Origin of the sequence: Bradyrhizobium sp. OK095, from assembly GCF_900109945.1 — a bacterium.
Taxonomy (GTDB): domain Bacteria; phylum Pseudomonadota; class Alphaproteobacteria; order Rhizobiales; family Xanthobacteraceae; genus Bradyrhizobium.
Genome location: NZ_FOBX01000011.1, coordinates 57,672 through 115,342 on the forward strand (window position 1 = coordinate 57,672; position 57,671 = coordinate 115,342).

Below are 57,671 nucleotides of genomic sequence, written 5' to 3' on the forward strand. Positions count from 1 at the left end.
GTCCACCGGCGATCTCTCCGAGAAGAAAATCACCTTCTCCGAGATCGGTACCGATCTCTATGCCTTCACCGCCGAGGGCGATCCGAACACCGCGATCATCGTCGGCGACGACGGCTGTCTGGTGTTCGACGCGCAATCGACGCCGGCGATGGCCAACAAGGTGATCGAGCGCGTCAAAGCCGTCACCGACAAGCCGATCAAATATGTCGTGCTGTCGCATTATCACGCCGTGCGCGTGCTCGGTGCGTCGGCTTATAAGGCGCAGGGCATCGTCGCCTCGCAGGAGACCTATCGGCTGATCGAGGAGCGCGGCCAGCAGGATTGGGATTCCGAGTACGGCCGCTTTCCGCGCCTGTTCCAGGATGCGCAAAGCATTCCCGGGTTGACATGGCCGACGCTGACTTTTGAAGGCGAGATGTCGATCTATCTCGGCAAACGCGAAGTGCGGCTGATGCAGCTCGGCGCCGGCCACACCTCCGGCGACATCGTCGCCTGGGTGCCGGATGCCGAAGTCATGTTCTCCGGCGATCTCATCGAATATCACTCGGCCTGCTATTGCGGCGATGCGCATCTGCGGGAATGGCCGCTGACGCTGAACGAGATCCGCAACTTCAATCCCAAGGCGATTGCGCCGGGCCGCGGCGATGCGCTGAAGGGCACAGCCACCGTGCGCGAAGCCATCGCAATGACGCGCGACTTCGTGACCTCGCTCTATGGCGCGGCAGAGATCTCGGTCGCCAAGGGACGCACGCTGAGGGAATCGATGGCGGCAACGCGCGAAGTGATGGATCCGAAATTCCACAGCTTTGCGATCTACGAGCACTGCCTGCCGTTCAACGTGTCGCGCGCCTATGACGAGGCATCTGGGATCGACGATCCCGTGATCTGGACCGACAAGCGCGACCAGGAAATGTGGGCGAACTTGCAAGGAGGAGGAGTGTCATGAACATCAATACCTCGCCTGATCAGATCATCCGCAGTTCGGTGCAGGTGACGCCGGGCTACATGTCCGGCTTCGGCAACAGTTTTGAGACGGAGGCGCTGCCGGGCGCGCTGCCGATCGGGCGCAACTCGCCGCAACGCTGCGCCTACGGCCTCTATGCCGAGCAGCTCTCCGGCTCGCCGTTCACTGCACCGCGCGGCACCAACGAGCGCTCGTGGCTGTATCGCATCCGCCCGTCGGTGAAGCATTCCGGCCGCTTCGAGAAGGCCGATGGCGGCTTGTGGCGCTCGGCGCCCTGCCACGAATACGATCTCCCCATAGCGCAATTGCGCTGGGACCCGGCGCCGATCCCGAAGGAGGACACGACCTTCCTCCAGGGCGTGCAGACCATGACGACCGCCGGTGACGTCAACACGCAGGCCGGCATGGCTGCGCATGTCTACCTCATCACCAAATCGATGGTGGATCAGCATTTCTACAATGCCGACGGCGAGCTGATGTTCGTGCTTCAGCAGGGCGTCTTGCGCGTTGTCACCGAGTTCGGTCGCATCGACGCCGAGCCCGGCGAGATCGTGGTGATCCCGCGCGGCGTCAAATTCCGCGTCGAGATTCCGAATGGTCCCGCGCGCGGCTATCTCTGCGAGAATTACGGCGGTGCCTTCACGCTGCCGGAGCGCGGTCCGATTGGCGCGAACTGCCTTGCCAATGCGCGCGACTTTCTGACGCCGGTTGCGCATTACGAGGACAAGGACACGCCGACGGAGCTGTTCGTGAAATGGGGCGGTGCACTGTTCAAGACCACGCTGCCGCATTCGCCGATCGACGTCGTCGCCTGGCACGGCAATTACGCGCCCTACAAATACGATCTGCGGACGTTCTCGCCGGTCGGTGCGATTGGCTTCGACCATCCCGATCCCTCGATCTTCACCGTGCTGACCTCGCCGTCGGAGACCGCGGGCACGGCGAACATCGATTTCGTGATCTTCCCCGAGCGCTGGATGGTCGCCGACAACACCTTCCGTCCGCCCTGGTATCACATGAACATCATGAGCGAGTTCATGGGCCTGATCTACGGCGTCTACGACGCCAAGCCGCAGGGCTTCGTCCCGGGCGGCGTCTCGCTGCACAATTGCATGCTGCCGCACGGCCCCGACCGCGACGCCTTCGAGCACGCCAGCAACGGCGAATTGAAACCGGTGAAGTTGACCGGCACCATGGCCTTCATGTTCGAGACCCGCTACCCGCAGCGCGTGACAGCCCATGCCGCAAACGCCTCCACGCTGCAGGACGATTACGCGGATTGTTGGAAGGGACTGGAGAAGCGGTTCGATCCGAACCGGCCGTAAGGTTCTTTCCCCTCTCTCCTTGTGGGAGAGGGTGGCTCGCCGCGTAGCGGCGAGACGGGTGAGGGGTTTCTCTCCCCGCGTGAGCCTCTCGCAGCACGACTCGCAGATGCAACCCCTTGTCCGGCGCTTCGCGCCACCTTCTCCCACAAGGGGAGAAGGAAGAAAGGTCCGAGCTAAACGTGACAACCCATCCCAACGATCCCAGCCTCCGCTCCTTCATCGACATCGATCCCGCCTCCGACTTCCCGATTCAGAACCTGCCTTATGGGGTGTTCTCGACCGTGGCCAATCCGACGCCGCGGGTCGGCGTCGCGATCGGCGATTACGTGCTCGATCTCTGGGAGCTCGAGCAGGACTCCCGGCTCGACGTTGGCCCGCTCGGGGTATTCTCCGGCGCCTCGCTCAATCCCTTCATGGCGCTGGGACCAAAGATCTGGGCGAAGACGCGGGCGCGGATCAGCGAGCTGCTGCAGCATGATCATCCGGAGCTGCGCGACAACGAGGAGCTGCGCCAGCAGGCGCTGGTGCCGATGCGCGATGCAAAGCTGCATCTCCCCTTCGCGGTCTCCGGCTACACCGACTTTTATTCGTCGAAAGAGCACGCCACCAATGTCGGCGTGATGTTCCGCGGCAAGGACAATGCGCTGCAGCCGAACTGGCTGCATATGCCGATCGGCTATAACGGCCGCGCGTCAACTGTCGTCGTCAGCGGCACAAAAGTGAAGCGCCCGCGCGGGCAGTTGAAGCCGCCGAATGTCGAGGTGCCTAGTTTTGGGCCATGCAAGCGGCTCGATTTCGAGCTGGAGATGGGTGTCGTGGTCGGCCAACCCTCAGCCATGGGCGGCATGCTCACAGAGCAACAAGCCGAGGAGATGATCTTCGGCTTCGTGCTGCTCAACGACTGGAGCGCACGCGATATCCAGCAATGGGAATATGTGCCGCTCGGGCCGTTTCTTGCGAAAGCGTTCGCGACCTCGATCAGCCCGTGGGTGGTGGCGCGCGAGGCGCTGGAGCCGTTCCGCCTGAAGGGGCCGGAGCAGGAGCCCGTGCCGCTCGACTATCTTAGGCAGGCGAAGCCGCAGAACTACAATCTGGAGCTCGATGTCTCCTTGCGTGCCGCCGGCGCTAATGCGCCCGCCGGCATCAGCCGCACCAATTTCAAATACATGTACTGGTCCTCGGTGCAGCAGCTGATGCACCATGCCTCCAGCGGTTGCGCCATGAATGTCGGCGATCTCCTCGGCAGCGGCACCATCTCCGGCCCGGAGAAGAACCAGCGCGGCAGTCTCTTGGAGATCAGCTGGAACGGCACCGAGCCGGCCGAACTCCCCGGCGGCGTCAAGCGCTCGTTCCTGGATGACGGCGACAGCCTCGTCATGCGCGGCTGGTGCCAGGGCAACGGCTATCGCGTCGGGTTCGGCGAGGTCGAGGGGACGATTTTGGCGGCGGAGTAGGCGGCGTGTAGAGAGAGTCTACCGCTTCTCCGGCGCCACGTCCTTGATCCGCGCGCAATGCGCCGCGACATCCTCCACGCTGTACTTCAAATGCACCCGTTTGTCGGACGGCGCCTGCTTCGTCGTGCACACGCCCGGCCGCCATTCCTGCGTTGGCCTGATCGGGCGCGGGGCAAAACCGCCGCCGCAGTTTGGACAGACGTTGGAGAGCTTTGCCTCCACGCAGTCCGCACAGAACGTGCATTCGTACGAGCAGATCCGCGCATCTGCTGCGCTTGGCGGCAGGTCGCGGTCGCAATATTCGCAGTTCGGTCGAAGCTGGAGGGCCATGAGTGAATCTCCGCAGATTGACCTGATCATCGCAGATCGCGCGCGGGGCGCGAATGGCGTAGTTCCCTCGATTTCAGCCAGCCTTTAAATCCTTCAGCGGCAGCTTTGAGCTTTCCTTCAGCTTGTCGAGCACGATCGAGGAGCGCACATGCGCCACGCTCTGGTGCGGCATCAAGACGTCGTTGACGAGATTGGAGAGGCCCTTGAGATCGCGCAGCACGGCCTTCAGCACGTAGTCGGCATCGCCTGTCAGCGAATAAGCCTCCTGGATTTCGTCGATCCGGTTGACCAGCGTGCGGAAGCGTTTCGAATTGTCCGGCGAGTGGGTCGCAAGCCCGACCTGTATGAAGGCGATCACGCCGAAGCCGAGCGCCTCGCTGGAGAGATCGGCGTGATAGCCTGCAATCACCTTCTCCTCCTCCAGCCGCATCCGCCGGCGCGAGCATTGCGAGGCGGAAAGCCCCGCGAGATCGGCGAGCTCCTGGTTGGTGAGGCGGCCGTCCTCCTGGAGCGCGCCGAGGATCTTGAGGTCGAAGGCGTCTACCGGAATCATGCGTCTTTTGTCCAATTCATGCACGGATCGTGCATATGATAGCCAAAAGACGTCCCGTTTGCACGCTCCTTGCGCGTCCTATGAAGGATAGTTCGGCCCAGCAGCAATTTGGGAGAACAGCATGGGTCCGTTTCCGCACGATGCACCGCCGGCCACCATCAGCGCCGACAATCCGATGGGCACCGACGGGTTCGAGTTCGTCGAATATGCACACCCCAATCCGGAACAGCTGCATGCGCTGTTCAAGCTGATGGGCTATGCGCCCGTCGCGCGCCACAAGAGCAAGACAATCACGGTCTATCGCCAGGGCGACATCAACTATCTCGTCAACGAGGAGCCCGGCACCCACGGCTACGATTTCGTCGCCGCGCACGGCCCCTGCGCGCCTTCGATGGCTTTTCGCGTGGTCGATGCGAAGGCGGCCTATGACCGCGCGATTTCACTCGGTGCTGAGCCAGCGGAAGTGTCATCGGCGCAGAAGACCCTCGATGTCCCCGCCATCAAGGGCATCGGCGGCAGTTTGCTGTATTTCGTCGATCGCTATGGGGCCAAGGGCTCGGCCTATGATGCCGAGTATGAATGGCTTGGTGCGCGCGATCCGCGGCCCGCCGGAGCCGGCCTGTTCTATCTCGATCATCTCACCCACAACGTTCACCGCGGCCGCATGGATGTGTGGACCGGCTTCTATGAGAAGCTTTTCAATTTCCGCCAGATTCGCTTCTTCGACATCGAGGGCCGCGCCTCGGGCCTGTTCTCGCGTGCGCTGACGAGCCCGGACGGCAAAATCCGGATTCCGATCAACGAGGACGCCGGCGATTCCGGCCAGATCGAGGAATATCTAAAAATCTATCGCGGCGAGGGCATCCAGCACATCGCCTGCGGCTGTAGCGATATCTATCGCACCATCGAAGGCCTGCGCGAGGCCGGCCTGCCGTTCATGCCGGCGCCGCCCGAGACCTATTTCGAGCGAATCGACGCGCGCCTGCCGAAGCACGGCGAGGATCTCGCGCGGCTGCACAAGAACGGCATTTTGATCGACGGCGAAGGCGTGGTCGACGGTGGCCAGACCAAAGTGCTCTTGCAGATCTTTTCGGCCAACGCGATCGGCCCGATCTTCTTCGAATTCATCCAGCGCAAAGGCGATGACGGCTTTGGAGAGGGCAATTTCAAGGCATTGTTCGAATCGATCGAGGAAGATCAGATCCGGCGCGGGGTGCTGAAGGTGGATGACGCGGCGTAGAGCGCGGCAAAACCGGTGTCGTAGGGTGGGCAAAGCGTAAGCGTGTCCACCATTGCTATCGAGGTCGCGGAGAAATGGTGGGCACGGCGCTATGCGCCTTTGCCTACCCTACGGATTCGTGCGCGGGGTTACTTTGCCGCTTTCCACGCAGCCGTCACCGCCGCAATCTCCGCACCTTCCGGCTCGCGAACCGCCGACGGCGTCCGCGAGAAGCGCGGCGCCGGCGCCGGCTGCTTCACGCCGTGGCGCTCGATGAAGACCTCGCGGGCGACCATGTGCGGATGCTCGGTCGCTTCCGACATGGTCAGCACGGGCGCAAAGCAGATGTCGGTGCCTTCCATGATCTTGCACCAGTCCTCGCGCGTCTTGCTCTTGAACACCGCTTTCAGTTTCTCCTTCAGCGCCGGCCAGGCCTTGGGGTTCATCTGCGCGTCGAAATCGGCGTCAGTCAGGCCCGCGTGCTCGCGCAGCAGTGCGTAGAACTGCGGTTCGATCGAGCCGATCGAGACGAAGTGCCCGCAGGCGCACTCGTAGACGCCGTAGAAATGCGCGCCGCCATCGAGGAAGTTCTGGTTGCGACCTTCAGTCCAGCGGCCGAGCGTGGTCATGTCGAAGAAGAACGACATCAGCGATGCTGCGCCGTCGCACATCGCGGTGTCGACCACTTGGCCCTTGCCCGACTTCTGCACTTCCAGCAGTGCTGCGAGCACGCCGACGACCATATAGAGCGCGCCGCCACCGAAATCGCCAACGAGGTTGAGCGGCGGCACCGGCGCTTCCTTGGTGCCGATCGCGGCCAGCGCGCCGGTGATGGAGATGTAATTGATGTCGTGGCCGGCAGCGTTGGCGAGCGGGCCTTCCTGGCCCCAGCCGGTCATGCGGCCGTAAACGAGTTTTGGATTGCGCGCGAGCACGACGTCCGGGCCAAGCCCAAGCCGCTCCATCACGCCGGGGCGAAAGCCTTCGACCAGTGCGTCGGCATTCGCAAGCAAGTCGAGAACCTCCGCGATCGCCGCCTTGTCCTTGAGGTCGAGCTCGATCACCTTGCGGCCGCGTCCTGCCACCGACTTCATGCTTTTCTTGGCGCCGACGCGGTCGAGCGTGACGACATCGGCGCCCATGTCGGCCAGCATCATGCAGGCGAACGGGCCGGGTCCGATGCCCGCGAACTCGACGATGCGGAAGCCCGAGAGCGGGCCGGAGGCGCGGACGGAAGCGGAGGGGGCTGATTTATCGAGCACGTTGTTGTTTCCTCGGGTCGCGGGCGGATGCCGGTGGTCCGGCAATCACCCGGGACGTTCCTCTGTGGGGCGAGTTAATTGGCTGATTAACTTTTCCAGTCTTCACGCCAGCGAGGCAAGCGCTTTTCATGCATGGGGCATCAAAAAAGCGGCGCGCATTGCTGCGCGCCGCGGAAAATTTGTGTTGAGGCGCTAAAGCGCGATCGTCAGCCGGCCGCCGTCACCGCACGCTGAGCCATGACCTTGATCAGGTTGGCGCGGTACTCAGCGGTGCCGTGGATATCGGCCAGCAGATTGCTCGCCGAAATGTTCACGCTGTCGATCGCCGACGGCGACCAGTTTGCTTTCAGCGCGGCCTCGATCGCGCCAACGCGCATCACGCCGCTCTGCGAAGCGCCGGTCGCGGCCACGCGAACCTCGCCCGACTTCGTCTGCGCGACGAACACGCCGGTCAATGCGAAGCGAGAGGCCGGATGCCGCATTTTCTCGTAACCCGCCTTCGCCGGCACCGGGAACGACACGGCGGTGATGATCTCGCCGTCTTCAAGCGCCGTGGTGAACAGGCCCTTGAAGAAGTCGTCTGCCGAGATCGAGCGCTTGTTGGTTTTCACCGTCGCGCCAAGTGCCAGCAGCGCGGCAGGATAATCCGCGGCCGGATCGTTGTTGGCGATCGAGCCGCCGATCGTGCCGCGATAACGGACGGCGGGATCGCCGAGCACCGAGGTGAGATAGGCGATTGCGGGGATCGCCTTCTTCACATCGGCATTCTGCATGATGTCGAAATAGGTCGTGCCGGCCTTGATGGTCAGCACGTCGCCCGACAGCTCGACGCCCTGCAACTCCTTGATCTTGCCGAGGTCGATCACGTCGGAGGGGCTTGCAAGCCGCTGCTTCATCACCGGCAACAGCGTCTGGCCGCCGGCGAGGAACTTTGCTTCGCTGCCCTTGGCGAACAGGCTTACGGCTTCGTCGACCGAGGAAGCGCGATGATAAATGGTCTGGTACATCTTTCTGCTCCTCTCAAGCCGCGTGGATCGTGCGCCACACCCGGTCGGGGGTTGCGGGCATTTCCAGATTGTTCTTGCCGATCGCATCCGTGATCGCGTTGATCACGGCAGCAGAAGCGCCGATCGCGCCGGCCTCACCGCAACCCTTGATGCCGAGCGGATTGCCCGGGCACAGTGTCGTGGTGTGGGAGAGGTTGAACGAGGGCAGATCGTCGGCGCGCGGCATGGAGTAATCCATGAACGAGGCCGTAATCGGCTGTCCGTTGGAGTCGTAGATCGCGTGCTCGAGCAATGCTTGCCCGATGCCCTGGGCAAGTCCGCCATGGACCTGGCCCTCGACGATCATCGGATTGATCAGCCGGCCGAAATCGTCGGCTGCGACGAAGTTGACGAAGGAGGTCTTGCCAGTGCCGGGATCGACCTCGAGCTCGCAGATATAGGAGCCGGCCGGGAAGGTGAAGTTGGTGGGGTCGTAGAAGGCGCTTTCCTTCAGGCCCGGCTCCATCCCGTCAGGCAGATTGTGTGCGGTGTAGGCCGCGAGCGCGACCATCGGCAGCGCGATCGCCTTGTCGGTGCCGGCCACCTTGAACTCGCCGTTCTCGATGACGATGTCGCCTTCCGACGCTTCAAGTGCATGCGCGGCGATCTTCTTGGCCTTGGACTCCATCTTCTCCATGGCCTTGAGGATCGCGGTGAGACCGACGGCCGCCGAGCGCGAGCCGTACGTGCCCATGCCGAACTGCACCTTGTCGGTGTCGCCATGGACGATCGAGACCTGGCTGATGGGAATGCCTAGGCGCTCCGCGACGAGTTGGCAGAACGTGGTTTCGTGACCCTGGCCATGGCTGTGCGAGCCCGTCAGGACCTCGATGGTACCGACCGGGTTGACGCGCACCTCGGCGGATTCCCAGAGGCCGACGCCGGCGCCGAGACTACCGACCGCCTTTGACGGCGCGATGCCGCAGGCCTCGATATAGCAGGACAAGCCGATGCCGCGCAGCTTGCCTTCCGTCTTCGCCTTGGCCTTGCGGGCGGCGAAGCCGTCATAGTCGATCGCCTTCATCGCGGCATCGAGCGAGGCGTTAAAGTCGCCGGTGTCATAGGCCATGATGACGGGCGTCTGGTGCGGGAACTGGGTGATGAAGTTTTGCCGGCGCAGTGCGGCCGGATCGACCTTCAATTGCCGCGCCGCCGTCTCCATCAGACGTTCGATCAGGTAGCTCGCCTCCGGGCGACCCGCGCCGCGATAGGCATCCACCGGCGTGGTGTTGGTGTAGACCCCGATCACCTCGGCATGGATCGCCGGGATGTTGTACTGGCCCGACAGCAGCGTCGCGTAGAGATAGGTCGGCACTGATGAGGAGAACAGCGACATGTAGGCGCCGAAATTGGCGTAGGTCTTCACCTTCAGCCCGGTGATCTTGTTGTTGGCGTCGAATGCCAACTCGGCATGGGTGACGTGGTCGCGGCCATGCGCGTCGGTGAGGAAGGCTTCAGTGCGGTCGCCGGTCCATTTCACGGGACGGCCGACCTTCTTCGAGGCCCAGAGTGCCACCATCTCCTCGGGATAGATGAAGATTTTTGAGCCAAAACCGCCGCCGACGTCGGGGGCGATCACGCGCAGTTTGTGCTCGGGGGCGATGTTGTAGAACGCCGATAGCACGAGGCGGGCGACGTGCGGGTTCTGCGAGGTCGTATATAAAGTATAGTGCTCTTCCGCCGCGTCGTAGTCCGCGATCGCCGCGCGCGGCTCCATCGCGTTCGGCGCGAGGCGGTTGTTGGTGACGTCGAGCTTGACGACATTGGCGGCCTTGGCGAAGGCTGCGTCCGCAGCACCCTCGTCGCCGATCACCCAGTCATAGACCTGGTTGCCGGGGGCTTCGGGATGCAGCTGCGGCGCGCCGGCCTTGATCGCGGCATGGACGTCGGCGACCGCCGTCAGCTCTTCGTAGTTGACGACCACGGCCTCGGCCGCGTCGCGCGCCTGGTTCTTGGTTTCGGCGATCACGACCGCGACGGCCTGTCCGACGAAGCGCACCGTCTCCGGCGCCATTGCCGGCCATGCGCCCATCTTCATCGGGCTGCCGTCCTTGGAGGTGATGGCCCAGCCGCAGATGAGGTTGCCGACCTTGTCGTCGACGATCTCTTGTCCCGTGAGCACGGCGACCACGCCGGGCATGCTGAGCGCGGCGGAGGAGTCGATCCCCTTCACCTTGGCATGGGCGTGCGGGCTGCGGATGAAGTGGGCATGGGTCATGCCGAGCAATTTGATGTCGTCGACGTAGCGGCCCTTGCCGGTAATGAAACGCTTGTCTTCCTTGCGCACGACGCGCGCGCCAATGCCTTCAACACCCATTGTCTGGTCCTCCCGACCGGAAATTGTTTTGCCCGTGCTTTCCATCGAAAGCCGCAGGGGCGGTTCTTCTTTCGAGGCGAGCCGCTTTACTCGGCCGCCTGCGAGACCTTCATGCGGCCTGCCGCGTCCAGCACGGCTTTGACGATGTTGTGGTAGCCGGTGCAGCGGCAGATATTGCCTTCGAGCTCCTGGCGGACGGTGGGCTCGTCGAGCTGGCCGCCGTGACGATGCACGATGTCGATCGCCGACATGATCATGCCCGGGGTGCAATAGCCGCACTGCAGGCCGTGATTGTCGCGGAAGGCGGCCTGCATCGGGTGCAGCTCGTCACCCTTGGCGATGCCTTCGATGGTGGTGATGTTGGCGCCGTCGGCCTGGCCCGCCAGCATGGTGCAGGATTTTACGGCTTTGCCGTCCACGTGCACGACGCAGGCGCCGCACTGGCTGGTGTCGCAGCCGACATGGGTCCCGGTGAGGTTGAGGTTTTCGCGCAGCAGCTGGACCAGCAGCGTGCGGTCCTCGACGTCGACAGCAACGGCCTTGCCGTTCACTGTCAGTTTGACTGTAGACACGGTGAAGTCCTCCCGGGGATTGATTTTGATTGTTTCTAATTAGAGACCGCCGCCCCCGGACTTTGCAACTAGGATTTTGGTCGCTGCGGTCATGGAAAAGTCATCGATCCCGCCGGGGGTGCAATGACTTGGGAGCGCAATGACTTGGGAGGGCAATGATTTGGGCGGGCAAGGACTTGGGCGGGCAGGCCGGGGATTCGCCGGCCTGGCCGGCGGCCCGCGTGGGATGCCAGCCGTCACCCCCTCCGGTCGGCCTTTGGCCGATGACACCGGAGATTGCGGGGGCGCGCCGAATTTACCGCCCCTTATCCATTGTGCCCTAGTTTTGCGCATCCGGGTCTGGAGGCGGGGCGCCTCCGGAACACGGCCGAATAGAATAAATGGGGGTTGGGAATGTCCGGGCGTATCGCGTCGCCGTCTAAGCGCACAATATTTCCGACCCTCAGGTTCCGCGCCAAGATCATCCTGGGCTTCGCCGCCGTGCTGGTGATCTCCGCGGGCAGCATGGCCTTCTCCTATTTCGGCTTCGAGCGGGTCTCGTCCGGGGTCGGGTCCTACCGCGCCAGCGTGTCGGAGGCCGACCTTGCCCGCAACATCGACCGCGAGCTGCTTGCCTACCGCTCGGCCGTCAAATATTTCGTCGTCACCGGCAAGGAGGACGACGCCAAGGCGGCGCTGGATTCCGAAGCCAGCCTGAAGAGCGCGATCGACCAGGCCATCAAGGGCGCCAAGAAGCCGGCGCGGCAGGAGAGCCTCGACAAGCTCGCCAAGGAGTTCTCCAACTTCTCCGCGACCTTCGCAAAAGTCCTCCAGGCCAAGCGTGACAGCGCGCTGCTGGTGCAGAACCAGCTTACGCGCAACGCCAACCTGCTGAAGTACAAGCTCGACGACATCGGCAACAACGCATCCGATTCCGAGGCGCAGGCGATCGAGTTCGGCACCAAGCAGGTCAATGCCCAGTTCCAGACCGCAAGCTCGGCTGCGACCAATTTCGTGCTGACGTCGGATCAGGCGATTGCCACCAGCGCGCTGGCGCGGCTGAAATTCGTCGAGAACTCGCTCGGCGCCGTCTATTCCATGGACGACAAGATCGTCGCCGGCCTGAAGGACGCCAAGGGGCTGCTCACGGCCTATCGCGAATCGCTGGAGAAGCTGATCGCCAACGCCAAATTGGTCGATGACCTCGTGACCGAGATGAGCGGCTCGGCGAGGGCGATCCTCCAGGGCGCCACCGCCATGAAGGCGGACCTCGTCGCCGAACAGCAGCGGCTCGATTCGGAGTCGGAGGCGACCATCGGGAAGACCGAGCAACTGGTGCTGATGCTGGCCGTCGGCGGCACGCTGCTCGGTGCGATCCTCGCCTTTCTGCTCGGCACCGGCATCTCGCGGCCGATGATCGCGATGTGCAAGGCGATGCGCGAGCTCGCCTCGGGCAATTTCGACGTCGTGCTGCCGGGGCTCGGCCGCAAGGACGAGATCGGCGAGATGGCCGGCGCGGTCGAGGAATTCAAGGTTCAGGCCGTCACCAAGGCCGAGCGCGATGCCGCTGCCAGCGAAGCTCAGAACAAGGAGGCAAGCGCGGCCCGCCGCTCCGAGCTGATTCGTTTCGCCGATGATTTCGAAAGCGCCGTCGGCGCTATCGTGTCGAATGTCTCCGCTTCGGCCGTGCAGCTCGAATCGTCCGCGTCCACACTGACTCGTACCGCCGAGATCACGCAGACGCTGTCGAGCCAGGTCGCGGGCGTGTCCGAGCAGGCCTCCAGCAACATGCAGTCGGTCGCCACCGCAACCGAAGAGCTGTCGGCTTCGGTCGAGGAGATCGGCCGCCAGGTCCGCGATTCCAACCGCATTGCCGAAGCCGCCGTCGTGCAGGCCAAGGAGACCGACGGCCGTATCGGCAAGCTCTCGCACGCGGCCCAGCAGATCGGTGAAGTCGTCAAGCTGATCACGGCGATCGCCGAGCAGACCAATTTGCTGGCGCTGAACGCCACCATCGAGGCGGCGCGCGCCGGCGAGGCCGGCCGCGGCTTTGCGGTCGTGGCCAGTGAAGTGAAGTCGCTAGCGAGCCAGACCGCGAAGGCGACCGACGAGATTTCCTCGCACATTGCGGGCATGCAGGGCGCCACCGCCGAATCGGTCGCCGCGATCAAGGAGATTGGCGCGACCATCGGCCAGATCTCGTCGATCTCGACCTCCATTGCCAGCGCGGTGGAAGAGCAGGGTGCGGCGACGCAGGAAATTGCCCGCAGCGTCCAGACCGTCGCCCAGGGCACCCACACCGCCGCCACCGACATCGGCCAGGTCAACCGCGGCGCAGCCGAGACCGGCTCGGCGTCGGGGGAGGTGCTGAATTCGGCCAAGACACTCTCCAGCGAGAGCACCCGCCTCCGCGCCGAGCTCGACCGCTTCATGGCGAATATCCGGGCGGCCTAAGGCCTGGCTGCCTGAAGCGCTCGCCGTAGCGTCACACCCTCCTTCGTCCCGGATCGGCGTTTCGCTTGTCCGGGCGATGCGTTGAAATGATCTTCCCGCGTCACCTAACCGCAAGTTGCGACGCGATAAATTTACCGTGGCTTATCCTTTGCCCCTTACCGTGCTCTCGAGTCGGGAAGCGGGCTGCTTCCGGGCTGCGCCTGGTTTTCCGCGAATGGAATGGGGTGGGGAATGCCCGTCAAGTCGAAGCCGAACACATCGAAGCTGCTCACCTTGCGTTTTCGTGCAAAAATCATCCTCGGCTTCGTGGCGGTGCTGGCCATCCTCGCCGTCAGCATGGCTTTCGCCTATTTCGGCTTCGAGCGGATCCAGGCCGCCGTGGCCTCCTACCGCACGAGCGTGGCGGAAGCGGATACTGCGCGGACCGTCGATCGCGAGCTGGTCGCCTATCAGGGGCTGGCGCGCGCCTATACGCTGACAGGCGCGACGGATGACGAGACCGCGGCCAAGGCCGCTGAAGAGAAGCTGAGGGTCGCGATCGCCAAATCGATGGCGGCCACGACCGGCGCCGCGCGCCGCGAGCAGGTCGGCAAGCTCGAGGCCGAGTTCCAGCGCTTTACGAAGGTGTTCAGCGAGATCATCACGCTGACGCGCGAGAACAACAAGATCGCCGCCGACGAGCTCAACAGCGTCGGCAACAAGATCCGTTTCAAGTTCGACGATCTCGCCGACACCGCGGCGCTGGCGAGCCTGGACTCGGTCCAGACCACGGCCAAGGACGTCACCTCGCAATATCTCGCGGTCTCTACCTCGGTGAGCGCCTTCATCGCCAAGCCGGAGCCGAAGACCGCCGACGGCGTGATCGCCCGCATCAAATTCCTGGAGACCCTGCTGGTCTCGATCTATGCCAACGACAAGAAGATCACCGACCGCGTCACTGAGATCGGCAATCTGCTGAAGCAGTACCGCACCTCGTTCTCGAAGCTGACCGAGAACGTGAAGATCATCGTCAAGTCGAACGGCGAGATGACGAAGACGGCGGCGGGCATTCTCAAGCTCTCTGGCGAGCTGCGGTCGGATTTGACTGCCGATCAGCAGCGCATCGAGGCGAGCGCGAATTCCACCATCGTTGAGACCGAACGACTGATGCTGATGCTGGCGCTCGGCGGCCTCGCCATCGGCGCCGCCCTGGCCCTGATGCTCGGCAACGGCATCTCGCGTCCGATGATCGCGATGTGCAAGGCGATGCGCGAACTCGCCTCGGGCAATTTCGACGTCGTGCTGCCGGGTCTCGGCCGCAGGGACGAGATCGGCGAGATGGCCGGCGCAGTGGAAGAATTCAAGGTTCAGGCCGTGGCCAAGGCGGAGCGCGATGCCGCCGCCAGCGAAGCCCAGAACCGCGAGCAGGCCGCAAGCCGCCGCTCCGAGCTGATCCGCTTTGCCGACGATTTCGAGAGCGCGGTCGGCGCCATCGTCTCCAACGTCTCATCTTCCGCCGTGCATCTCGAATCGGCGGCGTCCACGCTGACGCGCACCGCCGAGACGACGCAGAGTCTGTCGAGCCAGGTCGCCGATGTCTCCGAGCGGGCTTCCAGCAACATGCAGTCGGTCGCAACCGCAACCGAAGAGCTCTCGGCCTCGGTCGAGGAGATCGGCCGCCAGGTCCGCGACTCCAGCCGCATCGCCGAAGCGGCCGTGGTGCAGGCCAAGGAAACCGATACCCGGATCGGCAAACTGTCGCATGCCGCCCAGCAGATCGGCGAGGTCGTCAAGCTGATCACGGCGATCGCCGAGCAGACCAATCTGCTCGCGCTCAACGCCACCATCGAGGCGGCGCGCGCGGGTGAAGCCGGCCGCGGCTTCGCGGTTGTCGCCAGCGAAGTGAAGTCGCTGGCCAGCCAGACCGCCAAGGCGACGGACGAAATTTCCTCGCACATCACGGGGATGCAGGGCGCCACCGCTGAATCGGTGGCGGCGATCAAGGAGATCGGTGCGACGATCGGCCAGATCTCGTCGATCTCGACGTCGATCGCGAGCGCCGTCGAGCAGCAGGGCGCCGCGACGCAGGAGATCGCGCGCAGTGTCCAGACGGTTGCACAGGGCACGCAGACCGCAGCCACCGACATCGGCCAGGTCAACCGCGGCGCCGCCGAAACCGGCTCAGCCTCGGAAGAGGTGCTGAACTCGGCCAAGACGCTGTCCAGCGAGAGCACGCGCCTGCGTGCCGAGCTCGATCGCTTCATGGGGAATATCAGGGCGGCGTAGGGCTCGGTTGCGCCTGAAGACCTCTCTCTCAGCTCTTACTCCGCTGTCGTCCCGGACAAGCGCGCCCTTAGACGTGCGCCGATCCGGGACCCATAGCCGCGGGGAGTAGTTGGGACGGACGGTGGTAACCCGGAGTCTTCGCCAAACCGCTCCCTGGGAGTTATGGGTCCCGGATCTTCGCTGCGCTCGTCCGGGACGACGGCGGAGTGAGTGGCGCGAATCTCACTCACTCTCAAACGCCCGCTTCCGGTCCACCTTCGCGCGCCGCGGCTTTGTGAGAATGTGTCGTCTTTCTGACGTGAGCCATGCGTCAACTCCTCGCGGCTCCATCGGAAACGGACGGCCTCAAGGCTGTTCCCGCGGGAACCTGCCCTTGCCGCAGACGTTGTCGCAGGTGGCAGGCGTAATGCCGCACCCCATGATCGGATCGACCCCGTCCACATCATGTGAACCGGGCCGCTTTCATTGGCGAGATGCAACAACGCGATGGACTTGCAGCAAAGCACAGCGCTGAATTATGGACCTGCTGTCTCTGCGGCGGTCGCGAGCGAGCGCATCGTCGAGACCAGCATTCCCGCGCGGCTCGATGCGCTGCCGTGGAACGGCTTTCACACCCGCGTCGTGCTGGCGCTCGGCATCACCTGGATCCTCGACGGGCTCGAGGTGACGCTGGCCGGCGCGCTCTCGGGCGCACTGAAGCAGAGTCCGACGCTGCATTTTTCGAATCTCGATCTCGGTATCGCCAACTCGGCCTATCTTGGTGGCGCAGTGCTCGGCGCACTTGGCTTCGGCTGGCTCACCGACCGGATCGGCCGCAAAAAACTGTTCTTCATCACGCTCGCGCTTTATCTCTCGGCGACGGCTGCGACCGCCTTGTCGTGGAATATCGCGAGCTACGCACTGTTTCGCTTCCTCACCGGTGCCGGCATCGGCGGCGAATACACCGCGATCAACTCGACCATCCAGGAATTGGTGCCGGCGCGCTATCGCGGCTGGACCGATCTGGTCATCAACGGCAGCTTCTGGATCGGCGCGGCAATGGGTGCGGTCGCCGCCATCGTGCTGCTCGATCCGGCCGTGATCGATCCGGATCTCGGCTGGCGTCTTGCCTATCTGACCGGCGCGACCATCGGTCTCGTCGTGCTGTTGATGCGGATGTGGATTCCGGAAAGTCCGCGCTGGCTGATGATCCACGGCCATCCTGAAAAGGCTGAAGAGATCGTCAGTGAAATCGAACGTTCGGTGGTCGGGCATAAGCAGGATGGTCGCGGTGCAGGCTTTGCGAAGATCCGCATCAAGATGCGCAGCCACACCCCGATCCGCGAGGTCGTGCACACGCTGTTCTTCACCTATCGCCAGCGCGCGCTGGTCGGTCTTGTGCTGATGGTCGCGCAGGCGTTCTTCTACAACGCGATTTTCTTCACCTTCGCGCTGGTGCTGACCGATTTCTACGGCATCAGTGCCGATCACGTCGGCTGGTATCTCCTGCCTTTCGCCGCCGGCAATTTCTTGGGCCCGCTGCTGCTCGGCCGCCTGTTCGATACGGTCGGCCGCCGCACGATGATCACGCTCACCTATGGCGTCTCGGGCGTGCTGTTGGCGCTCTCGGGCTATCTGTTCTCAATCGGCGCCTTGAGCGCACAGGGGCAGACCATCGCCTGGATGGTCATCTTCTTCTTTGCCTCGCCCGCCGCGAGCGCAGCCTATCTTACCGTCAGCGAGACGTTTCCGCTGGAAGTCCGCGCACTGGCGATTGCAGTGTTCTATGCGATCGGCACCGGCATTGGCGGCGTCGCGGGTCCCGCGCTGTTCGGCGCGCTGATCGATACGGGTTCACGCAGTAGCGTGTTCGCCGGCTATCTGCTGGGAGCCGTGTTGATGATTGCGGCCGCGATCGTGGCGTGGCGCTACGCCGTCGCCGCGGAACGCAAATCGCTCGAACACATCGCGCGGCCGCTAGCTTCTATGGAGTAGACTATGAAATCGGAACTCGCTGAACTGGATCAGAAGCGCACCATGCCAGATGAAGAAGCGCCCGACGCGGTGCCGGTACCGCATGCGCTCGTCCCGCATCTGGGCGAGACTGCGATTCTGCTCGATATCGACGGCACGCTGCTCGACCTGATGCCGACGCCGCGTGAGGTGTGGGTGCCGCCGGGCCTGTCGGAAACGCTGAACCAGCTGACGGAGCTCACCTCGGGTGCGCTGGCGATGGTGAGTGGTCGCTCGCTCAACGACATCGACCTGATTTTCGCGCCCGACGTCTTTCGCGCGGTTGCCGGCCACGGCGCGGAGATGCGGCTGTCGGTGGGCAATGAGGCCGACGACGTGCATGCGCCGCCGATGGACAAGGAGCTGAAGCGGCGGCTTGCCGCAATCGCCAAGCTCAGTCCCGGCATTCTGCTCGAGGACAAAGGCTATTCGCTGGCGCTGCATTATCGTCTCGCGCCGCATGCGGAGAAGGCGATTTACGAAGCCGTCTCCCTGATCCGAGCCGATCTGCCCAATGCTCCGATTGAAATTCTGCCCGGCAAGTTCGTTTGCGAAATCAAGCATTCCGGTTTCACCAAGGCAACCGGCGTGCGCGAACTGATGAAGCATGAGCCGTTTAGAGGACGCCGCCCGATCTTCATCGGCGACGACGTCACCGATGAAACCGTGTTCGCGATCATGCCGGACATGAACGGGCTCTCCTTCTCGGTTGGTCGCCGCGCCATGGGTGTGAATGGCCACTTCGATGCGCCGAGCGACGTGCGCGCGTTCCTCGCGCGCCTGCTCGATCCGAGGTAAAACCAAGGCAGCGCCACGCCGCAGACATAAAGGCCGTCAGTGCAGCGCTATTGCGCGCCGCAATGCATGCTGCGCAACACGACCGCTAAAGCTGTCTTTGCAGGGAAATTTGCGGGTTCCGCAAGCGAAACCAGTTCCAACGCACGCGCCCGATTTTGGTTTCATTTCGTAGAAATGATGACAGGAACCATATTGATGAACAGCAGTTAAACAGGGTGGAATGAACAGGAAGGGACGACCTGTGAACTTAATCGTCGTTTCGAATCGAGTTGCGCGCGGCAAACCCAACGAGCCCATGACGGGCGGCTTGGCCGCGGCATTGCTTCCCGTTGTCGAGCATTCGGGCGCCATCTGGGTCGGTTCCTCCGGCCGCGTGCGTGATGGCCATCAGAAGGAGCCGTTTGCCGAGATCGAATCGCTCGGATCGGGTGCGATTGCGACGCTGGATCTGCCTGCGGCGCATTACGGCGGCTATTACGAAGGTTTTGCCAATTCGGCGCTATGGCCGGCGCTGCATTCGCGCAGCGATTTGATCCGCGTCTCACGCGACGATTATGTCAGCTATCGCGAGGTCAACGCGTTCATGGCGCGCGCCCTGATGCGGTTCCGCAAACCGCAGACCGCGTTCTGGGTGCAGGATTATCATTTCCTCGCGCTCGGTGCGGAGCTGCGTGATCTCGGCGTCGACGATCCCATCGGCTTCTTCCTGCACACGCCGTGGCCGGTGGCCGCGGTGATGCAGGGCGTGCCCAATCATCGCGAGCTGATCAATGCGATGCTGGCTTATGATCTGCTCGGCTTCCAGACCGAGGAAGATTGCCAGAATTTTCTCGCCTATGCCGGTAGCGAACTCGATCTCGCCATTGAGGATGGCGTTGTGATCTCACCGCATGGCCGCACGCGCTGCGAAGTATTTCCAATCGGCATCGATGCGGAGAAATTCGCCGCCTACGCCGCCAAGTCGGCGTCGCATCCAGACGTCTCGCGCCTGCGCCGCAGCCTGAACGGCGAGCGGCTCGCGATTGGTGTCGACCGGCTCGACTATTCCAAGGGCCTCGTCAATCGCATCAGCGCGTTCGACCGGCTCTGGACCGAGCAGCCGCAATTCGCGCGCAGTATCTCGCTGCTCCAGATTGCGAACCCCTCGCGCGGTGCGATCGAGGCCTATGGCAATCTCCAGAACGAGGTCGCGCGTCTCGTTACCGACGTCAACGGCCGCCATGGCGAAGTGGACTGGACGCCGATTCGCTATCTCAACAAGGGTTTTAGCCAGGCCGTGCTCGCGGGTCTCTATCGTACCGCGCAGATCGGCGTGGTGACGCCGCTGCATGACGGCATGAACCTGGTCGCCAAGGAATATGTCGCAGCCCAAAATCCGGCTGATCCCGGCGTGCTGGTGCTGTCGAAATTCGCCGGCGCCGCCAACGAGCTCGACGCCGCGCTGCTGGTCAATCCGCACGACATCGACGGCATGACCAGCGCGATCGCGACCGCGGCTGCGATGCCGCTGATCGAGCGCAAGATGCGCTGGGAAGCGATGATGAAGAAGCTGCGCGGCCACACCATCCAGCAATGGTCTGCGGATTTCGTCGCGGAGCTGGAGAAGTGCCGGACCGAAAAAGCCGCGGCCGCCCCGCTCGCAGCCCAGCCGCCGCAAGCGCTGCGCTGGTTGAAGTCGGCGATCTCGGGTGTAAGGTTGATCTAACGCGACGGTCTTCCCCTCTCCCCTTGTGGGAGAGGGTGGCTCGCCGCGATAGCGGCGAGACGGGTGAGGGGTTTCTCTCATCGAACAAATCTCTTGCAGTGAATATGAGGGCGCAACCCCTCATCCGGCGCTTCGCGCCACCTTCTTCCACAAGGGGAGAAGGAAGAGCATTCAATAACAATACGATACGCCATCCAGAATCGCGCACTGGCGCTTGTTCGGCGCGTTGGGATCATCCATCGGCACCATGCCCTTGCCCTGGCCGACGAACACGCCGGGGCCGACATGCACCGAGCTCTTGTTGCCGATGATCACGCTTTGATGCGGCGTCGAGCTCGAGCGCGTTCCGTCCGGCCAGAGGATGGCATCGCCCGACAGCAACCCGCGTCGCCCGTCGTCGCAGCTGACGTCGAGCCCTTGCCGGGTGCAGACCTGTGCCAGGGCCGGCACGGCAAAGGCGACGCCAAGGGCGGAAATCAGGCCGAGCGTAGCGATAGTCTTGCGGATCATCATGGCGTCCCCGGTCGTGTTTGGTGGTCTCGCGTGAATCGTCGCGCCAAACCCGCCTCCGGTTCAGCTTGTGAGCGGTTCCAAAGGGGCCACGGGGCGCCAGATATTCTCATTGAAATACAATATCTTACGGAAAATTCACCCGATTTCCTCGCGATCCCTTGCAAAATCACCGGCGCCCCTTCAAGAGAAGGCGCTCCGGAGAGATGGCCGAGTGGCTTAAGGCGCACGCTTGGAAAGCGTGTGTGCGGGAAACCGTACCGTGGGTTCGAATCCCACTCTCTCCGCCATTTGCGCGATTGGATCGTCCGGCCTGATTGAACCGCAAAATCGCATCAATCCCAAATCATCGCGCCGGCTCATTCGCTTGGGGGCCAGCAATCGTCGCCAACCGCCCGAGCAGGGTCGCCTCGGCTTTGGGAGTCAGACGGTAGCCTTCCGCCATCTCGACGATGTCGCCGCCGGCGACGCATGCGTCCCACCAGTCCCTCACAAACCCCTCGGCGTACCCGCCCGTGTTGAAGTCATAGGGGTCGGCGACAAGATCGAAAATGATCATCAGCTCGAAACAAGGCGAGTCGTCGTAGGAGGTGCCCGTCTTGGGACGGATTACGAAAGCTTCGAAGGACCTGGCGGTACGAAGGCTCGAATAGAGCCAGAACATCAGTCCATACATCAACTGCGAGCGCTCGTCGTCGTGCAAGGCGAAGAAGCCCTTCTCGTCCACGATCTGCCGGGCCAAGGCTCGCAATATTCGCTCGCCATTCAGCAGACGATCGCCGGTCGCAACCAAGGCCCGCACCACGATGGGTGATAACGTTCCCCGCTCGATGGTTGCGATCGTAGCGGCCCGACGTTCCTCAGTGGTATCGTACTCGGATTCCTCGACTAAGCCTCGAATGAAGGTCTCGAAGTCCGGCGCAACGACGAAGATGCTGTAGTCATCCTCCTGGTCGACATACACGACCTGCGGCTCGCCCTGCTTTCCGCAACTCCGGTAGTCCAGCATAATCTGTTCGTGGCCCCCGGCCGGCGTGTCGGCGATGCAGACCCCAATCGGTGGGTAGCCCCATTGCTCGATCATGAACTTGGCGCCCAGTTGCCCGGCGAGTGAATAATCGGACGTTCGGCCGATGGCGTAGAGCCCCTCGATTGCCACGTGGTCCTCCGCCCAGCCTGTACGCTCCTTCATTGGGTGGCAGCTGCGTTTGAGCATTCCGCCATTGTGGCGCCGTGCGAGGTCGACATAGGCTGCCGGTAGCCGATAGCCGCCCATTTCCTGCTCAATGGAGGCGATCAGCTTGTCGCTCGGTGGAGGCTCGACATAGTTCTCCAGGGAATGCGGACAGTCGTTCCAGAAGCCTTCGAAATCGAAGCCGTCAAAGGGCCTTTTCGTCGTCATCCCCATCCCCCCATCGTCTTACGAGGCGAGTCTAAGCGCCCATTAGCTAGGACCGTTGGTTGCCACCGTTCGGAATGAAAACTAGCTTATACTTCAATCAGGATTGACTGACACTCTCTCCGCCATATGTTTTTGACTCCAGGTGCCCGTAGGCCGCATGGAGGTCAGAAGCCCTTTGTCGCACTGGTGTGCGCTTTGTTTCTTTATCTTCAAGCCGTGAGATACAGCGCACAGATAAATTGGCAAAGGTCGATCCGATGCGGGTCGTAAGATTGGATATCAGAGCGAGAGCAAAACGGACTCTCTGAGATTCCAGCGCTGTCGCGCGCAATCCATGCCGGGACGGTTTGGGTCAACACATATTGCGCTTCCAGCGCGATGGCGCCCATGCGTAGATCGAGCGGTGCGAAAATCGCCAAAGAGGCGATTGGTCTTGCTAGAGAGTTCTCGGGACCGAGGCGGACGTCTGCAATTCAGTTCACTGGCCCACTGAACGTCTGACTAGAGCCATTTCTGCTCCGATTGAATCGGAGCGCGGCTCTAGATTCATGTTTTGACGCGTTTTCTTCACGCGAACCGGTGTCCCACTTCGCCGAAATGCGCTCCAGTTTGGCATGCGTACCGCGTGGCACGGGCTGCAAGCAGTGGCACCTGCGATTCCTTTTCTCCGAAAAATCTTCGCAAGGTCTCGCGCGCAGACCGACATATTTTGTTGGAGACACACAATGCATGAACGTGCAAGACGATAGGTGACAGGGAGCAAAAGGTGAGCGCAAATGCGATGACATGGATAGCAAGGGCCGAAAGCAACGGCACCGCATCATGACCATCGCTGGAGCGATTAACTTCGTCGGCAATATGCCCGACATCGACCGGTCCTTGCACGCGATGGCATTGGGCAAGGGCAAATCCCGCCTTCATCGTGACGCTGGCCAGGTGCTAGGGATCTGCGACGATGCCGAAATGGCCGTGGACGGGCCGGTCGTTGCGCTGTTTCACGGGCGTCTCGATCACGCTGCGGAGCTGGATCTGCCTCGTGTCGGCCGCTCTGCCGCGCAAGTTCTGCTCGATGCGTACCGACGCTGGGATCTGGATTTTCCGCTGCGACTGGTCGGGGATTTTGCCGGAGCGATCTGGGATGGGCGGGCGCGGCGACTTCTGCTGATCCGTGACGCGCTCGGCATGATTCCCTTGTACTTCTGGCGGAACGGAGCGGAGGTCCTGTTCGCCACCGAGCCGCAGGGACTGCTGGCGCAGCCGCGAGTCGAGCGGACCATCGACGAACGCTGGATCGCGCGCTGGCTGGCGCTGTTGCCCCACAGCGATGCCGGGACACTCCATCGCGGGATGGAGCGCGTGTTGCCGGGTCATCTGGCTTTGTTCGACGATGAAGGCCCGCGACAATTGCGCTATTGGCGGCCGGAGGAACTGTCCCCCATCCGTCTGGCACGCGACGAGGATTATGCCGAGGCCATCCGCATGCGGCTGGACGAGGCGATCCGTTGCCGCATCGCCGGCGCTGAGGTGGTCGGGAGCCATTTGAGCGCGGGACTCGACAGTTCCAGCGTCACGGCATGCACTGCACGGCAACTCAATGAGAGGGGCCTCAGGCTGACGGCCTACACCGCTGTCCCGGTCGCGGGCTTCGACGGCAGTGCCTATCGCGATCGCATCTGGGACGAAGGACCGCTGGCGGCGCGGGTGGCGGAAGCTTACCCGAATATCGATCACGTCCTGGTTCCGAACGACGGGTCGGCGTTGTTCGATGTTCTCGACCGGGTCGGCGAAACCTCCAGCATGCCTGTCGTGAATACGACGAACCAGGTCTGGAGCGATGCCATTGGCCAGGCGGCCAAACGCCGAGGCGTTACCGTGATGTTGAGCGGGGGCAAAGGCAACATGACGATAAGCTATGACGGCTTCGGTTTCCTGACGCGATTGGCCCACGACGGCCGTTGGGTCACCCTGGCGAGGCACCTGCTTGCCCATCATCGCACCGGGACATCATGGGCTTCGCTCGGCAATCGGGTGATCGCCCCTTTGCTTCCGGCCCCGCTGCGGCGCTTTCTTCGCCGTCTGTTCGGCCGGCCTGAACTTGAACTGCACGCTTACTCGGCTCTGCGTGCCGATTTCGCCGAGCGGGCGGGCATTCTGGACGAAGCGAAGTCCATGGCCGGCAATGTCGGCAACACGGCACTCGGTCGGCGGGACGTCCGGCTCGCGGTCCTGGGGCGAGCGGACTCCGCGATGGTGTGGCGATCGCAGAAGCGCAGATTCGGTTTCACCCTTTGTGATCCGACGTTCGACCGGCGCCTGGTCGAGTTGTGCCTTGCCATTCCAGCCGAGCAATTTCTGCTGCATGGCGAGAGCCGCTCGCTGGTGCGTCGTGCGATGCATGGAATTCTACCCGACGCAGTCAGGCTGGAACGCCGCAAGGGGCTGCAGGCCGCCGATTGGTCCCGCCAGATGACGGCTGCGCGATCAGAGATCATTGCGGAAGTCGAGCGGCTGGAACGCAGCCCGCTGGCGAGCGCCTGCCTCGATCTGCCGCGCCTCCGCCACCTTGTCGAAAACTGGCCGGATGGCGGATGGCACTCCGCCAAGACGATGCAAAGCTATCAGCTTGCTCTCGCGCGAGGACTGGCGACCGGTCGATTCCTTCGCCGCTTCGAGGGCGGCAACGAGTGAACCGCCCGAATCAGGAAAAATCAAATCCGCCGCTATCCGGAATGAAACCAGGCCCATTTTCGGCGCTGTTGGCCGGAATGATCGTCAGCACCGGCTTGCGCCATTCCCTGGCCGGCGCTTCGGCGGCGGGGAAACGTTCGGCTTCGGTGTTGTTCGGCTCCTGCACGGTAAGACCCTCTATTCCAATCAATCAGCCACGTCTGACTATCATACGTGAATCCATGTGGATAGCAGGAGCTTCATGTCATGGATGACAGCGAAACGTCCTCCCGCCCGGGGCGGAACAGCGCAATCGGATGGAAAAGCGGGGCCTGCTCGCCGCCCACGACGATCCAGCCGTCTGCGAGCCGGAGCCAGACATGGGCATCCAGCCCGGCCTCGGATTGACGGACCCCGTAGACGAGATCCGCGACAATGCCACGACGCCCCAACATCTGCTGGGCTGCGATGGCCTGGTCAAAGCATACTGAGCGCCACGGCACGCGCCGAGCTGCCGCCAGGACGGCCCAGCGCACGCGGCGCGGAAAAAATGCAGAAGCCGATGCCTTCTGCGCCTCGACTGGACCGATCAGGCGCTGCGCTATCTGTTGGAAAGGCTGCCGTTTCAGGCGCAGGCGCGCCGTCGTCAGCCTGCACACCGCTTCGGCGACCAGCGGCAGATCGACGCGACGTCGCCAGAGGCGACGAAGCAGGGAGCCGCGCTCAATCGCCATAGCCCAATTCCCGCATGATGGAGCCGTGCTCTCGCACGATGCGATCGGCTTGCGCCGCCGTCAGCTTCTGGCGCCATCCTCCGGCCGTTCCGGAACCGAAGAAGCGGTTGGGTGCGTGTCGAGAGGATTCGCGGAAGCCCTTGCGTGCCTCTTCGGCCTTGAGCCGGTCGAATTGTGTGGCATCGAGCAGCCTAGCCAGCGAATCGCGGGGAAGGTCGTATTTCAGGGCTTCCGCGATACGAGGAAAAGCGTCCAGCGGCTTGGCGATCATGTCCTCGTAGCGGACCAAGAGAACTGGAAGACCCGAGGCGAGCCAGCTGGCCGTGTGCCGGCTCCAGCTGGAGACAAGCTGAGGCAACAGGTGCATCAGGCCTCGCGAACCGCCCCCAAGCGACCATTCGGGGTTCGCCATCAATTCTATCGCGCTGTCCGTTGTGACCCCAAAATAAGTTGCCAGTGACGGAGCAACGTCGCGCGGATCGCGAACGATCAGGACGACGGCCTCGATGTGCTCGCGCGGGAATGGAGGCTCCGCCGCTCCTGGCGCCGTCAGCCAGGCGTCATGCGTCTTGAGGGGGCCCCCCTCCGCAGCGACTTGCCAGGCCGACCGGAACGCGCCTGGTCGCAATCGGCGCTGTTCATCGTGCAACAGATCCGATGTCTCGATTTCGAGGGTATCGTCGAAGAATTGGCGTTCCGCGCCAACGCGGACATCCAGCGCATTGATGTCCGGCGGGCCGCCCCGAACGAGAGCCGTCAGAAACGCTCTCACCCAGGTATTCCCCGACCGGGGATAGGAGGCGATCAGGCGAAGGCCGCTCATGACGCCGCATGCGCCTCGAAACGTTGCACCATCATGGCGAGGTCTGCGAGATCGGGACTTCGTGTGAGATGATAGATCTCTGCTGCGCCGACGATCGTTCCAAGAGATTTGAACAGACCCGGCTCCAATCCCCATTCAGCCGCCGTTCGTTTGCGATAGATCTGCTGGTGTAAGCCGGAAATCGCGGACGTCGGCGCCAGTTTCTCGATCTCGTTACGGCCGGCAAGCGGCGCGTTGGACGGGCTGAGCAGATAGATCTTCTTCAATGGCAGCGCAGAAGGCTCGAAATTGGCCGCCTCTGCCAAGTAGAAATGGTACTTGTGCTGACCAGGACGATTTGCGGCCAGGCCATGCGATCCGATGCCCATGGCCTCGAGAGAATCCTGCCACAGCTTGACCCGCGGAAAGGCCGGGAGAACGGCCGGCCCATCGGCCGCGGCAGGATCGATCACGCAGACATCGTCGGACAACAGCGCGTGGCCGCGGCGCGTCAAGGCCGTGGCCAGCGTGGATTTTCCAGCGCCCGATATGCCCGCTATTGCAACAGCGTTGCCACCGATCCGCACGCAGGACGCGTGAAGGGGGAACAGTCCGCGCCGATGCGAGAGCAGGCCCAGGATCGTTCCGAACAGGAAGATGCGCACATCCGGACGATCCGCCGCGATCTGCGGATCGATGATGATCTCTTCCGAACTCCGTAACCAATAGGTCGCGACGCCATCGATCGACAGCCGGGCCTGCATCTGCGGCGTGATCTGCAAAAGCGGCGACATATCATGCGCGCCATCGAGACGGGCGGGGATGGCTCCCGTTCGGATCACTAGATCCGGCTCGCGGTCATCCCCGGTCCACGGCGCGAGTTCCGGCAGCGGCAGCGTCGAACGTACGCGCAACCCGCACAGGAAGAGATCGCTGTTTGCGATGGCCGCAGCCCGATGCGGTTCAGCCGACATCGACCAGGCCGAGCTTGCGCAACGATGTCAGCAATTCCAGAATATCGGCGGTGATCTGTTCGTGGTCGCCGCGATATTCGGCAACCACGGCGTCGCGGAGGGTCGCGACGGGCGTCGGACGGGCAAGACGGCGCCAGACGTCGCTGCCAATCGTATCCAGGCCGCAATAGACGCCGTGCTCGATGCTCATCAGGATGAAGTTGTCGTCGACCTCGGTCGCGAGATGCTTCCGGGCCCGGGATACGGTATCGGTCAGCTTCAGAACGTCAGACATGTCTTATCGCTAAATTCCCTGGCAATTGTCGCGGGTCGGCGGATGCCGCAATTTGCTGAAGACCCCGCATAAACCGGCGGCTGCACAAGTTGCTTTCGGAAATCCGCGCCCCACCGACTAGCTTACCCATCGATGACGGTACCAGCAATTGATGGCGAAGCGGCTATCCAGAAATGCGCCGGACGGGCAGGAAATCCGCTGCACCTCATGGGGGGCCCATGACGGAAACAACAGCAGGGTGTCAGATCGAGGCAGAATATCGACGTTACGCCGTTCGCCGTCCATTGCCGGTGCCATCGCGTAGAGCCGCAGGTTTCCGCCATCGAATCCCTTCGGGCGACGATGAAAATAGTAGACGCCGGTCAAGGCCCGTGCCGAATGCGCCGCCGCATGATCCGTGGCGGTGTCGATATGCTGATTGAAGAAGGCGCCTTCACCATGTGCAACCAGTTCGAGCTCGAGCGGGGCGAGATCGATCGGCGACAGATTGAGCTCGCGGATCGCCCAATCCAGAACATCGATGAAGCGCGCTTCCAGTTCCTGCCGCAGATCGCCGAAATCCCGCAGCATGTGCGAGACCCTGACGTCCCGATTGACTTCGCCGTTGCTGAGACGGGTCGGTACGAAATCGTTCTGCCGTCGGTCGGCATAAATGAGCAGCCGCTCGACCAGTGCCTCACCCAGGAATGGCTCGATCGTCCTGTATGGCGGCGGTTGCTGCAGGGCTTCAAGGCCTGTTGTCACGTCAGACGATCCTGCTCGGTCGGGAAGAGCGACGGGTTCTATCGCAAAGCCGCGGAGGCGACAATCTGGAAAACCTTGCAATAACCGGCATGGCAGGTTTGCCAGGCCGACTGTAAACTGGGAGCCAAGGGCGCTCCCCGAGCGGCTCTTGCGGCGTCTCGCGCCCGTGCCCCGTTCGGGTCCGCCTGTGCGCGGCTTGGATGTGAGATTGCTTTTGATGTTCACGAAATTACTGATCGCGGGCCACCGAATGCCCGTGTCCTCGCCAGCAATAGCCGAGGCAGCCAAGCGCGCGGTGGCTCCGGAGTAGGCAATGCTCGCTATATTGCGCCTTTTGGCCACCGTCCCCCGCGGGCAGCTGGCGATGCTTCTCGTTCTCATGATCCTGAGCGGGATAAGCGAAGGTATCGGCCTGCTGCTGCTTGTTCCTCTGCTCGATCTCATCGGCTCCGCGCCTCATCAGGAGCCTGCGCTTGGCTTGAGCCGTGCCCTCGCAGCCAGCGGCATCCCGCCGACGCTGCTGGCGGTCCTGACGCTTTTCGTCGGTGCCGTCGCTTTCCGCAACGCGATCCAGTATGGCCGCGAGCGATTGGCGGTCAGCGTTCAGTTGCAGTTCGTCGATCGCCTGCGTCGCGATTGCCTGACGGCGGTCCTCAAGGCCGAATGGCGCTGGATTGTCGGGCAGCAGCGGTCCGATCACGCCAGCCTGCTGCTCACCGATATCCATCGCGCCGGCCTCGGCCTCAATGCGGGGCTTGGCCTGCTGGCCGGCAGTGCAACGACGCTTGCCTGTCTCTCGGCCGCCGTTCTGCTCTCGTGGAAGATAACAGCGCTGGCGCTCGCCAGTGGCGGCGGTGTCTTCCTTCTTCTTGCTCGCCAGCGGCGCGCGGCATTGAAGCTGGGCCAGAATCTGGGCGAAGCCAATCGCGCCTTGCATGCAAATGTTCAGCAAAGCCTCGCCAGCATCAAGCTGACGAAGATCCTCGGCACCGAGCAGGCGCATCGCGACAACATTCTGGCAACGAGTTGCAGCCTTCGCAGCCATCAATTGGCATTCGCGTCCGGAGCGAGTTTGTCGAAGGCATTCTTCCAGACCGCGGGTGCCGCGATGGTGGCAGTCTACGTTTATTTCGGACTGACCATGTGGCAGACCCCGATGCCGGAGCTCCTGACGCTGGTCGTGGTCTTCGCCCGTCTGATCCCGATGTTCGCCGGCCTGCAGCAACAGACGCATCTCTGGCTACATGCAAGACCGACTTTTGCAGAGATCGAACAGTTGCTTGCGGCGTGCAAACGGGTCGAACAGCCGCTGTCGGACATCAGCGCCCCGCCGCTCCGTTTGCGGGAAACTATCCGTTTCACGGACGTGACGTTGCACTATGAGGGCCGCCGCGAACCGGCTCTGCGGAACGTGTCGCTGCAGTTTCCCGCTGGAACCACCACGGCCATCCTTGGGCCGTCTGGCGCCGGCAAGAGCACGCTGGCCGATTTGCTGACGGGGCTCCTCGTCCCGAACCAGGGCACTGTGGAAGTGGACGGGGTCGCGCTGACTGGATCGGACCGCGCGCGCTGGCGCCCCCGCGTGGCCTATGTTCCGCAAGACCTCTTCCTCTTCAACGAGACGATCCGTGCCAACCTTCTTTGGGCCCGCCCGGACGCCAGCGAGAGCGAGCTGCGGCTTGCGCTGGAGCGAGCGGCAGCCGACTTTGTCTTCGGCCTTCCCGGTGGGCTCGACACAGTGGTCGGCGACGGTGGAGTGCGCATGTCTGGCGGTGAGCGGCAACGCATCGTCCTTGCCCGCGCGCTTCTGACGCAGCCGGACGTCCTGATCCTCGACGAAGCCACGAGCGCATTGGACCTGGAAAGCGAACATCGCGTTCAGGCGGTGATCGAAGCGCTCCACGGCAGCATGACCATCTTCATCGTTGGCCACCGGCTCCTGAATCTCGATCGGGTCGATATGGTCGTGCTGCTGAACCAGGGTGGGGTCGTTGCCACCGGGCCATGGCGTGAGGTTGCCGGAAAGAAGCCCTTCGGCGAAACGCGTGCCGTCGCGCCGTAAGCCCCACGGCCCGCAAACGCGCAGCGTGTGGCTCCGACACTCCAGCCGCCTGGGCAAAGGAGTTCGATAACCGCGGTTTGCACAATAAAATCCGACCGACAAGAGTCGCCGGACCGAATCTCTTGTGGTACTGAAGATCAAGCGGGATATGACCTTGCACCCGCATCCTTTGCTCTGGAATTCGATTTGTTCGACATGCCTTGCGTGACTTTCGTGGTCGGGACGGTCCCGGAAATCATCAAATCCATCGATGTTGCGCGGCAGCTCGCTTTGAGCGGTTTCAGAGTGATGGTCTACGACACGCTTCAGAACCGCGCCGACGCATTTGACCGGCCTGAAGATGTCGAGATTGTCAGAGCAAGCGTGGTGCGCCGCGAGTGCCGCGACGACATGGATTGGATCGCCTGTTGCGCCACCGAGATCGCCGAACTGGCCGGCGATGTTGTCGTTGTCCAGGGCGATACCTTCAGTGCGCTGGCTGGCGCGCATGGCGCCGTCAGGGCCGGGGCAACACTTGCACACATCGAGGCGGGGCTTCGGAGCCACGACCCGCTCAGTCCGTTCCCGGAAGAGATGAACCGGGTTTTCATCGATACGCAGAGCGACCTGCTGTTCTGTGCGACGGAAACCGATTACGGGGACCTCGATGCCACGGTGAATCTCTCCGCCAAGCAGAGCTTCGTTGTCGGCAACACCGTTTGCGATGCAATCTTTCGTCATCGCAAGCAACTGATCGCGGCCGCAGCGCGGCCTGATGGCGTCCTGATATCGCTGCATCGGCGCGAAAACCGCCAGCACAGTCAGATCATCATCGAGGCCCTGGCTCGTCTCGTTGCGGAGTTTCCCGGAACCGAGTTCCGGCTGTTGAAACGCGGCTTGCTCGCGCATATCGAGGCTGCTGATCTCGGCCCCAACGCGGTTATGGTCGGAACGACCGAACATCTGCATTTTCTCGAAATGCTGGCCGGGTCGCAGATGGCCATTTGCGACTCCGGTGGAATTCTGGAGGAGGCCGTGACGCTGGGCGTGCCGGTGATCTGCCTGCGGCACACCCTCGAGCGCGGCCGCCTTGTCGAGGGCGTCGATTGCATCGATCCCGCAAAGATCGGAGGCTTCGAGCTACGGGCTCTGGTCAACCGCTTCCTGTCCCAGCCGGTGTCCAGCCGCAGCGCCTTGCGCGAGACGTTTGGCAATGGCCGCAGTGCCGAACGCATTGCAGAATTGCTTGAGGATCACTTCGCAGGCCTCTTGACGGCCGGCAAGGGAACCGAAACGACGACGCGTCCTCATCGAGCGGTGCTCGTAGCTTTCGATCGATCCAAGCCCGTCGAGCGCTCGAACCATTTGGGGGAAGCCGTGCTCGATGAAAGATTGAAGCGCTACGCCGGCGCATCGGGAGCCGACACGTGCGAGCCTTGATGCATCGACTGCCGGCGCGTGGCGCGGCGACCCGGCGGCCCCGGGTACAACGCCCCATCGGACTTCGTCTGTGTATCCCCCCTCATACGCAGCGACCGGCAACATGACGGCCTCGGAACGGCGCCTGCGCGCCGACGAAGATACGTCTCTCCCGGATCTCGGAAGAGCCCTTCTGCGCTTTTATCTGGACTTCGCTGCACTGCTCTTGCCGCTCGCGCTCATCGCAGCGCTCGCCGCGGCCATCTATGTCCACATGAAGCCGATCTACGAGGCGAAAGGTCTGCTCTTCACTCCGAAACTTACGCTGGATGAATGGCGTCATCTAAGTCCTTTGCTGCCGGACCCTCGCCTTGTTACGGCGACGCTCCAAACGCTCGGTGTCGTCGCTGGCGATGGTTCAGATGCAATGCCGGCGGCGAACCGACTGCGGCGAATTCTCGAATCGCAGGCATTCTGGGATCGCAGCCTGCAGTATCGAAGCGCTCTGCGTCGCGACGATCTGCGTGACGCACCGGCATCCGACCCGCGCATGTCCACGACACTGGGTATCGAAGTCTCGATCCGATCGCCAAGCCGTGAAGATGCGGCACAGACGATGAATGCGATTGCGCTGCACGTCCGGCAGACCCTGTTTTGGTCGATGCTCGACACCTTCCTGGACGACAAGCAGGCCACATCAGCCAGCCGGAAGGCCGAATTGAAAGTCACGCTGACAAAGCTTGCTTTTTCCATGGCGCAAACGGAGACGCGCATCACCGGCATGCGCCGCCTGCTCGAAGCCTATCCCGACCTGCGGGGCGTTGGCGGCAGCACGATCGTCTCGCCCGAGAACGGCGGCGGTCGTTACCTGTCTCCGGCAGCCCAGCTCGTCGCGCTTGAATCGACCTTGCTCGACCAGCAGACCCAGGTGCAGACCGCACAGCGCGAACTCGAAATCCTTGGCTCGTACGAGCGATTTCTGTCGCATGCAGCTGCGCGTCCCGACGACATCCGCTCCGGCTCTCGCCTGGCGGATTGGCTCGATGGCAAGCGAGGCGAGTTTTTCACAGCCGCCACGGGGCCCGAGATCCAGACCGACCAGGAGATCGCATTCGCGATTGCCGAGGCGCGCGCGCGCGCCGACCGCATCGTCTTCAACGCAGCTCCCGCGATCGGTTTGAGACCCATCGCGACGAGGTCGCCGCTGCCCGTTGCCGTGACCGCTTTCTTCGCATCGCTGATTCTGTTCAGCCTTCTCCTGGCAATCTATCGCGTGGTCAGGCGGCTCGACCGTCCCGCGAACGAACCCTGGTTCGCGTCTCGCGATCCGCTTTTCGCCTGGTTGCCAAGTCGCCTGCGCGGGGGGCTGTTCAGATACGAACGCCGATATTAGGCCTGCACGGGCCTCCGATCCGACTGAGCCCGCCGTTCATGGTCTCAGGCGAGGCTCCGCTCCGCCAGGAGATGCTCCAAAACGCCGCGCAGATCGCGTTTCGCGCGCCAGCCAAGCAACGCTGACGTCTTGTTTGGGGCACCCAACTGGCTGGGCCTGTCGCGGCGCCGGCGGCGCGCCTCATCGACCTCGATGCGAAACGGCCGTCCGAGGCATGTCGCGAGGCAACCCACCAGGCCTTCGACCGAATGCTCCTCGCCCGAGCAGAGGTTGAAGACGTCGAATGGCTGTCGTCGATGGTCCATCAGGACCGCCATCACGCCATCTGCCACCTCGTCGGCATGCAGGTAATCACGACGGGATTCCAGATTGCCGAGCCGCACCGTACTGATCGATTGGTCGCCTTGCAGTTGCGCCAGAATATCGGGAAGCAGGTGCGCATTCGGGTCGTCGCCGCCGATCGCGTTGAAGATCCTGGCGACGCGGCCGATTCCACCGATGCGCTCGGACCACAGCCGCAGCTGGCTCTCGTTACTCAGTTTCGTCAGGGCGTAATTGTCCCTCGCCATCGTTGGCGAGATGTCTTCGCGCAGCGGGCCGTCAGACCAATCGTAAACCGCGCCGCTCGAGGCCAGCACGATACGTTCGGCCTGCACCTCCGTCACCGCATTCAGGACATTCTCCGTTCCAACGACGTTGATGTCGAGACACCGTGCGCGGTCGTTCTCGCAGGTGGGTATGTGATGCATCGCGGCCAGATGCACGACGGCATTCGGGCGAAAATCCCTCATGAGTGTGAACATCTCCTGGGCTTCGCGGATGTCGCATTGGTGCGTGATCGTCGCGGCGGCCGGCATCGCCAGTCCGCTGCTGAGGTCATCGACAACGGCGACGGCAATTCCTCGTCCGGCGAGCCTGGAGACGAGACGTCGTCCGATCATGCCGGCACCGCCGGTCACGCAAACCCTCGCGATCCCCGGTCGGCCCCGCTCGCTAGCCGATAAATCCGCGCTCATGAAGGTCTCCCGCCGTATGCGTCCGTATCGAAGCGGGCGCCGGCCCGTTTTTTTGCGCTCGCGACGGGCACGCAGAGCAGGGCCGCCGCCAGCGAGATATGCAACGAAAAAGCGTAGAATGGCAGGTAGAAGTCGAACAGGCCCATCCCCAGAACCACTACCGACCAGATGAACACCCATCGCCGTCGCGCCGTATTGTCGGCCTCGGCCCAGACCGGAACCAGCAACGCTGCGGCGAGACTGGTCATGGCGATGAGCCCCATCAGCCCCGTTTCCGACAGGATCGCAAGCACGAGATTATGGGCATGCAATTCCCCACGCAGGAAGCGCCCTCCCGTGAAATCAGGCGTCAGAAACTGGAAGACGCCAGGCCCCAATCCCCACCACGGTCGCCCCAGCCAGGCATCGACGGCGCCTTGCCATATATAGGTGCGGCCGAGCGAGAACATGGTCGCCAGACTTTCGTGCGACGCGCTGGTCAGTTCGGCATAGCGAAGCCAGATCACGACGCCGACCAGTGCGGACAGCAGCATCAGGACCAGCAAGGCGAGCTGCCGCTGGCGGCCCCGTCGGGTTGCGGCAAAAGTGCCGGCCAGCAACAATAACGGCACGATCGGGCTGCGCGCCTCGGTGAAGAACAATGCGGTGGCCGCGCCGGCATAGGCCGCAGCCAGTGCAGGCAAGCCGATTGAGAGCTCTTCGCGCAACTGTGTGGCCATCACGGCCACCACCACGGCGATCGCACCGAACGTGGCGGGATGCTCATACAGGCCGACGATTCGGGGCATGTATCTCAAGGCTTCGGGCTCATGAAACAGGAGCCCCAATTGGTTGACCCATTCGATGCCCCATCGCGTGCCCAGGCCAATCGCAAGACTGATCCAGAGTGCTGCGATCACCGCGCGTCCCAGCGCTCCGCGAAGGTTCGGAAAGGCTGTCACAAGATTGAAGATGCACCACAGCATCAGCAATTGCGTCGCATAGCGCACGCCGAACTTGAGGGCGATCAGGCGGTGATCGGACAACGCGACCGATACCGCGAGAACGCAAAGACAGGCCGAGATGCTCAGCAGGAGCGTGCGCAACCCGATCGGCACGCCGCACTTCAGAAAAAAAATGATCGCCGCAGCCACTGCGACGAGACGAATCGAGGTCGAGCCGAGCGAAATTCCTTCGCCGAGTCCCTGGCCTATAACGACCTGCTGCAAACAGAACAGGAGATAGAGCAGCGTGAAGCCAATCGTCGCAGCAGCTTCCGCGCCTCCATCTCTCGGATTTTTCCGCCTAGGCAAAGGCCACATGGTCATCGCAATCTGCCCGTGATCTCAGCGATCCTGGATCCGAACCACGCCGTCGCGAGCAGCCACGCATAGACGATGTTGGTCCGGAAATAGCGCAGGGCAAGGCGGCGCGGCTCCAGACAGAGTCGGAAGAACCACTCCAGGCCGGCGCGCTGCATCAGCAAAGGGGCTCGAGGCCGATGGCCCGAGATGACGTCGAAAGCTCCGCCGACCCCCATGGCAACCCGAACCGCGAGGCGATTCCAGTTTCCGCGCAGGAAGAGCTCCTTTTTCGGCGAACTGATCCCTATGAAAAGAAGCGCTGCTCCAGATGCATTGATCACATCGACCACAGCGTCCTCTTCCGTCTCGGTAAAATAGCCGTTGCGCCAGCCTGAGATGACGAGGGACGGCCACCGTTCCTGAAGCTGTCGTGCTGTGGCCGCGACAATCTCCGTCCGCGCGCCGAGCAGATATACCCCGAGGCCGAGGCGGGACGCCCGCTCGCAGATGTCCTGCATGACGTCGATTCCGGCACAGCGCTCGGCCCGCAGGCCCAACCCGGCCAGTCCGAGTACGATGCCCTGGCCGTCGGCATGCACGATCTCGGCCTCCCTGAGAGCTTGAAGAAGTTCAGGGTCGCTTCGCGAGTCCACCAGCTTGGCGACGTTCAACCCCTCAATTCGAAGACGCGCCCCTTGCCGGTGTGCCGCGGTCTCAACCCGACGCAGCAATTCAGCCCGACCGTGCAGATCAATGGGGCAGCCGAGAAACGAAACCCTGTCGTCCTGCACTTTACTGCCGCTCCTCGGGTGCCGTCGCTCTTCGGCCGTGATCGTCGTGCGATCCACCGCGGTAGAGCTCGACGATCTGCTGCGCCTTGCGCTCCCACGTGAAGGCTGCCCGGGTGCGCTCAATTTCGACGGGGCCCAGGCATTGCGCGACGACGCGGTGCACTGTCCTGGCGAGTGCGGATACGTCACCAACTCGATAAACGCCATCCAGCGAGCCCGCCTCGGTGAGAATGGCGAGATTGGCGGGAATGTCGCTCGCAACGATCCTGCAACCCAGCAGGAGCATTTCGATCAGCACCGTCGGCCCGCCCTCGGTCGATGACGGAAAAACAAAACAGCTCGCGTCCGCGGCCATTGCAGAGACGGTTTCATCCGGAACGAAGCCGTGAAATTGAACGCGCGCCGCGACGCCGGCCCGCGCGGCTAGAGTTTCAAGGCGCACGCGATCCGGGCCACGGCCGACGAGATGCAACACCGCCGCACCGAGCCCTGGCTCATTCAGCGCCTGAATAGCGTCGTCGAGACGCTTCACGCGATCGAGTCGTCCCACATAGAGCAGTGATGGACGTCCCTCCAGTTCGTACGGCATAGCCACCCGAGGCTTTGCGCCGGTTTCGAGGACGCAGTTGGGAATGATGGCGGGCGCCTTCACGGCAAGGCCCCGCGCACGGACCAGATCGAGCCAGAAACCGGCGAGAAAGACCACCGCGTCACAGCCGGCGAGAAGTTGTCGCTCGACCGTCTTGTCCCAGAGCGCCTTGGCGACCTGCTTGAACGATGCCACGTCATCGTAATAGCAATGCGGTGTGTAGACGATGCGCTTGCCGCGCAGTCTGGCCAGCCCCGCCGCGGCAGCCGCGATCGGGTTGCGCGCACCATGGACATGGACAGTGTCGGCCCAGCCGACGTGTTGCCAGAGACCGAGCGCGGCGTCAGCGCGGACGTCGTAATCGGCTCCTGCAGCCGGCGTCTCGGCCCCCGGGGCCACGACACGGACGTCAAAGCCGTTCCTTGCGGCGATCGTCGCCAGACCGTGAATATGGCGCGCGACGCCGCCGCCCCCTCGATCCGGCGCGAAGTCGCGATGAACCTGCAGAATGCGCGAGCGCCTCATGCATGAGCCTCGAGCAAGTGGTGCTCTTTACCCTGCGCACGCGACAGCAACCGCAGGCCGCCGCCGGTGAGAAGCCAGAGAGAAGCCGATCCGGACACGGCCAGCAAATGATCCGACGTCACCAGCGTCGTGGCGAAGCCAACCATCAGCCAGAACGTCGCCAGCGCAAAACTCGACCGATAGTCGCGATGGGCCCGCCAAAGGCGGATCAGGCAAATCATGTAAAACGACAGCAGGGCGACGGCCGCAGGTATACCAATCTGATAGGCGACGGAAAAAATGGCTCCTTCCCCGCCGCCGATGGTGAGGATGACACCTTGCGCCGCGATCGGCCCCTGCATGCCAACGCCGTATCCGAGCAAAGGGATCTGCGGCAGCCCCTCGATATTGCGCCAGAATGCGGCCCAATGTCCCGGACTGGAGCCGTCCGTCTGGTAAGCGGTTGCTTCCAGGATGTCCTGCGTCGCAACGATGATGACAAGAACCGCAAGGATCGCCAGTGCGATCCTGATGCTCTTGTGGACTCGCAGCGTGCCGTCGGTCATCAGGTACCCGGCAACGGCGATCGTTCCCACGAGCATCGCGCCGCGCGTAGCGGTCATCCAGACACCGACGCAGAGCCCGACGCAAATCAGCACGCCGAGCAGTCTGAGGCCGCCACGCGATGTTGCCAGAACGAGCAATCCCGCAACTGCCAGAAACATGCCCTGGGCCAATGGCGCAGCGAGCAGGCCGGCGGCGCGGCGGGTCTTTTCCAGATCGGAAAAGAAATTCCAGGGAAGTCCCGTGTCAGGCTCGGCTCCAAAAACCATGCCCTTCACATCGGTCATGTAGGCAGGAAATCGCACCGTCTGGATCCAGAAGTCGGTATGATCGATATCCCACACACCGAAGATCGCGCTGAGACAGGCGATGATCACGATGCAGCCGACGAGGGCGCGGAGATCGGCATAATCGCGGATGCAGTAGTAGCCGACGAGGAAGAACAGCAGCGGAATAAGCAGTGTACCGAAGGATCCCAGCACAATGCCGGGAGACGTTGCGGCAGTCGCGCTCGTCCCAAGTGAAAGCAGCACAAGTGCACCGTAAATCAGGAGCGACAGCAGAATCGATGTCGCCATTCGGGTCGTGGCCAGACAGGCGCAGGCGGCGAGCAGCACGCTCATATCGCGAAACAGGCGGGCATAAGCGACCTCGGGTACTGCGCCGCCATAGTACACCCACGCCGTCAACAGATCCCCGAGATGAATCCAGAGGACGAGAGCGAGCAAATAGACACGTCGCGGGCCGAGGATTGATCTCACGGCAGCCAGTCCTCGCCGTGAGCAAAGCTGCGTGCCAGCCACTCGTCCTGGATGCGGAGCATCCGTGCCCACTCTGCCGGATCCGCCAGCAGCCTTTCGAGCATCCCGCAGAGCTGCTCCGCATTGTCCGCAAGGTTCGCCGGGCGACCGACCGATAGTGCCGCCTGGGACGCTTCGACAGGCCAGTTCATGCCGATGACGAGGTGACCCTGCCTCGCTGCTTCGATGAGCGCAGTCGAGCAAAAGCCGACGACGATCGACGAAGCTTTCGCACCGGCCCTGAGTTCGCGATGTGGCGGGAGGCGGCACCATCCGGCAAGCCGTGTTCCCGCGAATGGATGACCGAGACGAACTTCCTCGGGATGCAAGAGGATCGCGAATGCGTCTGGTCCGGTCGCGGCGTCGGCCAGCCGTTCGGCGAGTTGCAGGAAGTCTTTTGCCAGCGACCGGCCGAAAACCGGCGTGTGTGTCTGCGATACGAGACACACCGCGGTCGGAGCAGTGTGACCTGCCCGGGTGACGAGCCGGCGCTCGGGGCCGAAATGAATGGCATCGGGCGGCGTGCCTTGCGCGATATACGCCAATCGGCTGCTGTCTCCCCAAACGATATGGCGCTGCGCCAATGTCGGAAAGAACTCATCGGTCGGAAGCCCGTGCTGGACGCAAATGCCCAGCCACCGCCCCGCACCGGCCCTCAGGGCCGCGACGCAGAACAGCTCGAAATCGTTATGAAGGATCAAGCTCCCGCGTTGCTCGCCGCCGAGCACGCGTGACCATGCGCCTTGCCAGAGCCGCAGCCGGAACAAGCAACAGCGCACAACGAAGGCGCGCCTGTCCGGGTGCGGAAATGGCACATGAAAAGCCTTCAAGGCGTGTAGCCAGGCCGACGACAGCGGGCGTCCGGGGCTTGCGGCCGCAACGGAGGTGCGCAACCGCGGATGGACGATCAAGCTGTAAGCGATGTCCCGCAGTTCGAGATCGGCAAAAAAGGGGTGCAACGCTTCTAACCCGTGAAATCCGGCGCGGCTTGAAACGGTGATCACTGCTGCAGGAGCAGCGACGGATTTCCGCAGACCCAGACACAAGGCGGCGTCGCGAAGCGCCGCAAGAAATGCGCGTAAACCCGGCCCGAGCCATCCCGAGCGCTGGTGGATGAAAAAGATCTCGTGCCGGGCACCCGCTGCTTCCACGCCGTAACGATCCCGCAGGTCAACCACGAATTTGGCAAAGCTCATCGCCTAGGCCCAGCCCGCCCGACGAAGGCTCCGCCATTGCCGAAACCGCTGCAGCTCGCCCACGGGCCCCAAACCAAACAGTCGGATTGCGAAAGCTTTCGCGATCCGGCGCCAGCGCTGACGAGACGATGCCTGCCAATTGACCTCATCGAGCTTTGCATCGACGGTCGCAACCTCGCCCCGCGAGGCGGACATCACGGCGGGCGGAACGACGACCTCTCGAGGCTTCGCCAGTTCCAGCCAGATATTTTCTGCGAGCACTCCGCCATCCGGATGCGCGCCGGCGTGAAGGACATCGAAGCCGGCCGCACGCGCGATACGGGAGAGCGTATCGGCGGTGAAATAGCTCAGATGGGCGGGATGAACATAATTTGCGAACCGCAGGCCCTGCATCATGTCGGGCACCTCGACGAAGGCCCGCCCGGCGGGTCGCAGCACATTGTAAACAGCTCTCAGAAAGGCCATCGGGTCCGGCAGGTGTTCCAGTACATGGAATGCGGCGACGACATCGACGCTCTCCGGATTCAGAGCCTCCATGTCGGCAAGGAAATCCACCGATGCGCCTTGCAGCAGTCGCGTGCGGCTTGCTCCGTCGGGCTCGGTGGCCGACAGCCGCAGGCCTTGTATGTGCAAGGCACCGACAGCGCCGAGGAAGGCACCGAAGCCAGATCCCATTTCGAACAGGTGGGCCCCGGTTGAAAGATAGGGTGCAATTCGTGCCAAACGTGCGTCGGCAATTGCTTTGTCGCCGCGCCATGCAAAGAAGCGTCGCTCGTTGCGCCAGATCGTTTCGGACGGAAAAAGCCTTCGATAGTGTTCGCGGTAAAACACATCGAGGCTTTGCGCCGTGAAGTCGGGGGCGAGATAGACCCCGGCGCAGGCTCCGCATCGCCGCAACGACTGGCCGCTGCCCAAATAGGATTCCTGGCCGACAATCCGCTGCTGGTCGCGGAATCCGCACAGCCGACACTCGCCGGTGTCCGGCTTCAGCTCGAACCGCGGCGTCGTTGCGAGATCGGGCATCGTCCGGCGGGATGTCTCAGCCATAGATGCTCCCATACCAAAGGGCCACCGACAGAGCCAGCCAGAACGTCGTATGCAGATTGTCCGATGAAGCCTCCCGACACAGCCGGCCGATGTCGAGGTAGTCGTTCAATTCGGCGGGCAGATCGTCGAGCAGGCGGCGCAGCGGCATGCGAGGTATCAGAAACTGTTCAGCATGACCGAAGCCTGTGGTCTTGCGCTGCCATAAGACGCGATCAGGCAGATCGCCGGCGAATGCCTGCCGGAGCATGGCCTTGCCATGCAGATTGCCCATCCGATCCGCGGCAGGCGTGGCCAGGGCGCGCTCGACGAGACGATAGTCGAGAAACGGCGAGCGTACCTCAACTCCGAACCGCATCGCGTTCCGATCGGTGATGCGCAGGATATGAGGCAAGTTGGTTACCAGGACGTCGCGACGCAGCCGTTCCTGGAGGTTCGACCGCATATCCTGCTGCAGAGATGCAAGGCGTGTCCGAGATTCCGTCCACAGGGCATCGGACATCATGCCGACACTTGGCCGATGCCGTCGCAAGCTGTTCGCCAGAACGGGCAGGGGCAAATCCCAGGCAAGCCTGTTCAGCACGAGCGAAGCGCTTGCGGCGCCGCGGCTCACCAGACCGAACGCCGTCGGCAAACGTCCGGCGCGGAGCGCATCGCGCGCGGCAAATCCCTGATAGCGCTTGACGTAGCCGCCGAACGTCTCGTCCGACCCCTCTCCCGAAATGACGACCTTGTATCCGGCCTCGCGCACTGCCCGATAGGTCCGAAAGCTCGCGAGGATCGACGGAGTGTTGAACGGCTCTTCCTGCGTCGCGACCAGATCGCGAAGTTCCTGCTCGTCCGGAACGGCTTGTGCCTTGCGGATGTGATGGCGATCCGAGGACCCTAGTTCGCACATGAGCTCGGCGGCCTGCGCCGTTTCGTCGAAATGCGCGAGGCCTTCGTCGGCATAGCCGTAGGTAAACGCTCCGGAGAAGGTGACACGGGGAGCCCTGCCTACGGAAACTCCAATTCCCGTGAGGATCGAACTGTCGAGGCCGCCTGACAGCAGCGCCACCGTCGGAACGTCGGAGCGCAACCGCAAGGCCGTCGAGTCGCGAAGGAGACCACGAACATCCTGGGCTTCGAGTGCCTGTGCCTCGCCGAGGTCGGGCCAGCGATGATACGGCCATGTCGTCGTCGTGCCATCCCGCGCGATGCGCCAGACCTGCCCCGGTGCAACGGCTTCGATCCCCTGAAAGAAAGTTTGCGAGGTATGCTCGGCGAAACCCAGTGTCAGAAAATCGAAGATCGCATTCGGATTTGGCGCTGGATATCCGCCACGCATGGCCGCGATCGCACGGATCTCGCTCGCCAGTATCAGCCGGTCCTGGCTACGATGAATATAAAGCGGCTTCACGCCGAGCCGATCGCGGCACAGGATCAGGTCGCCGGACTTGCGCTCGAGAATTGCAACGGCCCACATGCCGTTGCAGCGCGTGAAAAAATCCCGGCCCCAGACGCGCCAGCCCGCGAGGATGACCTCGGTGTCGCCGTCCCCGCGAAACCGTTCGCCGCGCGCTTCGAGCATCTCCCGCAGTTCGAGAAAGTTGTAAATTTCGCCGTTGAAGACGATGACATTGCCGGTCTCGGGACAGACCATCGGTTGCGCCGCTGCAGCGGTGAGATCGAGGATAGAGAGCCGGCAATGGCCGAGAATCGTGGGAGCTTCTTCTTCGGAAACATAAACGCCATCGCCGTCGGGCCCGCGATGCGCAATTGCGCCGAGCCCACGTCTTGATAACTCCTCGAGAACCTCTCGCCCGCCGCCGCGGGCCACGATCAGGCCGCACATGGCGGTGCCCCATGGGCCTGGGCAGCAGCGATGTCAGAGACGTGCTTCCTGCAAGAAGGCGTCATCGCCGCAGGTTCTCCGCCAGCGCGGACGACTGACGCAGCAACAGCGGTTGCATGCTGACGACGGCGACGGTTGCGCCGGCAAATAGCAGCACGCTCAGGGCCCATATTGCGTGACTGGTGGCCGCGAGGGCAGCCAGAACGAGCGACGCGCACAAAGCCCAGCCCGCTACGCCCGGGACTATTCCGCAAAGTCTGAAACAGGCGACAGCCATGCCGACCGAGCAGATCGTGCGCGCCCAGAGCACTCCGTCGGGGGACGATCCGGCCGTCCCCAGAATCTGCAGCGCCGAGCTGACGGTCAGACCAATGAGGACGATCCTGATCAATTGCGTCTCGCGATGTCGCCCGATGAGTTCGTTAGCCAGGACGCTTCCGACCAATGAAAATCCCCAGGCCATGACGGTCGGCAACAGCAGCGGCAGGCGAAGGGACGCGCCGCCGTCCGCAGTCGCGGCAGTGATCAGCAGGAACAACTGGAACAGCGTCGCCATCCCCAAGAGCAGGATCGTAACCAGGCGGTAGGACCAGAGCAGGCCTGCGCGCGTACTCATCTGGGGCAACAGCAAACGATTGACCTGCGTCAGAATTCCCGATGCGCCGTTCATGCCATGGCCGAGAATGAGCATCAACGGCAGGAAATCAGGTGCGAGCCGTGCGATCAGAAACGGAGTCAGCCGGTCATGAAGAGCGCCAGTAATGCCCATGACGGAAAGCTTGACGGAGGCGCCAAGCATCGTGCCGCCGGAACCAAAGGCAGGCAGCAGCAATCGCAGTCGCCCTCCGACAAGCAGGCTCACGATCGGTTGCATGGCGAAGCCGGCGCTGACAATGAGACCGGCGTGAAGCGCCGAGCCGTTTGCGCCTCCGACCAGCCACCAGAACAAGAGGGCGGCCGGCCAGGGTATCTGCTGGAGGAGGAAGGAAGCCATGCGCCGTTGTTGCGCCAGCAGTGCCGGCGCAGGACTGACGAGGCCGATGAGGCCGGCGGGCACCGTGGCGGCAAGATACGCGAAGCCCTCGGTTCCACGGCCGTAGGCCAGAGCCCAGCCGACCAGGGTGGCCGCATAGAGACCGAGCGTCACCATGAATTTGTGGCCAAGAGCCAGCCGCCATTGCCGTTCCCAACCGACGGCAGTCGGCGTTTCGCGCAGGAAGACCGTTGCATAACCGAGATCGCCGACAAAGAAGACCAGCAGGAAGGCCAGATGCGACAGGCCGATCTGGCCATAGCCGTCGGCGCCGAAATTCCGTAGCAGGAGCAACTGGAACAGCACGTTGCAGCCTTGGCCGATGGCATAGATCGCTGCGCAGCCCGCCAGCCCGGCCATATCCGTCGAGCGTCGCAGGGCTGCCCATCGTCCCCGCCCTGCCAGCCGGTCCTGGCCATCTCGCAGCGGAGCGCCGGCATCTGGTTCTTGCGCAGTCATGGCGCGATATTTCAGCTTTTCAGCGGGGCTGCACCAACATTCTGGAAGCGCACGATCTTTTCGCTCCCGGGAAGTTCTGGCATCGACTCCGGGCGGCAGATGTGCTCCAGCACGATACCGCGCGGGGCTGGCTCATTTGAATATGAACTGCAACGATCCCCAGATGCTTCGTCATGCGCGGGCCGCAATGCGATTCTGTAAAGTGGTTTCAGCTTGCCTGTGATATTATTCCGTCACTCACCTCATTTCCTGGTCGCAGGCAAAGCCCTCCACATGGACGCGGGACTGCACGCGCCCCGTCGTCCGGGACGAGCCACCCACGTTGCGACATCGCGTCGCGGCGGAGCGTTTGCGGGATGATGCGGATGGTGCTTTCGCCGCCGCAACGCGCGGCCTTCGCGCTGGCCTTGGCATGCTCGCGTTCACCCTATCGCGATGGCAGTGCCGAGGCGCTAGAGCGCACCGCACGTGACGTCACCGATTGGCAGATGGTGCTGCGTGTGATCCGCCGCCACCGTATTGTCGGACTCGCGCACCACGCATTGAGCAGGAGCCCGGCCGCCGTTCCCGACTTCGTACGGCAACAGCTCCTTGTTCGGGCAGGCGCTGTCGCACGCACGAACTTGATGCTCACCAGCGAAGCGATCCGCTTGGACGAGGCCTTCCGCGACGCGGGTATCGAGGTCGGATTTCTCAAGGGGCCTGCCCTCTCCATGCAGCTGTTTGGCGATGTCGGCAGACGTCACAGTCGCGATCTTGATCTGCTGGTCGACCTGCCGGATGTCGCGGCCGCTGTAGCGCTGCTGGAGCGAGCAGGATATCGGTCTGCAGGCAATTTCGATGCAGACAGCATCGCGGGCTGGATCCCGCTTTTGAACCAATGGGAATTCCGGCACGATCGTAACGGAAGCCTGATCGAACTGCACTGGCGGCTCTGCCCCAATGAGAGTCTGGCAGATCCACTCGCCGCGGCGGCGACCTGGAGCCGGGTCGATCTTGGCGGCGGCCGCACGGTCCGGGCGTTGACCGGCGACTCCCTTGCCGGCTATCTCTGCCTGCACGGCAGTCTCCATGCATGGAGCCGCCTGAAATGGCTGGCTGATATTGATGCAGCGATCGAGGGTGACGCCGGAGCACCGCAGCGACTGTTCGCATTGGCGGGTCAAGTCGGGCTTGAGCGGTCAGCGGGGCAAGCGCTCTGGCTCGCTGCGGAACTTCTCGACATGCCGCTGGACCCAGGCACGCGTCGCATGCTGACCCAGGACCCTGCAATTTGCAGGCTTGGCAAGGTGGCGCTCGATGCGATGACGGCCGGGGGTGGAGAAATCGAATTGGAGAACACCGCTCTTGGCATGACGCGGGTGCGGCTGTCGCATTTCAGCCTCGGCCGCGGCTGGCGCCATTGGCGCATGCAAGCGCGGACCCTGCTCGCAAGCAGCGACGACCTCAAACAGGTCCGGCTGCCGCAATGGCTCGGATTCATTTATCCGCTGGTGCGACCTGTGTTTTGGGCATGTCGCCGCCTGGCCGGCTTTGCGATCGCGCGCAATCGACTTGCGCCACGACACCACGGGCGGCCGCAAGAGTGAGAGTCATCCTTGCGGTCGACGCGATCCGCCAGCCCCTGACCGGCGTTGGACGCTACACGTTCGAACTCGCGCGCCAACTTGCCGCGTTCCCCGAGTTCGAGCTTACCTTCTTGCACGGACGCAAGCTTGTCGAGACCATCCCGATACCCGCCGCCGGTCATCCGCTTCTCCCCGTCGTCAGGGATGTCCTGTCGAATTTCAGTTTGCCGACGGCCGTATATCGCCGCTATCAGGGGTATGTGAAAGCCCGGACACTGCGGCACGAGCGCGACGCCATCCTGCACGGCGCGAACTACTATCTGCCAGCGTTCCCAGGACGGAGCATCGTGACGATCCACGACGTGTCCATTTTCACGGCCCCCGAACAACACCGGCGAGATCGCGTGCGCTACATGCGCAAGGAGGTCGCTCTCTCCCTGCAACATGCCGGATTGATCATCACCGTTTCCGATTTCTCGAAGCGGGAGATCATGCGTGTCCTGGGTGTTGGAGCCGACCGTATCAAGGTCACGCCGCTCGGCGTCGGCTCGGATTTTCGTCCTCGCGCGGTCGACGAGACGAGAAGCGTGCTGGCAGGCTTAGGGCTTCAGCCGGACGGCTACTGCCTCTATGTCGGCACGATCGAGCCGCGCAAGAATCTGGCAACCCTGCTGGACGCTTTCGAGCGCTTGCCCGCACCTCTCCGCCGGCGCTACCCGCTCGTCCTCGCCGGTTATCGCGGCTGGGAAAGCGAGGACCTGCACGCGCGCATCGACAAGGCCGCCCGGGAGGGATGGCTGACCTATCTGGGTTATGTGCCGGAGCATCAGCTCCAAAAACTTCTCTCCGGCGCCAGACTGTTCATCTTTCCATCGCTCTACGAGGGATTCGGTCTGCCGCCTCTCGAGGCCATGGCGTCCGGGATACCCGTCGTCTGCTCGGGAGCTGCGGCACTCCGGGAAACGGTCGGTGACGCGGCTGTGACCGTGGCTCCGCGCGATGCCGGCGCACTTGCGGAGGCAATCGCGATGGCGGTAGACGACGAGGGCTGGCGTGAGCAAGCACGGAGACGAGGCTTCGCTCGTGCGGCCATCTTTAGTTGGGAACGTTGCGCAAGAATGACCGCCGCGATCTACAAGGAACTCGCGGCGCAATGATCGTCCAACTGCCATGAAGATTCTGCACTTCTACAAGACCTGCATTCCCGACACGGTCGGTGGAGTTCAGCTCTTCATCGACCAGCTTGCCACCGGCCTGGCGAGCCGTGGCGCGGATGTGGACGTGCTGGCTTTGTCGACCGAGCGCGGAAAGCTTCCGCAGTTGCAGCGCCACGGCTATCGGATTCACCGGGTGCGCCAGAATTTCGAGATTGCTTCCACCGGGCTTTCTTTCGCCGCGCCGCGTCGCTTTAGCGAACTGGCCCGGAACGCCGACGTCCTGCATTTCCACTTCCCGTGGCCCTTCATGGACGCCGTGCATCTGGCGCTGTCGAAGGGCAAACCGAGCGTGGTGACGTATCACTCCGATATTGTTCGTCAGAAGCATTTGTTCCGACTTTACAAGCCAGTGGAAAATCTCTTCCTGCGCGACGCACACCGGATCGTGGCAACCTCACCTCAATATCTGCAAACAAGTGCGGTGCTCAGGCGTCATGCAGACAAGGTCCGCGTCATCCCGATCGGACTCGATCCGCAATCCTACCCACCGCCCCCAGCACGGGTCGTCGAATCCTGGCGGCAGCGTCTCGGTGAAGGCTTCTTCCTCTTCGTCGGAATCCTGCGTTACTACAAGGGGCTGGAATATCTGATCGAGGCCGCACATTTGACGGGACTGCCGACGGTGATCGTGGGATCCGGACCGCTGGAGCGCCGCCTGCAGCGACTTTCGCGCGGTGCACCGAACATCGTGTTCCTCGGCAGCCTGTCCGAGCAGGACAAGGCGGCGGTCCTCTCGCTGTGCGGCGCCCTGGTGCTCCCCTCCCACATGCGATCCGAGGCTTTCGGGGTCGCTCTCCTGGAAGGCTCGCTTCATGGGAAACCGCTGATTTCGACGGAGATCGGCACCGGGACGAGCCATGTCAACCGTTCCGATGTGACGGGCTTCGTCGTGCCGCCCGCAGATCCGCATGCCCTCGCCGATGCCATGCGGCGCCTGAAGCAAGATCCCGTGCTTGCGGCGACGATGGGACAACAGGCACTCGGCCGGAGTCATGACCTGTTCGGAGCTGACCGAATGACGGATGCCTATCTCGAACTCTACCGCGAGGTTCTTGGCAATGCCCCGAACACCTGACTGCATCGTGCTCCGAGGCGGCGCAGCAATCCTCCGGGCGGCCTTTGAACGATGTTTAAACGCGCTCTGCCACACAGCATAACGGGACCGATGAGAAGCGCCGCCAAGAAAATTGTCACATCACTCTTTCGCGCCGTCGGGATTGAAGCTCATTTCGGTCGCCGCGAGAAGTTTCGGGACTACGAGCTGGTCGACAAGAAGATGCTGTCCGCGTTCGCCTTTCCGGACGAGCGGATCGCGCTCATCGATGAAGCCCGGAGGAAGACGGAAACGGTCCTCGGCTGCGACCTGGCCAAATATGGCCGGATGCTCACGCTGCATCAGATGGTCGAGCACGTGCTCGAGCGAAACATCGCCGGGGATATCGCGGAGTGTGGCTGCTGGAAAGGTCATTCCACCTACGTGATAGCCGAGCTTGCACGGAGGCACGCCTTCGCAGGGACCCTGCATGTGTTCGATTCGTTCGAAGGGGGCCTGTCCGACAAGACGGAAGAGGATCAGACTCGTCGATTTCTCCAAAGCGAGCGGGATGTGCTGCACGAAAAGACCATGTTTTCGTCATCCATCGATCAGGTTCGCGCATCGCTCGCAGCGTTTGGATTCGTCCGCCTGTATCCCGGCTGGATTCCGGACCGGTTTGCCGAGATCGGCGATCGCAGGTTTTCACTCGTCCATGTAGACGTCGATCTCCACAATCCCACGGCGGAGTCTCTCGCCTTTTTCTGGCCCAGGCTCAATCCCGGCGGCTGCATCGTGGTGGATGATTTCGGCGCAGCTGATTTTCCTGGATGCGAGATCGCAGTGAAGGCATTCGTCCAGACTCATAAGCCTGCACTCTTCCTTCAAGGCCCAGTCGGAGGTTGCATCCTGATCAAGTAGCGGGTCGCGAACGATCGTAATAAGATTCATCCCGATGCGAGATGCACACTACGTAGACAGTAAGTCCGTCTTTGTTGTCCGTGCGTCGGTACTGTCACCCTCAAGTCCTAGCGAGCGCGCGCCAGAGCGGCGCTGGACCATGCCCGCGCCCAATGCGGTGCCGCAGCCGCGATGGATTCCATCCGAAAGAATGGAGGCGAAACGCCAGTTTTCGACCGTAGCTCAAATGGTGGATTTTGGCCTGAGAAGGTCGAAAACGCTCTATCTTTCAATGGAGGTTGACTGACACTCTCTCCGCCATTTCCCCTAATCTGTGTCCGGTAATCACTCAGTCGATTGCCTTCTGAGAAGGACGAGTTTTGCTCATGAAGTTCTTTGACCGGTCGTCGGGGTTCGGAGTCGTGCGAAGGATTCTTAGAAATCTGGGTTTTCAAGAGGTCTTGTGCTCGCTTTCGTTTGACCGCCTCTCAAGCCGCTCTGAGGTCAACCCCCATGCCCCCGAATTCCCTAAGAGTGTGCAGCCCGGTAGCTTTGTCAGGCTCGTAACCCCGAGGTCATAGGTTCAAATCCTGTCCCCACAACCAACGATTCTTGTGAAAGCAAGGCGTCCATAACCCCGGCTTCCGAAAGGACGCCGGGTTTTTCTTGTTCGTGGCGAACCGAAGGATCGCGGCGAGGTGCGCCGCGCAGCGTGATCGCCACCTCGGCCTCGTCGGGGACAAGCGGCAGCCGATCGACCGGCGTTCAGAACGCCTCAACCGCCTTGACCTTGCCATCCTCGCTCGACCGGGGGCATAATTGACAAATACAGGTCATTATGACAAATTACTGTCAATTAGTCTCTCGCAACAAATGGCGTGACCTGCGGAGGCAACGCGAGGTGACCCCACTCCCAGCTCAATCTGACAGAGGTTTCGACCCCCATGTCCGCAGACGACCCCCAAAGGCCAATAGACCTTCCGCCTCCGAGCGAGGATCGCGCAATTTCGTTCTACGAAGCCGTCGCGCGCCGGCGCACGATCCGCGACATCGCGGCAACGCCCCTGACGATGGATCAGCTTTCAAACCTCCTATGGGCAGCGTTTGGCGTGAACCGCAAAGCGGGACCGGATGGGGCGCTTGGCCGAACGGCAGCATCGGCCAGCAACTCACAGGAAATCGATCTCTACGTCGCGCTCGAAGCCGGGCTCTATCTCTATGACGGAGTGCTGCACCGGCTCGATCCCGTTGCAACCGGTGATTTGCGCTCCGACGCCATCAATCCCCGACAAGGTTCGGCCTTGGCGACGCTGGCGCCAGTTCAGTTGATCTACGTCGCTGACATCCATCGCCTCACGCACACCATCGGCCACCAGGAGCCCGGCTTGCATGATCCGGAAATCCAAAAGGCGTACTATTTCATCGACACAGGCCTAATCGCTGGCAACGTCTACCTCTTCGCGGCAGCGCACGGCTTGGCCGCCTGGTTCCACAACTGCGATCGGTCGGCGCTGGCGAACCACATCGCGCTGCGGCCTGAACAAAGAGTGCTGTTTGCTCAATCGATCGGCTGGCCCGCGAGCCGGGAGGTTGCGGCATGAGGATCTCCACCAGGCAATGCCGAACGAATTCTGCGGCTCTGATGGCGAACGCCTTGCCGGATATCTCTTCTCATTCATCATCAAGACGGGACGATCGGCTATGAATCTGACAGGAAACACCATCCTCATCACCGGCGGCGCAACCGGTATCGGTTTCGCCCTGGCCCGACTCCTGGCACAACTGGGTAACAGCGTCATCATCTGTGGAAGAAACGGCGAAGCCCTGAAGAAGGCGCAGGCTCAGGTGCCGGGGCTGGTTACTCGGCTCTGCGACATCACCGACGCTGAGAGCCGCCAGTCTATGGTGGATTGGCTGAACACAGAGCATGCGAAACTCAACATCCTCATCAACAATGCCGGCGTTCAATGTCACCGCAACTTCAATCACGAGGGAGCGCTCGCCAAGATCGATGAGGAAGTGGCGGTCAATTTTACGGCTCCCATTTGTCTGATCTCCGAACTCTTGCCGTTACTGAAGCCGCAGTCAAACGCTGCTATTGTCAACGTCAGTTCCGGGCTTGCGTTCGCGCCGATGGCGGATGTTCCTGTCTATTGCGCCACCAAGGCGGCCGTTCACTCGTTCACGCTCAGCCTGCGCCACCAACTCAAGACCACAGGGGTCAGGGTCATTGAGATTGTTCCTCCGATTGTGGACACTGGTCTCGGTGGGAGCGTCCGAAGCGAAGGCGTGACCAATCGTTACATGATGTCCCCCGGGGATTTCGCGAAGGAAGCGCTCACTCAGTTGGAGAACGACCAGAACGAAGTTCTGGTCGGCATGTCAGTGAATACGCGGCGGGAGGGTGAGGCCTTGTTTGAGCGAATGAATAGTCGCTGACAAAGCGAGCCGATAAACTGTCGATCATCCCACTTTATGAGGCCCACCAAAGTATGCCGAAGCACACGCGCGAAGGCGCCGCCATAACCGAACTCATCCTGTCGATCTTTCTCACCAACGGTCGAATCATGCGGGCGGGCGACGCGCTTCTGAGCGACCTGGGCCTGAACGGCACGCGTTGGCAGGTGCTCGGCGCGATCAAAGATGCCCCCAAGACGGTCGCCCAGATAGCTCGTCAATACGAACTCAGCCGACAAGGTGTGCTTTGGGTCGTGCAATCATTGCTCGATGAGGATCTCGTAAGATACGTCAATAATCCCGATCACAAGCGGGCAAAACTTCTGATGTTCACAGAAAAAGGCCGGCAGACCTATGATGAAGTGGCGCGTCGTCAGCGTGTTTGGTCCAATGAGCTTGGTGCGACCTTTGGCGTCGAGGACGTGAAAGTGGCGATGCAGTGCATCCGCCGCCTCGGGGAGCTCGTCAAGAGCGGCAATGGCGCTGATGAGGAATGAAGGACAGAGTCAAAGTAGGCGAGCGAAAATGGGTAAGGACGATCGCCTTCGTGGCATGACAACGCTCGGGTCACACCAAAGCCTTCACCGTCGAACGACTGCCGAGCTCCCAATCTTGGTGCGGATGTCAGGTATCCAAGCATTTCGGTAGTTCGGCGGCGAGCGCGTCGATCGCCAGTCGTGACCGAAGCGGCAAATATCGGTTGGTCGGCCAAACGGCGTAGCATTCCATCGTGGCGCTCGGGCGATCGCCCCAAAGCTCGACGAGTTTGCCCTGACGCATGCGGTCACGGATCAGCCAGTGGGGAAGCCAGGCAAGCCCCATTCCGTCCACTGCGGCATCGGCAATCACCTCGAGATCGTCGAAGCGCAGCCGGGATGTGACCGATACGTCGATGAGAGCGCCGTTCGTGTCGGGAAGCTGCCATGCCAGACCATGATCGTTGCGCCAGTAGACAAGCAGGTCGTGTTCCGACAAATCCGCAAGGCAGCGAGGCTCGCCTCTTGTGGAGAGATAGGCAGGAGAAGCGCAGAGCACCTTGCGTTGGCTGACGAGCCGTCGGGCGTGGAGTGACGTGCCGTTGCCAAGTGAGCCGTTCCGCACCGCCAGGTCGAAGCCGTCGGCAATCAGATCGATTTGGCGGTCGTTGAAGTTGAGTTCGAGTTCGAGCTTGGGATGTCGACGCGCATAGGCGCGCAGGATGGGCGCCGCGCAGTAACGGCCGAACAAGACAGGCAAGGATACGCGCAGTCTGCCGACAACCTCGCGCCGGCCGGATTCCAGCAGAGACTCGCCCGCGCGCAGTTCCTCGATGGCACGCACGCATCGCTCGTAATATTGCTGACCATCTTCCGTCAGGCTCTGCGTGCGCGTGGTGCGGTGAAACAGCCGGACGCCAAGTCGCTCTTCCAGACGTGCGATCGCTTTGCCGACCGCAGATCGCGTCAACGATAGTCGATCGGCCGCCCTCGCGAACCCACCTGACTCAACGGCCTCGACGAAGACCTGGACGCCATCGAACCTGTCGCGCAACCCCGCGGCTCCCTCCAGAAGACAGATCTGGCGATTGTAGAGCCCCAGGAACCAAACGGGGGAACAACGATCGCCAATGATAATCTGCATTCTACGATATGAACGCGGTCGCGCAAACGAGTTTTCGAGGCGATCCCGGCCTGAAATGTCATCGAGACATTGGGCAGGCGTCGTCCTCCCATCGCGCGCGACATCGTTCATGGAAGGGCGGCACGTTGTTGATTTCGATCGTATACGACAGCGGCCATGGCCACACCGCGCGTGTTGCCGAAGCAGTTGCGGAGGGCGTCCGGGAAGTCGAAGGGGTCCAGGCGAAACTCATCGCCGCCACAGACCGACAGATGGACTGGAAAACGCTGGAGCAGAGTGACGGCATCGTCTTCGGGTCGCCGACCTACAACGGGCTGATTAGCGCCAAGTTCAAGCAGTTCTTCGAGGACTCCACCAAGGCAGCCTGGTCGGAGCAGAAGTGGCGCAACAAGATCGCCGCCGGCTTCACCAATTCCGGAGCCCAGCACGGGGATAAGCTGAACTCCCTTGTGTCGATGGCGCTGTTTGCAGCCCAACACGGCATGATCTGGGTTGGTCTCGACTTGATGCCCGGCAACAGCAACAGCGCTGGGAGTTCCAACGACCTCAACCGGCTGGGAAGCTGGCTGGGAGTCATGACCCAGTCGAACATGGACCAGGCCGCGGAAGTCGCGCCGCCCGACAGTGACCTGCGCACCGCGCAATATCTCGGTCGGCGCGTGGCGCAGACCGTCCGCCGATTCCAGCCCGCGTAATCCGCTTCACCTGCACCCAAGACCTGCACCCAAGGAGCCCGAACATGAAACTGCTTTGCCTCGACGTTCCACAGCCCGGCGCCAGCCTGGAAAAGTACCAGCCGCATATGCAGGACGAAGCCCGCCACGCCTGGCAAATGTACAAGGGCGGCATCATCCGCGACATCTATTTCCGACAGGACCGTCCTGGCGTCGCCATCATCGCGGAAGCCGAATCCGTGGAGGCCGCCAAGAAGGCGCTCGCCGAGTTTCCCCTCGCCAAGGCCGGACTGATCGGTTGGGACGTGATCCCGCTCGGTCCCTTCACCAACTGGGAAACGCTGTTCGCCCCTGGAAACGCCTGAGAACGAGGCTCGCATTGCGGCTCCCGAGCGCGCTCCCGCGGCGCGCGGTCGGGTCCAACAAGCAGCCCAACGGCGCCAGGCCGACACGAGTTCTCGTCATGAATGTCATGAGCTTCGCGACTCAATCGGCAACTGGTCCGCTCGAACAGATCGATATGCGCTCGCTCAAATCACAAGGAGAAGACCGTGGCAGATAATATCAAACCGATCCTTTGCGTGGTCACCAGCCATCCGATCCGCGGCGACACCGGTGAGCCGACGGGCTTTGCGATGGTCGAACTGACCCATCCGCTCGATGTCTTCCAGAGGGCCGGCATTCCGACCGAGATCGCGTCCATCCGCGGCGGTCATCCGCCGATCGACTTCTTCGACCTGTCCGATCCAGTCAACGACAAATTCTGGAAGGACAAGAAATTCCGCGCCGAACTCGCCGATTCCAAGATCCTCGCGGATGTCGAGCCTTCCCGCTATTCGGCGGTCTTCTTCGCCGGCGGCCATGGCACGATGTGGGACTTCGCCAACACCGGAGCTGTGCAACGCGTGATCCGCGAGATCTGGGAAGCGGGCGGCATCGTCTCGGCGGTCTGCCACGGTCCGGCGGCGCTGGTGAACGCGAAGCTTTCCGACGGCAGCTATCTCATCGCGGGCAAGAAGCTCGCCTCCTTTACCAACGATGAGGAAGCCGAAGTGAAGTACACCAACGTCGTGCCCTTCCTGCTGGCGACCGCGCTTGAGGAGCATGGCGCCCAGCACCAGCCGGCCCCCAACTGGACGGAGAAGGTGGTGGTCGATGGCCGTCTGATTACCGGTCAGAACCCGGCCTCGGCCCACGGGGTCGGCGAAGCCGTTGTCGATCAACTCACTGCGAAGGCCTGAAGGACGGCTTCCAGGCGCGTCATCTGGCGGTGCAGATGACAGCGCAATTTCGGATGCTTAAGCACTCTCAGACCGGAGGAATCCAGAGATGAAGATCGTCGCAATCGAGGAACACGTCCTCCCCCTCGAGGTCGCGCAGGCTTGGCGCAGCATTCCAGGCGCCGACGACGGAACACTCGATCTCAATCCCGGGGTCATCGGCGAACGTCTGGCCGATCTTGGCGATCAGCGACTGGCGCTGATGAACGAAACCGGCGTTGATATGCAGGTTCTGTCGCTGACGACGCCGGGCCTCAATAATCTGGGGCATCACAGCGTCGATCTGGCCCGTCGCGTCAACGATCTGCTGGCCGAGACCGTGGCGACCAATCCGTCTCGTTTCCAGGCGTTGGCGGTGCTGCCGTCGGCAGACGCTGACGCCGCCGCACGGGAGCTTCGTCGCGGTATCACGGAACTCGGGTGCAAGGGCGCCATTCTCTACGGCCGCGTCGGTGGAAAGAATCTCGACGATGCGATCTTCGAGCCCACGTTCGCTTGCGCGGCCGAACTCGGCGTCCCGCTGCTGATTCATCCGCAGATTCCGCAGCAGAGCGTTCGCGACGCCTATTATGCCGACCTCGGCGCACCGATCGATCTCGCTTTGTCCACCTTCGGCCTGGGATGGCATTACGAGGCCGGTATCCAGTTTGTCCGCATCGTGTTGGCTGGCGTCTTCGACCGCCATCCGAACCTCCAGGTGATCCTCGGTCACTGGGGCGAACTGGTGATCTTCTATCTCGAGCGGCTCGCCATGCTCGATCGGGTGTCCGGGTTGAAGCGGCCCTTCGTCGACTATGTGCGCGACAATCTCTATCTGACCGCAAGCGGGATGTTCAGCCCGGCCTATTTGCAGCGTGCGATCGAGGCAGTGGGCCCCGATCGCATCCTGTTCTCGACAGATTTTCCGTACCAGTATCGCCCCGGCAGTGACGCACGCCATTTCCTGGAAGGCTTGCCGCTCGACAATTCCGACAAGGCGAAATTTGCTTACAAAAACTGGGAACGTTTGACCGCGGACGCGAGCAACTCGGCTGCTGAATGATGGTCTGTTTGGCTAAGACGGCGATGGCCCGCATCCCGCTTAACGTCGAGAGCTGCTTAGGCGGCGAGCTCAGGGATTGCCTGTTCGACCAATCGCAAGAATCGGGCGTTGCGCATCGCCGATTTGAACCTATCAATCGATGGCGTTGTGCAACTGACCTTTTCGAGCGCCGACCCCATCATGTTGCGCAATGCACATCTGCCGGACTCCGCGAGAAGGCCGGGCGGCGGGCCCGGTCGGCCAGAGTTGAGTTTTACACGATCATAAAGTTCGATGCGTGCAATTGGCTGATCGCGGTATCGACGAAGTCGATGGACCCCGCGTTAGCACCGCTCCCAAGCGCAAGCAGGGTCCCGCCGTGTCCATCGCTTTTTAGCGCGCCCATGATCTCGGCGACGGAGTGGTAATTACCTGCGCCGTTCGCAAGATCAACGACGCCGAGCGTGTCACTTCCAAATCCGGTGATCGTATCGATCTGGCTGCTGGAGTTGATCGAGACGGTCAGACCCATACCATGATCGCTGATGTTGACGTGGGCCGGGCCATTGATGATCGCCTGATTGCCGAACCCGACAAAGTTAAACTGGTCTGATCCGCCATTGACCGTAATGACGTCTTGGCCAATCTGGTTTGTCACATTTGCCTGGGACCCGTTGAGCACAACGTGATTGGCAACTCCGCCGAGTGTGATGGTGTCGTGACCGGCGCCAGCAACGATGTTGTCCGATCCGCTGCCGGCCATGATCGTGTTTGTTCCCGAGCCGACGGTGATCTGGTTTCCCGTCCCGCCGAGATTCACGGTGTTGTCGCCGTTGCCGAGCGTGACATTATTGGTGCCATCTCCGCCCGTGACGACATCGTTCCCATTCCCTAGCGTGACTGTGTTGCCATATCCGGAGAGCGTCACTTTGTCGTTGCCGTTGCCAGCCGTTATTTGGCTCGCGCCGTCACCGGGATGGACAAGATCGTTGCCGTCGCCCAGCGTGATGACGTTCCCATATCCGCCGGCGTCAATGGTGTCGTTGCCATTGCCGAGCGCAATGGTGGTGGCGCCTGTCGATCCCGTCACCGTGATGTTTCCGTCGCCACCGGTGACGTGGTTGACGATCCCCTGTAGATAAACGGTGCTGTCGCCGCTCGACACGTCAACTGTGCCGTATAGTCCGGCGTAGATCGTGTCGCTCCCGCCATTGCCGTGGATCGTATTGAACATGCCATAGGCGTGGATGGTGTCGTTGCCCGTTGTGCCCTGAATGGTTGCATAACCGGAGGCCGGGCCGTTGATCGTCGTGCTAGCGGTTTGATGCGTGTCGATGACCGAAGTGCTGGCGTCGCTGACGGTCAAGCCGGCGCTGCTCGTGTCGCTCAGAGTGAAATTGGTCGTTGCGCTGCCGTCTCCGTGCGGCGAGGCCACAAAGGTGAGGGCGTGCAGCTCGGCGGTCAGGTTGGCGGCGCTGGTCGCTGCCAGTTCGTAGGTTCCGTTTCCAAGCGAGATCAATCCTGTCCCGGACAGGATGCCGGCCGCGCCGGCGAGCGTGATGATCAGGCTATCCATTGCTGCTGTGTTGGGAT

At 62.5% G+C, this 57,671-nt stretch carries 49 protein-coding genes and 1 tRNA gene (2 of these 50 cut by a window edge); 25 read left to right on the plus strand and 25 right to left on the minus strand.

The window, feature by feature from the left end; translation table 11 throughout:
• From BMW89_RS26915 to fahA, 3 genes are all read left to right on the plus strand, one after another.
• On the plus strand, positions 1 to 946 hold the 3' portion of the coding sequence (locus tag BMW89_RS26915) for an MBL fold metallo-hydrolase (RefSeq protein ID WP_092030637.1). 17 nt of this gene lie to the left of the window's left edge; the window shows 946 of its 963 coding nt (coding positions 18-963); the start codon falls outside the window, past its left edge; it ends in the stop codon at positions 944 to 946.
• Positions 943 to 2,289 carry a homogentisate 1,2-dioxygenase gene (hmgA, locus tag BMW89_RS26920; RefSeq protein ID WP_177196336.1) on the plus strand — a complete coding sequence of 449 codons (1,347 nt, stop codon included), beginning with the start codon at positions 943 to 945 and terminating at the stop codon, positions 2,287 to 2,289. The genes BMW89_RS26915 and hmgA overlap by 4 nt, the downstream gene beginning before the upstream one ends.
• 179 nt (positions 2,290 to 2,468) lie before the next feature.
• Positions 2,469 to 3,743 carry a fumarylacetoacetase gene (fahA, locus tag BMW89_RS26925; RefSeq protein WP_092030641.1) on the plus strand — a complete coding sequence of 425 codons (1,275 nt, stop codon included), beginning with the start codon at positions 2,469 to 2,471 and terminating at the stop codon, positions 3,741 to 3,743.
• A gap of 18 nt (positions 3,744 to 3,761) precedes the next feature.
• On the opposite strand, the gene BMW89_RS26930 is transcribed toward fahA, so the two are convergent.
• Complete coding sequence (locus tag BMW89_RS26930; protein WP_092030644.1) at positions 3,762 to 4,073, minus strand: DUF1272 domain-containing protein; 312 nt, start codon at positions 4,071 to 4,073, stop codon at positions 3,762 to 3,764.
• 73 nt (positions 4,074 to 4,146) lie between these two features.
• On the minus strand, positions 4,147 to 4,626 hold the full coding sequence (locus BMW89_RS26935; protein ID WP_177196337.1) for an Lrp/AsnC family transcriptional regulator: 480 nt from the start codon (positions 4,624 to 4,626) through the stop codon (positions 4,147 to 4,149).
• A gap of 121 nt (positions 4,627 to 4,747) precedes the next feature.
• Between BMW89_RS26935 and hppD the strand changes: the two genes are divergently transcribed.
• The gene (gene hppD / locus BMW89_RS26940; protein WP_092030649.1) at positions 4,748 to 5,866 is read left to right on the plus strand and encodes a 4-hydroxyphenylpyruvate dioxygenase; all 1,119 of its coding nucleotides are present in this window, start codon (positions 4,748 to 4,750) and stop codon (positions 5,864 to 5,866) included.
• 128 nt (positions 5,867 to 5,994) lie between these two features.
• Here the strand turns inward: hppD and BMW89_RS26945 are convergent, their stop codons facing one another.
• The 4 genes from BMW89_RS26945 to BMW89_RS26960 all read right to left on the minus strand — a co-directional run bounded on the left by BMW89_RS26945 (position 5,995) and on the right by BMW89_RS26960 (position 11,042).
• Complete coding sequence (locus BMW89_RS26945; protein WP_092031017.1) at positions 5,995 to 7,107, minus strand: CaiB/BaiF CoA transferase family protein; 1,113 nt, start codon at positions 7,105 to 7,107, stop codon at positions 5,995 to 5,997.
• Between the two features lie 206 nt (positions 7,108 to 7,313).
• Positions 7,314 to 8,114: an FAD binding domain-containing protein gene (locus BMW89_RS26950; RefSeq protein ID WP_092030652.1), complete on the minus strand. Its 801-nt coding sequence runs from the start codon at positions 8,112 to 8,114 to the stop codon at positions 7,314 to 7,316.
• A gap of 13 nt (positions 8,115 to 8,127) precedes the next feature.
• Positions 8,128 to 10,470 (minus strand): xanthine dehydrogenase family protein molybdopterin-binding subunit, encoded by a 2,343-nt coding sequence (locus BMW89_RS26955; protein WP_092030654.1) that lies wholly within the window; start codon positions 10,468 to 10,470, stop codon positions 8,128 to 8,130.
• Between the two features lie 86 nt (positions 10,471 to 10,556).
• Positions 10,557 to 11,042: a (2Fe-2S)-binding protein gene (locus BMW89_RS26960; protein WP_092030657.1), complete on the minus strand. Its 486-nt coding sequence runs from the start codon at positions 11,040 to 11,042 to the stop codon at positions 10,557 to 10,559.
• Between the two features lie 393 nt (positions 11,043 to 11,435).
• Between BMW89_RS26960 and BMW89_RS26965 the strand changes: the two genes are divergently transcribed.
• The 5 genes from BMW89_RS26965 to BMW89_RS26985 all read left to right on the plus strand — a co-directional run bounded on the left by BMW89_RS26965 (position 11,436) and on the right by BMW89_RS26985 (position 20,235).
• Complete coding sequence (locus tag BMW89_RS26965; RefSeq protein WP_092030660.1) at positions 11,436 to 13,475, plus strand: methyl-accepting chemotaxis protein; 2,040 nt, start codon at positions 11,436 to 11,438, stop codon at positions 13,473 to 13,475.
• A 231-nt stretch (positions 13,476 to 13,706) separates the two neighbouring features.
• Positions 13,707 to 15,740: a methyl-accepting chemotaxis protein gene (locus BMW89_RS26970; RefSeq protein WP_092030663.1), complete on the plus strand. Its 2,034-nt coding sequence runs from the start codon at positions 13,707 to 13,709 to the stop codon at positions 15,738 to 15,740.
• Between the two features lie 486 nt (positions 15,741 to 16,226).
• On the plus strand, positions 16,227 to 17,714 hold the full coding sequence (locus BMW89_RS26975; protein WP_092030665.1) for an MFS transporter: 1,488 nt from the start codon (positions 16,227 to 16,229) through the stop codon (positions 17,712 to 17,714).
• A gap of 3 nt (positions 17,715 to 17,717) precedes the next feature.
• Positions 17,718 to 18,530 (plus strand): trehalose-phosphatase, encoded by an 813-nt coding sequence (gene otsB / locus BMW89_RS26980; RefSeq protein WP_092030667.1) that lies wholly within the window; start codon positions 17,718 to 17,720, stop codon positions 18,528 to 18,530.
• A gap of 241 nt (positions 18,531 to 18,771) precedes the next feature.
• Positions 18,772 to 20,235 (plus strand): trehalose-6-phosphate synthase, encoded by a 1,464-nt coding sequence (locus BMW89_RS26985; RefSeq protein WP_177196338.1) that lies wholly within the window; start codon positions 18,772 to 18,774, stop codon positions 20,233 to 20,235.
• A gap of 171 nt (positions 20,236 to 20,406) precedes the next feature.
• Here BMW89_RS26985 and BMW89_RS26990 read toward each other — a convergent pair whose 3' ends face one another.
• A complete protein-coding gene (locus BMW89_RS26990) occupies positions 20,407 to 20,748 on the minus strand; it encodes a hypothetical protein (RefSeq protein ID WP_092030672.1) in 342 nt (113 codons plus the stop codon).
• Between the two features lie 197 nt (positions 20,749 to 20,945).
• Between BMW89_RS26990 and BMW89_RS26995 the strand changes: the two genes are divergently transcribed.
• A tRNA-Ser gene (locus BMW89_RS26995) sits at positions 20,946 to 21,035 on the plus strand.
• 56 nt (positions 21,036 to 21,091) lie between these two features.
• Here BMW89_RS26995 and BMW89_RS27000 read toward each other — a convergent pair.
• Positions 21,092 to 22,147: an SMI1/KNR4 family protein gene (locus BMW89_RS27000; RefSeq protein WP_177196339.1), complete on the minus strand. Its 1,056-nt coding sequence runs from the start codon at positions 22,145 to 22,147 to the stop codon at positions 21,092 to 21,094.
• An 822-nt stretch (positions 22,148 to 22,969) separates the two neighbouring features.
• Here BMW89_RS27000 and BMW89_RS27005 point away from each other — a divergent pair.
• Positions 22,970 to 24,835: an asparagine synthetase B family protein gene (locus tag BMW89_RS27005; protein ID WP_177196340.1), complete on the plus strand. Its 1,866-nt coding sequence runs from the start codon at positions 22,970 to 22,972 to the stop codon at positions 24,833 to 24,835.
• Positions 24,836 to 24,845: 10 nt separating this feature from the next.
• On the opposite strand, the gene BMW89_RS38080 is transcribed toward BMW89_RS27005, so the two are convergent.
• The 6 genes from BMW89_RS38080 to BMW89_RS38085 form a co-directional block, all read right to left on the minus strand.
• Positions 24,846 to 25,001, minus strand: a complete 156-nt coding sequence (locus BMW89_RS38080) for a hypothetical protein (protein WP_177196341.1) — start codon at positions 24,999 to 25,001, stop codon at positions 24,846 to 24,848.
• Between the two features lie 73 nt (positions 25,002 to 25,074).
• Positions 25,075 to 25,548: a lasso peptide biosynthesis B2 protein gene (locus tag BMW89_RS27010; protein WP_092030679.1), complete on the minus strand. Its 474-nt coding sequence runs from the start codon at positions 25,546 to 25,548 to the stop codon at positions 25,075 to 25,077.
• The gene (locus BMW89_RS27015; protein WP_349516535.1) at positions 25,538 to 26,371 is read right to left on the minus strand and encodes a sulfotransferase domain-containing protein; all 834 of its coding nucleotides are present in this window, start codon (positions 26,369 to 26,371) and stop codon (positions 25,538 to 25,540) included. The genes BMW89_RS27010 and BMW89_RS27015 overlap by 11 nt, the downstream gene beginning before the upstream one ends.
• Positions 26,368 to 27,324 (minus strand): hypothetical protein, encoded by a 957-nt coding sequence (locus tag BMW89_RS37495; RefSeq protein ID WP_143062833.1) that lies wholly within the window; start codon positions 27,322 to 27,324, stop codon positions 26,368 to 26,370. The genes BMW89_RS27015 and BMW89_RS37495 overlap by 4 nt, the downstream gene beginning before the upstream one ends.
• Positions 27,314 to 27,598, minus strand: coding sequence for a PqqD family protein (locus BMW89_RS27020; protein WP_092030684.1), 285 nt, complete (start codon positions 27,596 to 27,598; stop codon positions 27,314 to 27,316). Before BMW89_RS27020 ends, BMW89_RS37495 begins: the two co-directional genes overlap by 11 nt.
• A 117-nt stretch (positions 27,599 to 27,715) precedes the next feature.
• Complete coding sequence (locus BMW89_RS38085; RefSeq protein ID WP_177196343.1) at positions 27,716 to 28,342, minus strand: 2OG-Fe(II) oxygenase; 627 nt, start codon at positions 28,340 to 28,342, stop codon at positions 27,716 to 27,718.
• A 364-nt stretch (positions 28,343 to 28,706) separates the two neighbouring features.
• On the opposite strand from BMW89_RS38085, the gene BMW89_RS27030 reads away from it, so the two are divergent.
• The 3 genes from BMW89_RS27030 (at position 28,707) to BMW89_RS27040 (ending at position 33,195) form a co-directional block, all read left to right on the plus strand.
• Positions 28,707 to 30,404 carry an ABC transporter ATP-binding protein gene (locus BMW89_RS27030; RefSeq protein WP_210187581.1) on the plus strand — a complete coding sequence of 566 codons (1,698 nt, stop codon included), beginning with the start codon at positions 28,707 to 28,709 and terminating at the stop codon, positions 30,402 to 30,404.
• A gap of 195 nt (positions 30,405 to 30,599) precedes the next feature.
• On the plus strand, positions 30,600 to 31,823 hold the full coding sequence (locus tag BMW89_RS27035) for a UDP-N-acetylglucosamine 2-epimerase (protein ID WP_244547700.1): 1,224 nt from the start codon (positions 30,600 to 30,602) through the stop codon (positions 31,821 to 31,823).
• A 103-nt stretch (positions 31,824 to 31,926) separates the two neighbouring features.
• Positions 31,927 to 33,195 (plus strand): hypothetical protein, encoded by a 1,269-nt coding sequence (locus BMW89_RS27040; RefSeq protein WP_143062834.1) that lies wholly within the window; start codon positions 31,927 to 31,929, stop codon positions 33,193 to 33,195.
• A gap of 44 nt (positions 33,196 to 33,239) precedes the next feature.
• On the opposite strand, the gene BMW89_RS27045 is transcribed toward BMW89_RS27040, so the two are convergent.
• The 9 genes from BMW89_RS27045 to BMW89_RS27085 form a co-directional block, all read right to left on the minus strand.
• Positions 33,240 to 34,154: an NAD-dependent epimerase/dehydratase family protein gene (locus BMW89_RS27045; protein ID WP_210187582.1), complete on the minus strand. Its 915-nt coding sequence runs from the start codon at positions 34,152 to 34,154 to the stop codon at positions 33,240 to 33,242.
• 53 nt (positions 34,155 to 34,207) lie between these two features.
• Positions 34,208 to 35,518 carry an O-antigen ligase family protein gene (locus tag BMW89_RS27050; RefSeq protein ID WP_092030699.1) on the minus strand — a complete coding sequence of 437 codons (1,311 nt, stop codon included), beginning with the start codon at positions 35,516 to 35,518 and terminating at the stop codon, positions 34,208 to 34,210.
• Positions 35,515 to 36,285: a WecB/TagA/CpsF family glycosyltransferase gene (locus tag BMW89_RS27055; RefSeq protein WP_210187583.1), complete on the minus strand. Its 771-nt coding sequence runs from the start codon at positions 36,283 to 36,285 to the stop codon at positions 35,515 to 35,517. The genes BMW89_RS27050 and BMW89_RS27055 overlap by 4 nt, the downstream gene beginning before the upstream one ends.
• 1 nt (position 36,286) lies before the next feature.
• The gene (locus BMW89_RS27060) at positions 36,287 to 37,399 is read right to left on the minus strand and encodes a glycosyltransferase family 4 protein (protein WP_092030702.1); all 1,113 of its coding nucleotides are present in this window, start codon (positions 37,397 to 37,399) and stop codon (positions 36,287 to 36,289) included.
• Positions 37,396 to 38,670: an O-antigen ligase family protein gene (locus BMW89_RS27065; protein ID WP_092030705.1), complete on the minus strand. Its 1,275-nt coding sequence runs from the start codon at positions 38,668 to 38,670 to the stop codon at positions 37,396 to 37,398. Before BMW89_RS27065 ends, BMW89_RS27060 begins: the two co-directional genes overlap by 4 nt.
• 29 nt (positions 38,671 to 38,699) lie before the next feature.
• Entirely contained in the window at positions 38,700 to 39,938 is a 1,239-nt protein-coding gene (locus tag BMW89_RS27070) for a hypothetical protein (protein ID WP_092030708.1), read from the minus strand.
• A gap of 3 nt (positions 39,939 to 39,941) precedes the next feature.
• The gene (locus tag BMW89_RS27075) at positions 39,942 to 40,985 is read right to left on the minus strand and encodes a class I SAM-dependent methyltransferase (RefSeq protein ID WP_210187584.1); all 1,044 of its coding nucleotides are present in this window, start codon (positions 40,983 to 40,985) and stop codon (positions 39,942 to 39,944) included.
• The gene (asnB, locus tag BMW89_RS27080; RefSeq protein ID WP_092030713.1) at positions 40,978 to 42,816 is read right to left on the minus strand and encodes an asparagine synthase (glutamine-hydrolyzing); all 1,839 of its coding nucleotides are present in this window, start codon (positions 42,814 to 42,816) and stop codon (positions 40,978 to 40,980) included. The genes BMW89_RS27075 and asnB overlap by 8 nt, the downstream gene beginning before the upstream one ends.
• 61 nt (positions 42,817 to 42,877) lie before the next feature.
• On the minus strand, positions 42,878 to 44,308 hold the full coding sequence (locus BMW89_RS27085; RefSeq protein WP_143062835.1) for a hypothetical protein: 1,431 nt from the start codon (positions 44,306 to 44,308) through the stop codon (positions 42,878 to 42,880).
• A 356-nt stretch (positions 44,309 to 44,664) separates the two neighbouring features.
• On the opposite strand from BMW89_RS27085, the gene BMW89_RS27090 reads away from it, so the two are divergent.
• The 7 genes from BMW89_RS27090 to BMW89_RS27120 all read left to right on the plus strand — a co-directional run bounded on the left by BMW89_RS27090 (position 44,665) and on the right by BMW89_RS27120 (position 51,980).
• Complete coding sequence (locus BMW89_RS27090) at positions 44,665 to 45,897, plus strand: nucleotidyltransferase domain-containing protein (protein ID WP_177196344.1); 1,233 nt, start codon at positions 44,665 to 44,667, stop codon at positions 45,895 to 45,897.
• Positions 45,894 to 47,033 carry a glycosyltransferase family 4 protein gene (locus BMW89_RS27095; RefSeq protein WP_092030721.1) on the plus strand — a complete coding sequence of 380 codons (1,140 nt, stop codon included), beginning with the start codon at positions 45,894 to 45,896 and terminating at the stop codon, positions 47,031 to 47,033. The genes BMW89_RS27090 and BMW89_RS27095 overlap by 4 nt, the downstream gene beginning before the upstream one ends.
• 13 nt (positions 47,034 to 47,046) lie before the next feature.
• On the plus strand, positions 47,047 to 48,168 hold the full coding sequence (locus BMW89_RS27100; protein WP_092030724.1) for a glycosyltransferase: 1,122 nt from the start codon (positions 47,047 to 47,049) through the stop codon (positions 48,166 to 48,168).
• A gap of 90 nt (positions 48,169 to 48,258) precedes the next feature.
• Positions 48,259 to 49,047 carry a TylF/MycF/NovP-related O-methyltransferase gene (locus BMW89_RS27105; RefSeq protein WP_177196345.1) on the plus strand — a complete coding sequence of 263 codons (789 nt, stop codon included), beginning with the start codon at positions 48,259 to 48,261 and terminating at the stop codon, positions 49,045 to 49,047.
• 923 nt (positions 49,048 to 49,970) lie between these two features.
• Entirely contained in the window at positions 49,971 to 50,627 is a 657-nt protein-coding gene (locus tag BMW89_RS27110; protein WP_092030728.1) for a SagB/ThcOx family dehydrogenase, read from the plus strand.
• A 16-nt stretch (positions 50,628 to 50,643) separates the two neighbouring features.
• Positions 50,644 to 51,465: an SDR family oxidoreductase gene (locus BMW89_RS27115; protein ID WP_244547695.1), complete on the plus strand. Its 822-nt coding sequence runs from the start codon at positions 50,644 to 50,646 to the stop codon at positions 51,463 to 51,465.
• Between the two features lie 53 nt (positions 51,466 to 51,518).
• The gene (locus BMW89_RS27120) at positions 51,519 to 51,980 is read left to right on the plus strand and encodes a MarR family winged helix-turn-helix transcriptional regulator (protein ID WP_092030730.1); all 462 of its coding nucleotides are present in this window, start codon (positions 51,519 to 51,521) and stop codon (positions 51,978 to 51,980) included.
• A 127-nt stretch (positions 51,981 to 52,107) separates the two neighbouring features.
• Here the strand turns inward: BMW89_RS27120 and BMW89_RS27125 are convergent, their stop codons facing one another.
• The gene (locus tag BMW89_RS27125; protein WP_092030732.1) at positions 52,108 to 53,013 is read right to left on the minus strand and encodes a LysR family transcriptional regulator; all 906 of its coding nucleotides are present in this window, start codon (positions 53,011 to 53,013) and stop codon (positions 52,108 to 52,110) included.
• 215 nt (positions 53,014 to 53,228) lie between these two features.
• Here BMW89_RS27125 and BMW89_RS27130 point away from each other — a divergent pair, with 215 nt between their 5' ends.
• The 4 genes from BMW89_RS27130 (at position 53,229) to BMW89_RS27145 (ending at position 56,099) form a co-directional block, all read left to right on the plus strand.
• A complete protein-coding gene (locus BMW89_RS27130) occupies positions 53,229 to 53,798 on the plus strand; it encodes a flavodoxin family protein (protein ID WP_092030735.1) in 570 nt (189 codons plus the stop codon).
• A 44-nt stretch (positions 53,799 to 53,842) separates the two neighbouring features.
• The gene (locus tag BMW89_RS27135) at positions 53,843 to 54,142 is read left to right on the plus strand and encodes a YciI family protein (RefSeq protein WP_092030737.1); all 300 of its coding nucleotides are present in this window, start codon (positions 53,843 to 53,845) and stop codon (positions 54,140 to 54,142) included.
• Positions 54,143 to 54,328: 186 nt separating this feature from the next.
• Positions 54,329 to 55,018, plus strand: coding sequence for a type 1 glutamine amidotransferase domain-containing protein (locus tag BMW89_RS27140; RefSeq protein WP_092030740.1), 690 nt, complete (start codon positions 54,329 to 54,331; stop codon positions 55,016 to 55,018).
• Positions 55,019 to 55,106: 88 nt separating this feature from the next.
• Positions 55,107 to 56,099 (plus strand): amidohydrolase family protein, encoded by a 993-nt coding sequence (locus tag BMW89_RS27145; RefSeq protein WP_092030743.1) that lies wholly within the window; start codon positions 55,107 to 55,109, stop codon positions 56,097 to 56,099.
• A 253-nt stretch (positions 56,100 to 56,352) separates the two neighbouring features.
• Here BMW89_RS27145 and BMW89_RS27150 read toward each other — a convergent pair whose 3' ends face one another.
• Positions 56,353 to 57,671, minus strand: partial view of a beta strand repeat-containing protein gene (locus BMW89_RS27150; protein WP_092030746.1) — the 3' portion only. The gene runs 2,314 nt beyond the window's last position; 1,319 of the gene's 3,633 nt are visible here — the last part of the coding sequence; its start codon lies off the right edge, out of view; the stop codon is at positions 56,353 to 56,355.

What these genes read in the sequence shown, in the direction of transcription:
- BMW89_RS27035 (WP_244547700.1), top strand. Translation starts at nt 30,600, where the DNA reads ATGCCTTGCGTGACTTTCGTGGTCGGGACGGTCCCGGAAATCATCAAA.
- hmgA (WP_177196336.1), top strand. Translation starts at nt 943, where the DNA reads ATGAACATCAATACCTCGCCTGATCAGATCATCCGCAGTTCGGTGCAG.
- BMW89_RS26990 (WP_092030672.1), bottom strand. Translation starts at nt 20,748, where the DNA reads ATGATGATCCGCAAGACTATCGCTACGCTCGGCCTGATTTCCGCCCTT.
- BMW89_RS27085 (WP_143062835.1), bottom strand. Translation starts at nt 44,308, where the DNA reads ATGACTGCGCAAGAACCAGATGCCGGCGCTCCGCTGCGAGATGGCCAG.
- BMW89_RS27015 (WP_349516535.1), bottom strand. Translation starts at nt 26,371, where the DNA reads ATGAGCGGCCTTCGCCTGATCGCCTCCTATCCCCGGTCGGGGAATACC.
- BMW89_RS26955 (WP_092030654.1), bottom strand. Translation starts at nt 10,470, where the DNA reads ATGGGTGTTGAAGGCATTGGCGCGCGCGTCGTGCGCAAGGAAGACAAG.
- BMW89_RS27020 (WP_092030684.1), bottom strand. Translation starts at nt 27,598, where the DNA reads ATGTCTGACGTTCTGAAGCTGACCGATACCGTATCCCGGGCCCGGAAG.
- BMW89_RS26935 (WP_177196337.1), bottom strand. Translation starts at nt 4,626, where the DNA reads ATGATTCCGGTAGACGCCTTCGACCTCAAGATCCTCGGCGCGCTCCAG.
- BMW89_RS26970 (WP_092030663.1), top strand. Translation starts at nt 13,707, where the DNA reads ATGCCCGTCAAGTCGAAGCCGAACACATCGAAGCTGCTCACCTTGCGT.
- BMW89_RS37495 (WP_143062833.1), bottom strand. Translation starts at nt 27,324, where the DNA reads ATGTCGGCTGAACCGCATCGGGCTGCGGCCATCGCAAACAGCGATCTC.
- BMW89_RS27050 (WP_092030699.1), bottom strand. Translation starts at nt 35,518, where the DNA reads ATGACCATGTGGCCTTTGCCTAGGCGGAAAAATCCGAGAGATGGAGGC.
- BMW89_RS27105 (WP_177196345.1), top strand. Translation starts at nt 48,259, where the DNA reads ATGAGAAGCGCCGCCAAGAAAATTGTCACATCACTCTTTCGCGCCGTC.
- BMW89_RS27110 (WP_092030728.1), top strand. Translation starts at nt 49,971, where the DNA reads ATGTCCGCAGACGACCCCCAAAGGCCAATAGACCTTCCGCCTCCGAGC.
- asnB (WP_092030713.1), bottom strand. Translation starts at nt 42,816, where the DNA reads ATGTGCGGCCTGATCGTGGCCCGCGGCGGCGGGCGAGAGGTTCTCGAG.
- BMW89_RS27010 (WP_092030679.1), bottom strand. Translation starts at nt 25,548, where the DNA reads ATGGCGATTGAGCGCGGCTCCCTGCTTCGTCGCCTCTGGCGACGTCGC.
- BMW89_RS26965 (WP_092030660.1), top strand. Translation starts at nt 11,436, where the DNA reads ATGTCCGGGCGTATCGCGTCGCCGTCTAAGCGCACAATATTTCCGACC.
- BMW89_RS27100 (WP_092030724.1), top strand. Translation starts at nt 47,047, where the DNA reads ATGAAGATTCTGCACTTCTACAAGACCTGCATTCCCGACACGGTCGGT.
- otsB (WP_092030667.1), top strand. Translation starts at nt 17,718, where the DNA reads ATGAAATCGGAACTCGCTGAACTGGATCAGAAGCGCACCATGCCAGAT.
- BMW89_RS26930 (WP_092030644.1), bottom strand. Translation starts at nt 4,073, where the DNA reads ATGGCCCTCCAGCTTCGACCGAACTGCGAATATTGCGACCGCGACCTG.
- BMW89_RS26950 (WP_092030652.1), bottom strand. Translation starts at nt 8,114, where the DNA reads ATGTACCAGACCATTTATCATCGCGCTTCCTCGGTCGACGAAGCCGTA.
- BMW89_RS27070 (WP_092030708.1), bottom strand. Translation starts at nt 39,938, where the DNA reads ATGAGCTTTGCCAAATTCGTGGTTGACCTGCGGGATCGTTACGGCGTG.
- BMW89_RS27075 (WP_210187584.1), bottom strand. Translation starts at nt 40,985, where the DNA reads ATGGCTGAGACATCCCGCCGGACGATGCCCGATCTCGCAACGACGCCG.
- BMW89_RS27000 (WP_177196339.1), bottom strand. Translation starts at nt 22,147, where the DNA reads ATGACGACGAAAAGGCCCTTTGACGGCTTCGATTTCGAAGGCTTCTGG.
- hppD (WP_092030649.1), top strand. Translation starts at nt 4,748, where the DNA reads ATGGGTCCGTTTCCGCACGATGCACCGCCGGCCACCATCAGCGCCGAC.
- BMW89_RS27115 (WP_244547695.1), top strand. Translation starts at nt 50,644, where the DNA reads ATGCCGAACGAATTCTGCGGCTCTGATGGCGAACGCCTTGCCGGATAT.
- BMW89_RS27120 (WP_092030730.1), top strand. Translation starts at nt 51,519, where the DNA reads ATGCCGAAGCACACGCGCGAAGGCGCCGCCATAACCGAACTCATCCTG.
- BMW89_RS27135 (WP_092030737.1), top strand. Translation starts at nt 53,843, where the DNA reads ATGAAACTGCTTTGCCTCGACGTTCCACAGCCCGGCGCCAGCCTGGAA.
- BMW89_RS27030 (WP_210187581.1), top strand. Translation starts at nt 28,707, where the DNA reads ATGCTTCTCGTTCTCATGATCCTGAGCGGGATAAGCGAAGGTATCGGC.
- BMW89_RS27005 (WP_177196340.1), top strand. Translation starts at nt 22,970, where the DNA reads ATGACCATCGCTGGAGCGATTAACTTCGTCGGCAATATGCCCGACATC.
- BMW89_RS27040 (WP_143062834.1), top strand. Translation starts at nt 31,927, where the DNA reads ATGACGGCCTCGGAACGGCGCCTGCGCGCCGACGAAGATACGTCTCTC.
- BMW89_RS26975 (WP_092030665.1), top strand. Translation starts at nt 16,227, where the DNA reads ATGGACTTGCAGCAAAGCACAGCGCTGAATTATGGACCTGCTGTCTCT.
- BMW89_RS27060 (WP_092030702.1), bottom strand. Translation starts at nt 37,399, where the DNA reads ATGAGGCGCTCGCGCATTCTGCAGGTTCATCGCGACTTCGCGCCGGAT.
- BMW89_RS27145 (WP_092030743.1), top strand. Translation starts at nt 55,107, where the DNA reads ATGAAGATCGTCGCAATCGAGGAACACGTCCTCCCCCTCGAGGTCGCG.
- BMW89_RS27090 (WP_177196344.1), top strand. Translation starts at nt 44,665, where the DNA reads ATGATGCGGATGGTGCTTTCGCCGCCGCAACGCGCGGCCTTCGCGCTG.